At 69.2% G+C, this 57498-nt stretch carries 52 protein-coding genes and 2 tRNA genes (2 of these 54 running past the window's edge); 28 read left to right on the top strand and 26 right to left on the bottom strand.

The genetic code is table 11. The features are described from left to right. A protein-coding gene (locus tag ABZ552_RS27680) for an Ig-like domain-containing protein (RefSeq protein WP_281875064.1) crosses the window boundary here: on the bottom strand, positions 1-33 show its 5' portion. The gene continues 1203 nt to the left of window position 1, outside the view; the window shows 33 of its 1236 coding nt (coding positions 1-33); it begins with the start codon at positions 31-33; its stop codon lies beyond the left edge, outside the window. A 274-nt stretch (positions 34-307) separates the two neighbouring features. On the opposite strand from ABZ552_RS27680, the gene ABZ552_RS27685 reads away from it, so the two are divergent. The 4 genes from ABZ552_RS27685 to ABZ552_RS27700 all read left to right on the top strand — a co-directional run bounded on the left by ABZ552_RS27685 (position 308) and on the right by ABZ552_RS27700 (position 2841). After that, positions 308-380: transfer RNA gene (locus ABZ552_RS27685), tRNA-Lys, on the top strand. A gap of 703 nt (positions 381-1083) precedes the next feature. Beyond that, a complete protein-coding gene (locus ABZ552_RS27690) occupies positions 1084-1722 on the top strand; it encodes a transglycosylase SLT domain-containing protein (protein WP_357440753.1) in 639 nt (212 codons plus the stop codon). Between the two features lie 178 nt (positions 1723-1900). Next, on the top strand, positions 1901-2215 hold the full coding sequence (locus tag ABZ552_RS27695) for a hypothetical protein (protein ID WP_281875066.1): 315 nt from the start codon (positions 1901-1903) through the stop codon (positions 2213-2215). Positions 2216-2307: 92 nt separating this feature from the next. After that, positions 2308-2841 (top strand): DUF1992 domain-containing protein, encoded by a 534-nt coding sequence (locus tag ABZ552_RS27700; protein ID WP_357440756.1) that lies wholly within the window; start codon positions 2308-2310, stop codon positions 2839-2841. A gap of 19 nt (positions 2842-2860) precedes the next feature. Here the strand turns inward: ABZ552_RS27700 and ABZ552_RS27705 are convergent, their stop codons facing one another. After that, positions 2861-3325, bottom strand: coding sequence for a MarR family winged helix-turn-helix transcriptional regulator (locus tag ABZ552_RS27705; protein WP_195084787.1), 465 nt, complete (start codon positions 3323-3325; stop codon positions 2861-2863). Between the two features lie 58 nt (positions 3326-3383). Between ABZ552_RS27705 and ABZ552_RS27710 the strand changes: the two genes are divergently transcribed. Together ABZ552_RS27710 and ABZ552_RS27715 are read left to right on the top strand one after the other, a co-directional pair. After that, on the top strand, positions 3384-4361 hold the full coding sequence (locus ABZ552_RS27710; protein WP_281875068.1) for a pirin family protein: 978 nt from the start codon (positions 3384-3386) through the stop codon (positions 4359-4361). 135 nt (positions 4362-4496) lie between these two features. Beyond that, positions 4497-4793 (top strand): excalibur calcium-binding domain-containing protein, encoded by a 297-nt coding sequence (locus ABZ552_RS27715; protein WP_195077436.1) that lies wholly within the window; start codon positions 4497-4499, stop codon positions 4791-4793. Between the two features lie 63 nt (positions 4794-4856). Here the strand turns inward: ABZ552_RS27715 and ABZ552_RS27720 are convergent, their stop codons facing one another. Beyond that, positions 4857-5078 carry a DUF3618 domain-containing protein gene (locus tag ABZ552_RS27720; RefSeq protein ID WP_040865367.1) on the bottom strand — a complete coding sequence of 74 codons (222 nt, stop codon included), beginning with the start codon at positions 5076-5078 and terminating at the stop codon, positions 4857-4859. Between the two features lie 165 nt (positions 5079-5243). Between ABZ552_RS27720 and bcp the strand changes: the two genes are divergently transcribed. After that, entirely contained in the window at positions 5244-5717 is a 474-nt protein-coding gene (bcp, locus tag ABZ552_RS27725) for a thioredoxin-dependent thiol peroxidase (protein WP_281875070.1), read from the top strand. Positions 5718-5779: 62 nt separating this feature from the next. Here bcp and ABZ552_RS27730 read toward each other — a convergent pair whose 3' ends face one another. Further along, complete coding sequence (locus tag ABZ552_RS27730; protein ID WP_281875071.1) at positions 5780-7000, bottom strand: hypothetical protein; 1221 nt, start codon at positions 6998-7000, stop codon at positions 5780-5782. A 297-nt stretch (positions 7001-7297) separates the two neighbouring features. On the opposite strand from ABZ552_RS27730, the gene ABZ552_RS27735 reads away from it, so the two are divergent. Continuing rightward, positions 7298-7918, top strand: coding sequence for a TetR/AcrR family transcriptional regulator (locus ABZ552_RS27735; protein WP_223522150.1), 621 nt, complete (start codon positions 7298-7300; stop codon positions 7916-7918). Positions 7919-7954: 36 nt separating this feature from the next. On the opposite strand, the gene ABZ552_RS27740 is transcribed toward ABZ552_RS27735, so the two are convergent. Together ABZ552_RS27740 and ABZ552_RS27745 are read right to left on the bottom strand one after the other, a co-directional pair. Next, the gene (locus ABZ552_RS27740) at positions 7955-8392 is read right to left on the bottom strand and encodes a holo-ACP synthase (protein ID WP_043688517.1); all 438 of its coding nucleotides are present in this window, start codon (positions 8390-8392) and stop codon (positions 7955-7957) included. A 76-nt stretch (positions 8393-8468) separates the two neighbouring features. Further along, complete coding sequence (locus ABZ552_RS27745) at positions 8469-17786, bottom strand: fatty acid synthase subunit beta domain-containing protein (protein WP_357440761.1); 9318 nt, start codon at positions 17784-17786, stop codon at positions 8469-8471. Positions 17787-18172: 386 nt separating this feature from the next. Between ABZ552_RS27745 and ABZ552_RS27750 the strand changes: the two genes are divergently transcribed. Together ABZ552_RS27750 and ABZ552_RS27755 are read left to right on the top strand one after the other, a co-directional pair. Continuing rightward, a tRNA-Leu gene (locus ABZ552_RS27750) sits at positions 18173-18254 on the top strand. Between the two features lie 543 nt (positions 18255-18797). Beyond that, positions 18798-19310: a DNA starvation/stationary phase protection protein gene (locus ABZ552_RS27755; protein ID WP_281875073.1), complete on the top strand. Its 513-nt coding sequence runs from the start codon at positions 18798-18800 to the stop codon at positions 19308-19310. Positions 19311-19390: 80 nt separating this feature from the next. Here the strand turns inward: ABZ552_RS27755 and ABZ552_RS27760 are convergent, their stop codons facing one another. Continuing rightward, entirely contained in the window at positions 19391-20587 is a 1197-nt protein-coding gene (locus ABZ552_RS27760; protein WP_357440764.1) for a phosphotransferase, read from the bottom strand. 178 nt (positions 20588-20765) lie between these two features. Here ABZ552_RS27760 and ABZ552_RS27765 point away from each other — a divergent pair, with 178 nt between their 5' ends. Continuing rightward, on the top strand, positions 20766-23582 hold the full coding sequence (locus ABZ552_RS27765; protein WP_357440767.1) for an AAA family ATPase: 2817 nt from the start codon (positions 20766-20768) through the stop codon (positions 23580-23582). Positions 23583-23613: 31 nt separating this feature from the next. On the opposite strand, the gene ABZ552_RS27770 is transcribed toward ABZ552_RS27765, so the two are convergent. The 4 genes from ABZ552_RS27770 to ABZ552_RS27785 all read right to left on the bottom strand — a co-directional run bounded on the left by ABZ552_RS27770 (position 23614) and on the right by ABZ552_RS27785 (position 27935). Further along, a complete protein-coding gene (locus ABZ552_RS27770) occupies positions 23614-24984 on the bottom strand; it encodes an AarF/ABC1/UbiB kinase family protein (protein ID WP_281875076.1) in 1371 nt (456 codons plus the stop codon). 94 nt (positions 24985-25078) lie between these two features. Then, positions 25079-26323, bottom strand: a complete 1245-nt coding sequence (locus ABZ552_RS27775) for a helix-turn-helix domain-containing protein (RefSeq protein ID WP_281875077.1) — start codon at positions 26321-26323, stop codon at positions 25079-25081. Between the two features lie 272 nt (positions 26324-26595). Next, positions 26596-27225 carry a TetR family transcriptional regulator gene (locus ABZ552_RS27780; RefSeq protein ID WP_357440770.1) on the bottom strand — a complete coding sequence of 210 codons (630 nt, stop codon included), beginning with the start codon at positions 27223-27225 and terminating at the stop codon, positions 26596-26598. 206 nt (positions 27226-27431) lie between these two features. Continuing rightward, entirely contained in the window at positions 27432-27935 is a 504-nt protein-coding gene (locus ABZ552_RS27785) for an SPW repeat protein (RefSeq protein ID WP_281875079.1), read from the bottom strand. A gap of 127 nt (positions 27936-28062) precedes the next feature. Between ABZ552_RS27785 and ABZ552_RS27790 the strand changes: the two genes are divergently transcribed. Next, positions 28063-28509: a MarR family transcriptional regulator gene (locus ABZ552_RS27790; protein WP_357440774.1), complete on the top strand. Its 447-nt coding sequence runs from the start codon at positions 28063-28065 to the stop codon at positions 28507-28509. On the opposite strand, the gene ABZ552_RS27795 is transcribed toward ABZ552_RS27790, so the two are convergent. Then, positions 28411-29715: an MFS transporter gene (locus ABZ552_RS27795; RefSeq protein ID WP_357440777.1), complete on the bottom strand. Its 1305-nt coding sequence runs from the start codon at positions 29713-29715 to the stop codon at positions 28411-28413. The genes ABZ552_RS27790 and ABZ552_RS27795 overlap by 99 nt on opposite strands. A gap of 209 nt (positions 29716-29924) precedes the next feature. Here ABZ552_RS27795 and ABZ552_RS27800 point away from each other — a divergent pair, with 209 nt between their 5' ends. From ABZ552_RS27800 to ABZ552_RS27810, 3 genes are read left to right on the top strand one after another with little or no spacing between them, the layout of a single operon-like run. After that, entirely contained in the window at positions 29925-30095 is a 171-nt protein-coding gene (locus tag ABZ552_RS27800) for a CopG family transcriptional regulator (RefSeq protein ID WP_281875082.1), read from the top strand. Continuing rightward, complete coding sequence (locus ABZ552_RS27805) at positions 30092-30433, top strand: VOC family protein (RefSeq protein WP_281875083.1); 342 nt, start codon at positions 30092-30094, stop codon at positions 30431-30433. Before ABZ552_RS27800 ends, ABZ552_RS27805 begins: the two co-directional genes overlap by 4 nt. A gap of 18 nt (positions 30434-30451) precedes the next feature. Next, positions 30452-31288 (top strand): class I SAM-dependent methyltransferase, encoded by an 837-nt coding sequence (locus ABZ552_RS27810; protein WP_357440933.1) that lies wholly within the window; start codon positions 30452-30454, stop codon positions 31286-31288. Between the two features lie 18 nt (positions 31289-31306). Here ABZ552_RS27810 and ABZ552_RS27815 read toward each other — a convergent pair whose 3' ends face one another. Beyond that, positions 31307-31498, bottom strand: a complete 192-nt coding sequence (locus tag ABZ552_RS27815; protein ID WP_281875084.1) for a DUF6011 domain-containing protein — start codon at positions 31496-31498, stop codon at positions 31307-31309. A gap of 152 nt (positions 31499-31650) precedes the next feature. Here ABZ552_RS27815 and ABZ552_RS27820 point away from each other — a divergent pair, with 152 nt between their 5' ends. The 3 genes from ABZ552_RS27820 to ABZ552_RS27830 all read left to right on the top strand — a co-directional run bounded on the left by ABZ552_RS27820 (position 31651) and on the right by ABZ552_RS27830 (position 33677). Beyond that, positions 31651-32067, top strand: coding sequence for a hypothetical protein (locus tag ABZ552_RS27820; RefSeq protein ID WP_281875085.1), 417 nt, complete (start codon positions 31651-31653; stop codon positions 32065-32067). Between the two features lie 172 nt (positions 32068-32239). Then, positions 32240-33196 (top strand): serine/threonine-protein kinase, encoded by a 957-nt coding sequence (locus ABZ552_RS27825; RefSeq protein ID WP_357440782.1) that lies wholly within the window; start codon positions 32240-32242, stop codon positions 33194-33196. 58 nt (positions 33197-33254) lie between these two features. Continuing rightward, positions 33255-33677, top strand: a complete 423-nt coding sequence (locus ABZ552_RS27830; RefSeq protein ID WP_281875087.1) for a hypothetical protein — start codon at positions 33255-33257, stop codon at positions 33675-33677. A 31-nt stretch (positions 33678-33708) separates the two neighbouring features. Here the strand turns inward: ABZ552_RS27830 and ABZ552_RS27835 are convergent, their stop codons facing one another. Further along, complete coding sequence (locus tag ABZ552_RS27835) at positions 33709-34434, bottom strand: NPCBM/NEW2 domain-containing protein (RefSeq protein ID WP_281875088.1); 726 nt, start codon at positions 34432-34434, stop codon at positions 33709-33711. A 398-nt stretch (positions 34435-34832) separates the two neighbouring features. Here ABZ552_RS27835 and ABZ552_RS27840 point away from each other — a divergent pair, with 398 nt between their 5' ends. Beyond that, a complete protein-coding gene (locus ABZ552_RS27840; RefSeq protein ID WP_357440787.1) occupies positions 34833-35894 on the top strand; it encodes an SEFIR domain-containing protein in 1062 nt (353 codons plus the stop codon). A 38-nt stretch (positions 35895-35932) separates the two neighbouring features. Here ABZ552_RS27840 and ABZ552_RS27845 read toward each other — a convergent pair whose 3' ends face one another. Genes ABZ552_RS27845 through ABZ552_RS27855 form a run of 3 tightly spaced genes read right to left on the bottom strand, consistent with a single transcriptional unit; the run spans position 35933 to position 38108 of the window. Continuing rightward, positions 35933-36679, bottom strand: coding sequence for a phenylalanine--tRNA ligase beta subunit-related protein (locus ABZ552_RS27845; RefSeq protein ID WP_357440790.1), 747 nt, complete (start codon positions 36677-36679; stop codon positions 35933-35935). After that, on the bottom strand, positions 36676-37026 hold the full coding sequence (locus ABZ552_RS27850) for a Rieske 2Fe-2S domain-containing protein (protein ID WP_357440793.1): 351 nt from the start codon (positions 37024-37026) through the stop codon (positions 36676-36678). Before ABZ552_RS27850 ends, ABZ552_RS27845 begins: the two co-directional genes overlap by 4 nt. Further along, positions 37023-38108, bottom strand: coding sequence for a hypothetical protein (locus ABZ552_RS27855; RefSeq protein WP_357440796.1), 1086 nt, complete (start codon positions 38106-38108; stop codon positions 37023-37025). Before ABZ552_RS27855 ends, ABZ552_RS27850 begins: the two co-directional genes overlap by 4 nt. Positions 38109-38293: 185 nt before the next feature. Between ABZ552_RS27855 and ABZ552_RS27860 the strand changes: the two genes are divergently transcribed. Continuing rightward, on the top strand, positions 38294-40687 hold the full coding sequence (locus ABZ552_RS27860; protein WP_357440799.1) for a tetratricopeptide repeat protein: 2394 nt from the start codon (positions 38294-38296) through the stop codon (positions 40685-40687). 32 nt (positions 40688-40719) lie between these two features. Here ABZ552_RS27860 and ABZ552_RS27865 read toward each other — a convergent pair whose 3' ends face one another. Next, a complete protein-coding gene (locus ABZ552_RS27865; protein ID WP_357440801.1) occupies positions 40720-41643 on the bottom strand; it encodes an SDR family NAD(P)-dependent oxidoreductase in 924 nt (307 codons plus the stop codon). A gap of 135 nt (positions 41644-41778) precedes the next feature. On the opposite strand from ABZ552_RS27865, the gene ABZ552_RS27870 reads away from it, so the two are divergent. After that, positions 41779-42642 (top strand): helix-turn-helix transcriptional regulator, encoded by an 864-nt coding sequence (locus ABZ552_RS27870; protein ID WP_281916830.1) that lies wholly within the window; start codon positions 41779-41781, stop codon positions 42640-42642. Between the two features lie 63 nt (positions 42643-42705). Here the strand turns inward: ABZ552_RS27870 and ABZ552_RS27875 are convergent, their stop codons facing one another. Beyond that, positions 42706-43317 carry a TetR/AcrR family transcriptional regulator gene (locus ABZ552_RS27875; RefSeq protein ID WP_357440805.1) on the bottom strand — a complete coding sequence of 204 codons (612 nt, stop codon included), beginning with the start codon at positions 43315-43317 and terminating at the stop codon, positions 42706-42708. 77 nt (positions 43318-43394) lie between these two features. On the opposite strand from ABZ552_RS27875, the gene ABZ552_RS27880 reads away from it, so the two are divergent. From ABZ552_RS27880 to ABZ552_RS27895, 4 genes are all read left to right on the top strand, one after another. Then, on the top strand, positions 43395-44402 hold the full coding sequence (locus tag ABZ552_RS27880) for a GlxA family transcriptional regulator (protein WP_281875098.1): 1008 nt from the start codon (positions 43395-43397) through the stop codon (positions 44400-44402). A gap of 103 nt (positions 44403-44505) precedes the next feature. Further along, the gene (locus tag ABZ552_RS27885) at positions 44506-45228 is read left to right on the top strand and encodes an alpha/beta hydrolase (RefSeq protein ID WP_357440808.1); all 723 of its coding nucleotides are present in this window, start codon (positions 44506-44508) and stop codon (positions 45226-45228) included. 40 nt (positions 45229-45268) lie between these two features. After that, the gene (locus ABZ552_RS27890; protein WP_357440811.1) at positions 45269-46234 is read left to right on the top strand and encodes an alpha/beta hydrolase; all 966 of its coding nucleotides are present in this window, start codon (positions 45269-45271) and stop codon (positions 46232-46234) included. A 37-nt stretch (positions 46235-46271) separates the two neighbouring features. After that, positions 46272-46991: an alpha/beta hydrolase gene (locus ABZ552_RS27895; RefSeq protein WP_281875101.1), complete on the top strand. Its 720-nt coding sequence runs from the start codon at positions 46272-46274 to the stop codon at positions 46989-46991. Between the two features lie 46 nt (positions 46992-47037). Here the strand turns inward: ABZ552_RS27895 and ABZ552_RS27900 are convergent, their stop codons facing one another. The 3 genes from ABZ552_RS27900 to ilvD form a co-directional block, all read right to left on the bottom strand. After that, complete coding sequence (locus ABZ552_RS27900; protein WP_281916826.1) at positions 47038-48474, bottom strand: hypothetical protein; 1437 nt, start codon at positions 48472-48474, stop codon at positions 47038-47040. Then, positions 48471-49094: a TetR/AcrR family transcriptional regulator gene (locus tag ABZ552_RS27905; protein WP_281916825.1), complete on the bottom strand. Its 624-nt coding sequence runs from the start codon at positions 49092-49094 to the stop codon at positions 48471-48473. The genes ABZ552_RS27900 and ABZ552_RS27905 overlap by 4 nt, the downstream gene beginning before the upstream one ends. A gap of 101 nt (positions 49095-49195) precedes the next feature. Beyond that, positions 49196-50902, bottom strand: a complete 1707-nt coding sequence (gene ilvD / locus ABZ552_RS27910) for a dihydroxy-acid dehydratase (protein ID WP_357440816.1) — start codon at positions 50900-50902, stop codon at positions 49196-49198. A 129-nt stretch (positions 50903-51031) separates the two neighbouring features. On the opposite strand from ilvD, the gene ABZ552_RS27915 reads away from it, so the two are divergent. Further along, positions 51032-51412, top strand: a complete 381-nt coding sequence (locus ABZ552_RS27915) for a helix-turn-helix transcriptional regulator (protein ID WP_281875105.1) — start codon at positions 51032-51034, stop codon at positions 51410-51412. Here the strand turns inward: ABZ552_RS27915 and ABZ552_RS27920 are convergent. The 4 genes from ABZ552_RS27920 to ABZ552_RS27935 form a co-directional block, all read right to left on the bottom strand. After that, entirely contained in the window at positions 51409-52002 is a 594-nt protein-coding gene (locus ABZ552_RS27920; RefSeq protein WP_159842512.1) for an ATP-dependent Clp protease proteolytic subunit, read from the bottom strand. The genes ABZ552_RS27915 and ABZ552_RS27920 overlap by 4 nt on opposite strands. Before the next feature lie 220 nt (positions 52003-52222). Beyond that, complete coding sequence (locus ABZ552_RS27925) at positions 52223-52828, bottom strand: ATP-dependent Clp protease proteolytic subunit (RefSeq protein WP_159842514.1); 606 nt, start codon at positions 52826-52828, stop codon at positions 52223-52225. Positions 52829-53153: 325 nt separating this feature from the next. After that, positions 53154-54704 (bottom strand): hypothetical protein, encoded by a 1551-nt coding sequence (locus ABZ552_RS27930; protein ID WP_281875106.1) that lies wholly within the window; start codon positions 54702-54704, stop codon positions 53154-53156. 388 nt (positions 54705-55092) lie between these two features. Further along, positions 55093-55695: a TetR/AcrR family transcriptional regulator gene (locus ABZ552_RS27935; RefSeq protein ID WP_281875107.1), complete on the bottom strand. Its 603-nt coding sequence runs from the start codon at positions 55693-55695 to the stop codon at positions 55093-55095. A 91-nt stretch (positions 55696-55786) separates the two neighbouring features. On the opposite strand from ABZ552_RS27935, the gene ABZ552_RS27940 reads away from it, so the two are divergent. Continuing rightward, positions 55787-56995, top strand: a complete 1209-nt coding sequence (locus ABZ552_RS27940) for an acyl-CoA dehydrogenase family protein (RefSeq protein ID WP_281916823.1) — start codon at positions 55787-55789, stop codon at positions 56993-56995. After that, a protein-coding gene (locus tag ABZ552_RS27945) for a phosphotransferase family protein (protein WP_281875110.1) crosses the window boundary here: on the top strand, positions 56992-57498 show its 5' end (the start). The gene runs 549 nt beyond the window's last position; the window shows 507 of its 1056 coding nt (coding positions 1-507); the start codon lies at positions 56992-56994; its stop codon lies beyond the right edge, outside the window. Before ABZ552_RS27940 ends, ABZ552_RS27945 begins: the two co-directional genes overlap by 4 nt.

Genomic DNA, 57498 nt, shown 5'->3' on the forward strand with positions numbered 1-57498 from the left:
CTTGCGCTTGTGCCGACCTGGACCAACACTCATTTCAACCCCGTTTCAAAGTCTCCCGACCGCCACGCCGCTCACCCCGCCGTGTACGCGGGCGGTCGGAACCACAATCGGACATTCTGCCAGTGCGTCACGTTCGCGCCAATGTGAACACCTTGTCCGTCACTGCAGCGTTACCACCTGTAGATCACCCTGGCGATCCCCCGCGTTACCGGCGCGGGAGCGCATCGCATCACCGCCGGTCAGGGCACGATTTCACTTCTGCGGCCCTGGCCTGTTAAGGTTTGTCCCGCACCGGAACACGGAGCACGCGCCATTAGCTCAATTGGCAGAGCAGCTGACTCTTAATCAGCGGGTTCGGGGTTCGAGTCCCTGATGGCGCACAACACGAGAACCGTGCCCTTGCCGTATTCGTCGGCAAGGGCACGGTTTTTTCATCCCCGCGCGCCCAGCCGCCGTGACATGACCGTGACCTGGGCTTTTTCCCAGAAGCCCCAGTGGTCTCAATTCGGACAGCGGTACGCCCCCGAGGCGGCCGAAATCCAGCTATTCGGCCGAAAAGTTCTGTGATGTACAGCACAAGAGGTTTAGCAGCAAACTCCCAGCTTGGATAACGATTCGGCTACCGCGTCCTGGGCTTTCCAAGATCGACAGCATCTGCCATTCAAGATTCGTTCACCCTCTGTTAACCAAGCGTGACCATTCTGCAATCAGGTCACAAAGCGACCTGAAGTTTGGTCAGCCCGAGGAGTTATAGACACCGATTCGGTAACGATCACACGGCAGGCAGTTGCCCGCCAGTGATCAGCGGAGCGGAATCCGGCAACGGACCCGCGAACCTACTTCCGCCCGTCTCTTCGCATCGAGGTGCGAAGTCCCGCGCGACACCGCGGCCGAGCCCCAGCGAGGGCGATCCGGCGCCGCACGAACCGCGTCGCGTTCCGGGGACGTGAACGTCCCCCACAACAAAACCACACAACAGCACATGGCCGTTTTCGGCGCGCGTCCACGAGCGTACGCCGCAGGATCCGTGCTGCCCAACCGCGGCCGGATCGAGTAAGTCCCCGATCAAGGAACCGATTCGCAATGCCTGACAGACGCCTTTCCACCCTTCGCCGCCCCTCGTTCCGCGAAACCGTCACCGTCGCGGTCGCCGCCGCCGGTGTCGTTGCCGTGGCCGCCTGCTCCGCGGCGTCCGTTGCCGATGACAGCGTCCCGTCTCGCATCGCCATGGTGGCCGAGCAGCAGCCGGAGGCCACGCCCGCTCCGGTCGCCGAGCAGGCCGCCGCACCGGTCGCGGAGGCGATCCCGGCGCCGATGCCCGCTCCGGCTCCGGCTCCGGCTCCCGCTCCCGCCCCCGAGCCGGTCCCGGCCCCGATGCCCGCCCCGGCCCCGCCGGTCTACGCGAACAACCTGGACGGCTGGATCCGCCAGGCGCTGGACATCATGCAGGCCAACGGCATCCCCGGCACCTACGAGGGCATCCACCGCAACATCATGCGTGAGTCGACCGGCAACCCCCAGGCCATCAACCTGTGGGACTCCAACGCCGCCATGGGCATCCCGTCCAAGGGCCTGCTGCAGGTGATCGACCCCACCTTCGCCGCCTACCACGTCGCGGGCACGCCCTTCGACATCTGGGATCCGGTGGCCAACATCGTCGCCGCCTGCAACTACGCGGCGCACCGCTACGGCTCGATGGACAACGTCAACAGCGCGTACTGAGCCACAACCGCCACGCAGCCTCCCCATCCACGGATGGGGAGGCTGCCGGCGTTTTCCGGCCCTTCCGGCCCGGCGGCCGGGCGCAGCTCCGTGCTCCTCGGCCAGGCGCAGGCCGTCGACGGACGACGTCCGGCCGCGTCCGTTATGGTCGAGGCACCTGCGACCCCGTGGACATCCCGTGACCGACTACGCACACAACGACGCGGCGGCCAAGAGCCGCGCCGAGAAAGCGCGACGGCTGGCGAGCTATCTCTGGCACCGCGGCATCACCGGTCCCGAGGTGCTCGCGATGCCCGCGCCCGTCCGGCGCAAACTGGCCAGGGCCGCCGCGACGAATCCGCCGAGCACCGACGAGACCTGGACAACGGTGGCGCGGCTGCTGGCGGAGAAGGACGACTGGGCCGCCCGCCATCCGGGGCATCCCGCTGCCCGGCGCGAGCACACCGACGAGAAGCTGCTCTGGGTGAAGCCGCCGATCCGGCCGTGGTCCTGATTGTTTCTAAAATAGTTGCGACACAATACTTTCCACGTCTACTACAAACTTCCGTAGAGTGGTGCCATGCACCCGCCGCCCCGGCCGTCACGATGACCGAGCGCAAGCCGCCGAAGCAGACCTTCGAATCGTGGGTCGACAAGCAGATCCGCGAGGCGGCCGAGCGCGGCGAATTCGACAACCTCCCTGGCACCGGCAAACCGATCCCCGGGGCGGGCACGGCTTACGACGAGGACTGGTGGCTGCGCGGATATCTGCGCCGCGAAGGCGTCGGCAGCGAGGCGCTGCTGCCACCGTCGCTGCTGCTGCGACGGGATATCGAGCACCTGCCCGACGAGGTGCGCGACGCGACCAGCGAACGCCAGGTGCGGGCGGCCGTGAGCGAGCTCAACAAACGTATCGTGGACTGGCTGCGGATGCCGGAAGGACCGTTCGTGCCGATCGCTCCGGTGAACGCGGACGAGATCGTCGAGCAGTGGCGGAACGCGCGCGGGGCCGCGCGGCCGAGGCGCGAGCAGTCGAGCAGCCGGAGCGCAGCGCCTTCCCCAGCGCAGGCCGACGAGGTGACAGTTCGTCCCCGCCGCCGGTGGTGGCGGCGGCGAAGAAACGGCACCGACGCCGGGTAGCTCGGCGCCATCCCGCCGCTCACGCGCCGAGTTCGGTCACTTGCTCCACCTCGGCGATCACCTTGTCCGCCAGCGCGCGCAGCACCTGAGCCTCGTCCGCCGTCATCGGCTCCACGAAGACGCGACGGACCAGATCGACATGATTCGGGGCGGCTCGCTCCAGCGCCACCCGCCCTTCCGGCGTGAGCTGAACGATGATGCCGCGCGCATCCTCCTCGGCGGGCCGCCGCTCGACCAGGCCGCGCGCATCCATCCTGGCCAGATGCTTGGACAACCGGCTCTTCTCCCAGCACACCTCCGCGGCCAGTTCCTTGGCGCGCAGACAGCCGTTCGGGGCGGCGGACAACGCCACCATCAACTCGTAGTCCGCCAGGGACAGGCCGTCCTCGGCCAGCCCGGCGGAAATCGCCCCGTCCAAACGCTGGCGCAGCCGCACATAGGCCTGCCAAGTCGCCTGCTCGTCGTCACTCAACCACCGGACCATGGGAATGAAGTGTAGTCGCGGTTGGTTGACATGGACACCAACTCCTCAGGAGGTTCCGATGCCCGCCGTGACCGTTCCCGACATCATGGTTCTGCCCCGCCTGCCCCGCCCCGACGCGACCCTGCGCGAGCGGCCGGTCCGAAGCGTGGTCACCGCGCACACCCAACGTGAGGGCGCGGGATTCGAGGTGCGCAGGCCGTTCCCCAGCATGGATCTGCGCACGGCCGATCCCTTCATCCTGCTCGACCAGATGGGCCCGGTCGCCTACGAACCGCACGAGGCGAAAGGCGCGCCCTGGCATCCACACCGGGGCTTCGAGACGGTCACCTACATGCTCGACGGCACCATGGTGCACCACGACTCGCACGGCGGCGGCGGCGTCATCGGCGAAGGCGACACCCAGTGGATGACCGCGGGCTCCGGCATCCTGCACGACGAGGTGCCGCCGGAGGCGATGGTCGCCTCGGGCGGGTGGTTCCACGGCATCCAGCTGTGGGTGAACCTGCCGCGCGCGCTCAAGTTCGCCACGCCGCGCTATCAAGATCTGCGCGCACGCGAACTGACCCTGGTGAGTTCGCACGACGGCGGCGCGCTGGTGCGGCTCATCGCCGGGGAGGTCGGCGGATTCACCGGTCCCGGATCGACCTACACCCCGATCGCCTACGCCCACGCGTCGATCACGCCCGGTGGGATCCTCGAAACACCGTGGCCGCAAGAGTTTACGGCGATGGCGTACGTGCTGTCCGGCAGCGGTGGCGTCGGCGCGGAACGCAGGCCGCTGCGCGAAGGACAGCTGGCGGTCTTCGGACGCGGCGACGCGATCAGCGTGACAGCCGATGCGCGCCAAGACAATCGGACCGGAGCGCTGGAAGTGTTGCTGCTCGGCGGACAGCCGATCCGGGAACCGGTGGTGCAGTACGGGCCGTTCGTGATGAACACTCGCGCCGAGATCATCGAAGCGATGGAGGACTACCAGGCCGGACGCATGGGAAACATCCCCGCGGAGCACATCCGCGGCGCCGGGACCACCGCCTGAGCGACGACGATGGGCGCGATCCCCTAATGCCCTAGTTCCATCCCCCCGAGGTTGACAAGAGAGCGGCCCGTCACAACAGTGGATGCGGCGTCCGGTCGGACGCCCATCCACCGCAGCAACCACACAGAGGAATACATGAACGTTCGCCGGCTCTCCGTCAGCGCGGCCGTCGCGGGATTGACCTTTCTCGCGGCTCCCGCCGCCCTAGCCGCCCCTCCGTCCGGATCCGCCGGAACCGGCTCCTCGGCCGTCGACACCGGCTCCGCCGCGACCGGCTCGGCCGGTCTGTCGCAGACCGGTTCGGCCGGTGGCGCCTTCGCCAACTGCGACGACGCCCGTGCCGCCGGCCGTGCGCCGCTGTTCCGCGGCGAACCCGGCTTCGGGCCGCATCTGGATCCCGACGGCGACGGCTTCGCCTGCCCGACGGTCTGAACCGACCGCGAAACGACGACACCCGGTGGGCGATGCCACACCGGGTGTCGTCGTATTTCCAGCTCAGCGGAAGATCTTGAGCAGCACCAGCCCGACCACCAGTGCGGCGGCGCCGATCAGGCTGTACTTCACCTTCGGCTCGTTCAGCTTCCCGACCACGATCTGCTTGGTGTCGTCCGCGATGCGATGCGGGTCCGCGCGTACCGCGAGTTCGTCGAGCGTGCTCGCCAGCCGAGTGCGGGCGGCCTCGATCTCCTGCTCGATCCGCTCGGTATCCCTTGCCACGTTCCACCCTCCTGTTGTCGATTGCCGCACCCGGTGCACGATCACGCCGCATGTCCGGCCGTCCGTGCGGCACCCGGGGCTCGCGGACGAGTCTATCCGCCGCCACGCCGCGCCAACCGGCCGCGCGAGGATCTCCGGTCACCGCCTTCGGATACCGTGCTGGAGGTGACCACCAACCAACGACTCTCCCCGGGCGACACCGCCCCCGGCTTCACGCTCCCCGACGCCGACGGCAAGAACGTCTCGCTGTCGGACTACCGCGGTCGCAAGGTGATCGTGTACTTCTACCCCGCCGCGAGCACGCCCGGCTGCACCAAGCAAGCCTGCGACTTCCGCGACAATCTGGCCGACCTGGACGGCGCGGGCATCGACGTGGTGGGCATCTCGCCGGACAAGCCCGCCAAGCTGGCCAAGTTCCGCGACGCGGAACAGCTCACCTTCCCGCTGCTGTCGGATCCCGACCGCACCGTGCTCACCGCCTGGGGCGCGTACGGCGAGAAGACCATGTACGGCAAGACGGTCGTCGGCGTCATCCGCTCGACCTTCCTGGTGGACGAAGCGGGCAAGATCGCCGTCGCGCAGTACAACGTCCGCGCCACCGGGCACGTCGCCAAGTTGCGTCGCGACCTGTCGGTGTAGCGCGGACGACGAAAAGCCCGGCGCCGCAGGGACACCGGGCCGAGGTCGTCCTGCGGCTCGGTTCAGGCCTGCCAGACCTGCTGGGCGGCCCATTGCGCCATCAGACGGAGATGCTCGTCCCACCAGTCGGCGGCTTCCGGGGTGAACGCGGCGGGCGGCGGCGCCTCACCGGGGAACAGCAGCGCGCCGTCGGGCGCGCCCACCTTGCGATCGGACGGGAGCCCGGTACCCGGTACCAGCGGCTCAGTGCCCTCCGCCTCCGCCGCCGGCCCGTCCGTGGCGTCGGCCGCGACCAACGGCAGCGGAAGACTCCGCGGGGCAGCACCCCAGCCGTGCTGGGGCAGCTGCGCCCCAGCCGTGGAGGCGGAGCCGACCGACCCGTCCGCCTCGGTGTCCGCGAGCGGCACCGGCTCGGTCGCGTGGCCCGCACCGGTGCCCTCGATCCGGGCGTCCGCCGCGACGACGGTCGGCAACGGCTGTGCGGAATCGTTCAGCAGGTAGCTCCCGCCGACGACCATTCCGCTGGCCAGCACACCGGCCGCGGCGAACACCGCCACCCCGCCGCGCCCCCGCTGCGGCTCGCTCACCGGTCCGGCGTAACCGTCCTGCTCCAGCCGCGCGCTCAACGCCGCACCGGCGGCCGACGCGAAAGCCCCCACGGTGCAGGGGATCACCGGCACCCCGAACGTCTCGACCGCCGTCAGCACCGCCGACCCGGCGCCCGCCGAACCGATCAGCGCCACCGCGTCGGGTCGCGCGGCGGCCGCCTCCAGTTGCTCCCCCGTGGCCGCGACGCTCACACCGAGCGACCGCGGCGTCGCCCGGCCCGCCTGCCCCACCGCGGCGAGCACCCGGCGGCGGCCGCGATCGACCAGGGTGAACGCGTGGTACCCAGGCACCACCTCGCAGATCAGCAGGTTGTCGTAGGCGTCGAGCCAGGTCATCATGCTCGCCACGCTCAGGTGGGCCGATTTCACCGACACCATCGAGGCGCTGTGCCACGGACCGGCCGCCAGCCGGGTCACGATGGCGCGCCGCTCCGCGGGGTCCCGGTAGGCGACCGCCACGCCGCCGACCTCCCGCTCCGCGCCGAGCCCGGCGGTCAGCGCGCTGAGCGCCGTCTCCACCGCCGCGGCCACCTCCGCCTTGCCGTCCCCGTCCGTTCGCACCACCCGGCGCAGCAGCACCCGGTCGGCCAGCTTCTTGCCGTCGGCCAGCGCCACCGCGTGCACGGCACCGCGTTCGGTCGAAACGCCGAGAGTCACCACAGATTCAGCCACCACTGATCACGCCTTCCCTCTGTGCATTGACCGAGCTCACGGGCTTGCCGAAAGCCATGAGCCCCATGGATTCCCCTGCTCGGAACACACGTCGCGATGCACGCGCGCTCGGTAAGTGTTCGGCACCACATCGGTTACGGATGGGTAGCGGAAATCGAGTCGCCGGGACGCGAACGGCGGATGCGCGTATCGCACGCTTGTCCCTACCGTTAGCCTGGATGCGTGGAAGTACGCGCGGAGGCCAGGTCGAAGCACCGTCTGGACCCTGCGTTGGAGCTGCAGGACGACCCACAGGAGCTCATGCCGCGACGCCGGCCGACGCAGGAACGCAGCAAACGAAAGTTCGACGCCTTACTCCAGGCGTCCAGGGAACTGCTCGTCGAGGTCGGGTTCGAGTCCTTCACCTGTGAAGAGGTGGCGGCCAGGGCGGAGGTGCCGATCGGCACGCTGTATCAGTTCTTCGCCAACAAGTACGTCATCGTCTGTGAGCTGAACCGCCAAGACCTGGTTGCCGTTTCCCAGGAGCTGGCCGACTTCCACGGCGAGATCCCGTCCTTGGACTGGCTGCGGCACATGAACCAGTTCGTCGACCACCTGGCCAACCTCTGGATGACCGACCCGTCCCGGCGGGAAGTGTGGCTCGCCATGCAGTCCACGCCGTCCACCCGGGCCACGGGCGCTATCCACGAGAAGCAGTTCGCCGAGGTCGTGTCGCAGATGCTGCGACCGCTCACCCCGCGCACCCCGCGGGCGCGGCGCACGATGATGGCCGAAGTGCTGGTGCACGTGGTCTATTCGATGCTCAACTTCTCGGTGCAGGACGAGCAGAGCAGCGCGGAAGCGGTCGCCGAACTGAAGCGGCTGATGGTCGCCTACCTGCTCGTCGCGGAGAAGGAATCGCGCACCGGCAGCGAACGATGACGGTGGTCCCGGCGGGAACCGGGACCACCGCGCGGCTCACCCGGCGTTGTCGCGGCCTTCGATGAGGTCGGCCAACTCGCCCGGGTCCTCGAGCACCACCATCGCGGCGGCCGTGTCGCCGTCGTGGGTCAGCGACAGGTGAACCCGTACCCGGGGCAGGAATTCGGCGGCCAGGCCGTGCAGCTTGATGCTCGGCCTGCCCCACGCGTCGTTGACCACTTCGATCAGCGGATAGGGGTTGTCCCCGATCTGCGGGCGGCGGGCGAACCGAGACGATGCCCAGGCTTTGAGCACCGCCTCTTTCGCCGCCCACCGCGCCGCGTAGCTGCGCGCCGGGTCGGTCCCTTTGCTCTGGCAGTAGCGCCGCTCTCCCGCGGTGAAACTTTCCCGGAGCATGGTTGTTCCAGCGCGTTCGAGCTGTTCGGCGAACTCGGAGATGGTCACCAAGTCCAAGCCGATACCGAGGATCGTCATAGGCGGGCAGCCTACGACGTGCTCGACGAGCCCGCGCGCGGACCCGGCGCGGCGAGTTGCCCCGCCGCCCTTCCGGTTACGCGCATCCGATGCCCTTGGCCCGGTAGGCGCCGTCCTGCGCCAGGCGCGCGTCCGGCGAGAGCAGCACGTCGGCCTCCAGCTCGCGCGCCCGCTTGGCCGGGGTGCCGTCCCCGCCGAGCCTGCGATCCGCGGGACGCTCGTACAGCGGCGCGCCGCCGCACATCGCCTCCACGAACCGCTGGCGCCCGGACAGCTGCCGCTCCTGCGCCTTACGCTGGTACTCCTCCCGCTTCTCCGGCGCGATGGCCTGGATGAACGCCTCCGGGTGCACGACCGCCAGCAGACCGTTCACATGGCCGAACCCGAGCGAGGTGACCAGACCGGCCTTGAGCGGAAGGCGATCGCCCAGCCGCAACGGCTCGCGCAGCCACACCAGGTGCGGGAAGGCCAGCATCTTCTCGTCCACGCAGTCGAGGCTGCGGTTCGGCGGGATCACGCCCTGCTCCAGCACCTGGCACAGGCCGATGAGCTGGAAGGCGGCCGCGCCGCCCTTCGCGTGCCCGGTGAGGGTCTTCTGCGAGACGACGAACAGCGGAGCTCCGTCCGAGCGTCCGATGGCCGTGGCGAGGCGCTCGTGCAGCTCGGACTCGTTCGGGTCGTTGGCGGCCGTCGAGGTGTCGTGCTTGGACACCACGGCGATCTCGTCCGGGGTCACGCCCAGCTTGCGCAGCTCGGTCGCCAGCCTGGACTCACTCCCGCCGCGACCGGCGCCCAGCGCGCCCAGGCCGGGAGCCGGGATGGAGGTGTGCACGCCGTCCGCGAAGGACTGCGCGTAGGCGACCACGCCCAGCACCGGCAGGCCCATCTCCAGCGCGACGCTGCCGCGCGCCAGCAGGACCGTTCCGCCACCCTGCGATTCGATGAAACCACCGCGGCGGCGGTCGTTCGCGCGGGAGAAGTACCGGTCGCTGATGCCCTTGGCGCTCATGGCCGCGGAATCCGCGGTGGCCGACATGTCACCGAAGCCGACGATGCCTTCGATGCCGAGGTCGTCGTACCCGCCGGCCACGACCAGATCGGCCTTGCCGAGCCGGATCTTGTCGACACCCTCCTCGACCGACACCGCGGCGGTGGCGCAGGCCGCCACCGGGTGCACCATCGCGCCGTAGCTGCCGACGTAGGACTGCACCACGTGCGCCAGCGCCACGTTCGGCAGCGCCTCCTGCAGGATGTCGTTCGGGCGCGACTCGCCGAGCAGATTGTCGATGTACAGCGAGCGCATCGAGGACATGCCGCCCATGCCGGTGCCCTGCGTGTTGGCGACCAGCGAAGGATGCACCCAGCTCAGCAGCTCGGCGGGGCTGAACCCGGAGCCGACGAACGCGTCCACCGTGCAGACGATGTTCCACAGCGCGACCCGGTCCACCGAAGCGGCCATGTCGGGCGAGATGCCCCAGATGGTGGGGTCCCAGCCGGTGGGGATCTGGCCGCCGACGGTGCGCGAGAGCTTGGCCCGGCGCGGCACGCGGATCTCGGTGCCTGCCTTGCGCGTCACGGTCCAGTCACCGGAGCCCTCGACCGGCGTGATCACCGTGTGCTCCGGATCGGCGGCATGGAAGGCGCGCGCCTCGGCCTCACCGCCCACCGTGAACGACAGGTCCTGGTCGAGGAAGACCGAGGTCATCAAGGGGGCCGAATTGTCGGTCATGGCGCCGTCGTCTTCGTAGCGGCGCACACCGCAGCGGGCGACCACGGCGTCGTGATAGCGCTCGGCCAGCTCGTGCTCGGGCACGTAGTCACCGGACGCGGCGTCATACCAGCCCGGCTTCGGGTCGTTCTCCCAGGTGACCATGCCGGTGGTCCAGGCCAGCTCCAGCACGCCCGCGGCCGACAGCTCGTCGGAGACCTCCATCTCGAAGCGGGTGCGCGCCGAGCCGTAGGGGCCCAGCTCCCCCGCGCCGACGATGACCACCATGTCGGCCGGATCCGCGGTCACCTCGCCCCACTCGGGCACCGGCAGCGCGGAGGTCACGGTCGGCGGCGCGGGCAGCGCGGCGATGGTGCGGCCCGGGTCGGCGTCGGTCTCCTCCTCCGCCTGCTCCGCGGCCTGCTTGGCCAGCGCGGGCAGATCCAGCTTGGCCCTGGCCAGTCCACCGGTCAGGTCGATCTGCTGCGGGCCGGTCACGGTGACCTGACGGGCCCGCGAGGTGCACCACTTGAGCAGTTCGTCGGCCATCTCGGCGGTGGACCAGGTCTGCACGCCCGCCTTCTCGACCGCCTCGACCATCGGGTCGTTGTGACCCATCAGACCGGTGCCGCGCACCCAGCCGATCAGCGCGTGCACCAGGGTGACCCGGGCCGACCACGACTTCTCGGCCCGCCACTTGGCGACCACCGCGTCCAGCGCCGCCTTCGACTCGCCGTAGGCGCCGTCGCCGCCGAACATGCCGCGGTTGGGCGAACCGGGCAGCACGACATGCAGTTTCCCGTCCACATCGTGCTCGGCGCCCAGCTTCGACAGACCGCCGATCAGCCGTTCGACCGACCAGAGCAGCACGCGCATCTCCATCTCGGCGCGCGCGCCCGCGTCGGCGAGATCACCGGCCACCCGCGGCGCCGCGAAGGGCAGCAGCAGGGTGGGCGTCATCGCGTCCTTGATCTTGATCTTCGCGCCGCCCGCGCTGTCGACCTGCTCGGAGCCGATCCAGTCGATCAGGACGTCGATGTCCTGGTAGGACGCCATGTTCGCGGGCACCACCCACAGCGCCGCGCCGTGGCGGGCGTTGTCGCGGTACAGCTTGCGGTAGAAGGCGAGGCGCTCGTCGTTCAGCGTCGAGGTGGTCACCACCACCGTGGCGCCGCCGCCGAGCAGCCTGCCGGTCACCGCCGCGGCGATGGATCCCTTGCTGGCGCCGGTGATCACCGCGATGTCCGAGGACCACAGGCCCGGCTCTTCGGTGCTCAGCGCCGCCTCGGCGATGCGCTCGTACAGCCCGGCGAGCACCGAACGCGCCTCGTGCTTCGCGCGCTCGCGCCACCAGTTGGCCTGTGCCGCAACGGCTTCGCCCGCTCCCAGGAATCCGGTGACCGGTCCGTTCGCGCTGCCCGAGTCGTCGGCCAGCCACAGCCGGGCCAGATCCTCGCGCGCCGTGGCCCAGCGGTCGTCCAGCAGGACCGCCTTGCGGGCGTCGAACGCGGGCGCGACCAGACGCGGCCAGTCCGAACCGAGTTCGGCCGACACCAGGTCGACCAGCGAGTCGTCGGTCGCCTCGGGCGCCGAGACCCGCTCGGACAGGCCGAGCTGTTCGAGCACGACGCGCGCGGCCGTGGCCAGCACGCCGTCACGCCCGGTGATCTGCTCGGTGAACTCACCCAGCGCGGCGGCGTCGACGGTCGCACCGCCACCGCCGCCCGCCGACGGCAGCGACACCGCGACACCGCGGCGGGCCGCGACGGCCTGCACGGCCGCGTCGATGGCCGCGTCGACCGAGGCGGCGTCGCTCAGCGCACCGGAGACCAGTCCGCCCAGGTCGCCGCCGCGCACGCTGGTGCCTTCCCTGGTGCCCAGCGACACCTCGGCGGTCACGTGGCTGGCCCACCCGTCACCGAGTTCCCAGACCTTCGTGACCCGCTCGGCGATGGCGGCCGGACGCTTGCCGGACGGGCCGAACACCTTGCGCAGATGGTCGCCGATGGCGTCGGTGAGCACCGTGCCGAAGGGACGATAAGTGCGGGCGAGCCGCTCCACCGTCGCGGACAGCGCGCCCATGTCGGCGTCGGCCGCGCCGTCGATCGCACCGAGCGAGAGCTCGGAGCCGAGGTCGACCAGCAGCTGGTTGCGCCGCGACGACACGCCGTCGCACAGGCCCTCGATGGTGTCCACCGGGCCGATCTGGTCCAGCCGCAGCTTGGTCCACAGCGCGATCAGCACGCGGGTGGCGTCGGCGGCGGTGAACGCGATGTCGTCCGGACGCGGGCCGCCCGAGCTCGGGGCGGGCGCGGCCACGGGGGCGGCGGCGACGGCCGCTGCCGGAGCCGCGGCGGCCGCGACCTCTTCGACCGGCTCGTCCACCGGCGCGGGGTCGGTGTCGGTCGCGTAGACGATGGCCGCCTCGCGCTCGATGTTGAGCACCTCGACGGTGGCGCCGCCGAACGCGGGCAGCTTCAGCGTCTGGGAGGCCAGGTTGGCCACCGTGGGCGTGGCGCCGAGACCGATCTCGACGAACCGCTCGATGCCGAGGCCGCCCTGGGCGGGATCGGTGAACAGCAAGTCCTGGGTCTCGATCCAGCGCACCGGGCTGGCGAACTGCCAGGCGAGCAACTCGATCAGCACCACGCGGCACAGCTCGGTCGGACGGGCGGCCCAGCTGTCGAAGTCGGCCAGCACCTGCGCGAGCGGTTCGGACGGCACCAGGTCCGCGATCTCCTGAACGAACGCCCGCTCGAGCGAGAACAGCCTCGGCACCAGGTTCGGGATGTAGCGGCCGACCAGGGTCTCCGGGCGCAGATCCACCGGCAACAGCTGCTCGAGCTTCTGCCGGAACTCCGGAACGCCCTTGCGCAGCACGGTCGAGTGGAACGGCACGTCGATGCCGGGGACCAGGATGAACGCCCGCTTGCCGCCGAATTCGGCACGGCGGCGGTCGATCTCCTCCTCCAGCGCGTCGAGTCCGGCCACCGTGCCCGCGATCGCGTACTGCGACCCGCGCAGGTTCAGGTTGACTACCTCGAGGAACTCCCCGACCCGCTCGCCCACTTCCTTGACGAAGCCGACGACCTCCGCGTCGGGCAGACCGATCTGCGAGGGCCGGATCGCGGCCATCCGGTAGTCGCTGCGTCCCTGCGCGTCCCGCGGCACCAGCTCGTGCATCGCGGACCCGCGCTGGAACACCACCTCGAGCACCGCCTCCAGCGGCAGCACTCCGGCGACGGCGGCGAGCGCGTTGTACTCACCGACCGAGTGGCCCGCGAGCAGCGCGTCCTCGACGAACGCGCCGGCCTCGCGCAGCTCCGCCACCTGGGCGACACCGAGCGTGGCCATGGCGACCTGGGTGAACTGGGTCAGGTGCAGCACGCCGTCCGGGTGCCGGTGCTCGACGCCACGCGCCTTCAGGTAGGTCGGGTTGTCGCGCACCACGGCCAGGATCGAGAAGCCGAGTGCGGCACGCGTGTGCTTGTCGGCGCGGTCCCAGATCTCCTTGGCGGCCTTCGACCGGGAGCGGGCGTCCAGCCCCATCCCCTTGCGCTGGATGCCCTGCCCGGGGAAGGCGTAGACGGTCTTCGGCGCAGCGGTGCGACCGGTCGCGGTCATCACCAGTTCGCCTTCGGCCCGGCAGGAGACCTCGACGATCTCGCTGCCCGCGTCGACGGCGACCCGCTCGACGCGCACATCGATCTGCGCACCGGGGCGGACCATGCCGAGGAAGCGGGTGGTCCACGCGGTCAGCGTCCGCGCGGGCACCGAAGCGGCCGGATCCACCGCCGACACGACGTGCTGCGCGGCGGCCGACAGCCACATGCCGTGCACGATCGGGCTGCCGAGCCCGGCGAGCTTCGCGGCGGCATCGCTGGTGTGAATCGGGTTGTGGTCGCCGGAGACAGCGGCGAAGGCGTGCATCGTGCGCGGCGCCACGATCGTCACGTCGCGACGGCGCCTGCGCGGGGTGTCGGTGGCCGCGTCGGACACCGTGCCCGCCGCGCGCGGCGGATCGGTGAGTTCACCCGCGCCGGTACGCCCCCGGATCGCGAAGCGTTCGGTGAGGGTGGCCAGCACCGGCATCGACATCCCGGTCTCGGGCTTGTCCAGCATGGCGGTGATCCGCACGTGCACCTCGACGACGCGGCCGAGGTCGGTGTCCAGGGTCTCCCCGGCCTCCGCGCGCACCGCCAGCACGCTGGTCTCGGCGGGCAGTTCACCGGCGAGGTGCACCTGGTGATCCAGGTGGACCAGGTCGAGCATGCCCTCGATGACGCTCTCGCCCTGCGCGGTGCGGGTCGCGCCGAGCACCGCGAACACGGCGGGCCAGCAGGCGCCGACCAGCACGTCGGGCACGGTGCGGCCGAGCGTGCTCAGCGTGGCGGGCAGGCCGGAGCCGGTCACCCCGGCGTGGTCGGCGATCAGATCCGGCGTCCAGGCCAGGTTCACATGCGCGACCTTGCCCTTGACCTCGGGCAGATCCTGGCCCGCGGCGACCGCGAGCAGCGCGGACATGGCCTCGTCGGCGTCTGCTTCGGTGACCACCGGAGCGCCGCCGTTGTAGATCGAGGTCGGCACGGTGATCCGGATGCGCACCGCGTTGCCCGCCAGCAGCGGAACGGTCAGCTCCAGGTACGCGTGCTCCGGCTCGGGGCCGGTGGTCTCGGCCAGCGTCGCGCCGCTGGGCGGGTGCACCGCGCCCTTGCCGTCGACGACCCATTCGGACAGGTCGCCGAGCCGGTGCACCGGGCTGATCGTGGTGCGTCCGGCCCACTGCACGTCGGGGGCGGCGAGCACGGCGTCGATCGGGCCGCTGGTGACGCCCGCCGTACGGCGCGCGTCCACCGGGGCGGGCGTCACGCCGGCGCGCACCAGGGAGTAGGCGGTGTCCTGCTCGAAGCGATCGAGCAGCTCACCGACCGGCTCGTCGACCCGGGTGATGCCCGCGACGGAAACGGTGCCGGGAATGACGCACACCTGATCGGCCGAGTAGCGCGGATCGTGCGCCTGCCACAGCGAATCCGAGCGCCACCAGCGGCGCACGTCGGCGTCCACCACCGGCACGAAGTTCACCGGCTTGCCCGGGGTCTTGCACAGCGCGATGAAGAACGGGACGTCGGCCGGGTGCAGCAGGGTCTGCGCCGTGGCGGGGTAGGCGTCCTTCAGGGCGCACAGCGCCGCTACCGGGTCCTCGAAGTCGTCGTCGCTCGCGAACAGCGTCGGGATCTCGCCGCGATCGGCCGGATGCAGCCGGGATTCGGTGCGGCGCACCATCTCCGCGAACCGGTCGCGCCAGGTGATGTCCAGCCACACCGAGCGGGTGGCCTCCGCGATCGCGTCGCCCAGGTCGCTGCCGCAGTCGAAGTCCTTGCGGCGGTCCAGTCCGACCGCGAGCTCGACGTAGCGCTCCAGCCAGTCCTGGTAGGTCATGGTGGCCAGGTCGCCGAAGTACGGCTTGGCGGTGGAGTTCAGCGCCGTGATGATCTCGTCGCGGCGTGCGGCGACCGCGTCGGCGTCGCCCGCGACCTCGTCGAGCAGGCGGCCGGTGCGCGAGGCGGCGTTGTCGATCTCGTGGATGTCGGCGCCCAGCTGACTGCGGCCCGAGGCCATGCCGCCGGACGCGGTGCCCGCACCGACCCAGTCCGGGGTGCCGGGGGTGTCCACCAGCAGTTGCTTGACCTCCGGCGCGGTGGTGGCCTCCAGCGTCGCCATGGCCGCCGTGCCGACCAGCACGCCGTCCAGCGGCATCACCGGATAACCGTGCCGCTCCGCCCACTGGCCGGTGAGGTACTCCGTCGCCCGCTCGGGCGTGCCGATGCCGCCACCGACGCAGACCACCACGTTGGCGCGGTTGCGCAGTTCGGCGTAGGTGTCCAGCAGCAGGTCGTCGAGGTCCTCCCAGGAGTGGTGGCCACCGGCCTTGCCGCCCTCGATGTGCATGATCACCGGGTAGTCCGGAACCTCGTCGGCGATCCGCAGCACGGCCCGGATCTGGGCGACCGTGCCCGGCTTGAAGGCGACGTGCGCGATGCCCGCTTCGGTGAGCTCGTGGATCAGCGCGACCGCTTCCTCCAGCTCCGGAATGCCCGCGGTCACGATGACGCCGTCGAACGGGGCGCCCGCCGCACGCGAGCGCTGCACCAGCCGCTTGCCGCCCAGCTGCAATTTCCACAGGTACGGATCGAGGAACAAGGAGTTGAACTGCACCGAGCGACCCGGGTGCAGCAGCTTCTTCAGCTCGGCCACCCGGTCGGCGAAGATCTGCTCGGTCACCTGGCCGCCGCCGGCCAGCTCCGCCCAGTGGCCCGCGTTCGCCGCGGCCGCGACGATCTTCGCGTCGACCGTCGTGGGGGTCATGCCAGCGAGCAGGATCGGCGAGCGGCCGGTCAGTTTGGTGAAGGCGGTCTCGACCACGATGCGCCCGTTGGGCAGCCGCACCGGGCGCGGCGCGAACGCCGACCACGGGGCCGCAGGCTCCGGCGCGGCGCCGGGAGTGAGCAGGCTGCGCTGCCCGGCGCGGGTGGCGGCCGCGACGATGCCGAGGCCGGTGCCCTTCAACGTGCCCGCGGTGACGCGGGACAGCAGGTCGCCCGGACCCAGGTCCAGAATCCATTGCGCGCCCGCGGCGATCACGCCCTCCACGGCCTCCACCCAGTCGATCGGATCGACCAGGATCTGCCGCGCCAACCGGCCCGCCAGCTCGGTGTCCAGCCCGCACTGGGCGGCCCAGCTGCTCACCAGGTCGACGGTGTCGGCCAGCGCCGGGTGGTGGAACGCCACGTCGACGGCCACGTCCTCGAAGACCGGCGCGAACACCGAGCCACCGCGCACCTTGGCGTCACGCTCGCGCGCCTGCTCGTCGTGGATCTGCGCGCACCGCTGGCGCACCCGCTCGAGTTGCGCGGGCGGCCCGGAGAGCACCGCGCGCCGACGTCCGTTGCGGATCGAGACCACCACGCTCGCGGCGGGATCGGCTCCCTCGCACACCTCGGCCACCACGGTGCGCAGCTGCTTGGGATCGACATTGGACACCGCGACCATCGGCGAGCGCTCGCCCACCGGCATCAGCCCACGTCGCCGCGCCACCAAACCGGCTGCTGCGCCGATCATCTGGGCCACCGCGAGCAGCTCGGCGTCCCGCGCGCCACCGGCTTCGACCGCCGCGGCGGCGAGCAGGCCCTGCGAGTGCCCGACGATCGCGACGGGCGCGTGCTCGGCCGGATCCAGACCTTGCAGCCGCAGCGCCCGCACGGCCGCCACCTGGGTCAGCAGCACGCCGGGCATGGACACCGCGGCCGATCGCAGCACCGGCTCGGCCGGAGCGGCGGAGGTCTCGCCCTCCTCGGTGTCGGCGAGCTCGTTCTCCAGCATCCAGCCGATCGGATCGAAGCCGACCGGACGCACCACCAGCAACTGCGCCGCCACCGGCTCGAGCAGCGTGGCCGCCTCGTTGACCAGTGCGGTCAGCTCCGGCTCCAGCGCGCTGTCGCGCCCGATCTCCTCCAGCTCGCTCAGCCACTGGGCACCCTGTCCCCCGAAGGCGAGCGCGTACGGCACGCCGCCGAGCAGACGATCCAACAGCGGCGACCGCGCCCCGCCCGACGCGGCCTTCCCGGCGGCGGCAACCACCTTCGTGCTCTGTCCGGATTCGGTCTTGGTGCTCTCGTTGATCGTCAAGACGCTTCGACTTCCTTCTCCATGCGACATGCCTCGGCGACACGCCGGTCCCTACCGGTTCACGAGTGATCGCGGGTGATCGGCCTGATACGGGCGAGGATGGCACAGAATCATGAGGAAATCCTCACGTTTGCCCCCGGGCGTGGCCGCTACTTAGGAGTATTTCGGTACGTATGTACCAGAATAGTGGTGAACATGACTCTGCCTCATGTTTGAAGCCGCTGGTCCATCGGGTTACCAACGCGTACGAAACATGAGTGCCCCTCATATTGATGTTTGCCAAATCGTTATAATCCCAGGTGGGGTTACTGGCCAGTACGCCACGCCAACCCAATGCTTCGCTATGACCGATTGGCCCGGTAGAGTTTGGACGGTCGTACCATCAAGCGCGAGTGGCGAAATTGGCAGACGCGCCAGATTTAGGTTCTGGTGTCCACGGACGTAGGGGTTCAAGTCCCCTCTCGCGCACCTATTCCCGTCAGTCGTGACACTTTTTCGTGCCGCGTGTTGGAGCACACTCGCACACACGGAGGCCATCAGTGAAACACACTCTGACCTGGACCGATTGCTGACACGTCTGCCAGATCGCGACACATCGCCGCCTGCGAAAGGTTTGCTGGCGAGGGTGGTCAGCGGTGATCGCGCCGGTCATCCCACCGCAGTCGCCGTTGCAGGAATTCATTTACGGACCGCAGGTCACGAACCGCGCGGTTCGTACCGCTGCCGTCAGCCAGCGTGGGCACGCAGCTGTGCCCACGCTGCGAGGTTGGAGCGCAGGCCGCGTCGGCCAATGCTGCGTCACGTAGTAGATCGCACCGAAAGCAGCCAGGAAGAACAGCGAGATTCGCACCCGGGAACGCGCGATTGCGGCACCGTAGAGCAGCGACCGACCACCGCCCGGCGGAGCGGGTCATACAGGTGCTGGGAGTGACCCAGGCTACAGTGAAATCTGGAATGATTCCAATCTATGTCGAGGTTGTACCCACCGAAGGATTCGAAAGGAGTGCAACCATGACCGCAGCACCTCGGGCTCAGCAGCGGACCAACCGGCGTCTAGCCGACGATGTCCGGAACTTCACCGGCTCGTCCCGGCTGGCGGGCAGTCTGCAGCGCGTGCTCGTCGATCTCATCGAACTGCACTTGCAAGGGAAGCAGGCGCACTGGAACGTCGTCGGAAGCAACTTCCGTGACCTGCATCTGCAGCTCGACGAGCTCGTCGACGCGGCCCGCGAGAGCAGCGACACCATCGCCGAGCGGATGCGCGCGCTCGACCTCGTGCCCGACGGGCGCTCCGACACCATCGCCGCGACGACGAGCCTCCCGCCGTTCCCCGCCCAAGAGGTGAACAGCGCCGACGTCGTCGATTTGATCACCACACGGACCTACGCGGCGATCGACACCATCCGCGACGTGCACGACGACGTGGACGCCGAGGACCCCAGCACCAGCGATCTGCTGCACCAGATCATCGAGTCGCTGGAGAAGCTGGCGTGGATGATCAAGTCGGAGAACCGCAAGGTCTGAGCGCGGGTCACGCACGCCCACGCCCGCCGTCACCGTGTGTATTCGAACGTGCGGCAGCGAGTACTGACGATTTGCGCGGCTTACCCCTCCTCCAGGGCGTTCACGGCGTCGAGGTCCAGTACCGCGTTGGCGGTGCGCTCGATGATGCCGAGGCTGATCTCGTCCGGTTGGTATTTCGGCTGAATGGCGCTGTGGCCGATAGTCGCCAACCAGATGAAATACGGGTACAGGGCCTGCTGCCGATAGGCCAGCCACGCCGCGTCGAAATCGGGCGCCGGTGCGCCGCAGTCCGCGAGGCGGTCGAGATAGACGGCCAGCAGCTCGCGCTCCCAGGCCCGCCGGTCGGGCACGGCGAGACCGGAGCCGATCACATAGGCGACGTCATATGCCCAGCTGCCTCGCAAAACGACCTGCCAATCGGTGAATCCCATCCGGCCGCTGGAAGTCATGTAGGTATTGCCGATGTGGCTGTCGCCGTGCAAGAAAGTCTGCGCACCGGTGCCCGCGATCTCCAGGGATCGTTGCAGCGCGCGATAGAGCCGATCGTGGTCGCCGGCCAGTGTTTCCGGTAGCACCGACGCTGCCCGCCGGGCTCCCACGCGTGCGCGTTTCGACATGCCGATCAGCCGGTCGAGATTGGCGAAATGCGCCTGCGGTGGCTTCAGCCACCGATGCCGCGCCAATTCGGCGTCGTTCCAGTAGCGGGCGTGCCAGGTCGCCATCGTGCACAACAGATCAGCCATCTGGGCATGGTCGATCGGTGTCTGCGGCGTGCAGAACAGCGCGCCTTTGGTGCTGCCGATGTCCTCGAGCAACGAGATCGACCGGCCCGAGCGATAGTCGACGGCACTGTGGTAGCCCCGGGGCGCCTCGATGTCCAGGGCCGACCGTAGATGGGTGAAGAATCCCGGCTCGCCGCCGATGATTCCAGCCAGGTCCAAGGTGAGGCGCTGCTTGAAGTCCGCGGTGGTCTTGGCGAACAAACGCTCCGGCAGGTTCGCCGCGCGGCCCGCGGCGTTGTAGGCCACGCCGAGCTTCCAGCGGGTGGACGTGCCCGCGCTCACGTCCTGGGTCTCGAACGATTCGACTTCCGCGCGGGGGTGATTCGCGCACAGCACGGCGGTCAGCCATTCGACGGTCACCTCACGGGCGGTCACCGGGATATCGCTCGCTGTCCGAGCCCGACGCCGCGACAGCGTCTCCTTGGTGACGTGACCACCGATGCGGGCGATCCCCCGCAGGATCTCCAGTACCGGAGTGGAAGCTGTGGACGCCAACGCGTATCTCCTCTGCTTGCCGGATGATGCTGCGCCCGCCCGAGCGTCGTCGGGCACGCCCTCGGGACGGTATGGCAGCTGGACTCCGAGAACATCCGTCGAACCGGGAAGAAATATCCGTACGGTCGTTCCCGGCAGCGCCGCCGCTCCCGGCCGGGAAATGCTTAAGCTCACCCACATGCAGAAGTCCGCCGCGACAGTGTTCCTCGGTCGGGACGCCGAGCTGGAGCACTTGGTGGCATCGGCCCGTCGAGTCGCGATGGGACAGGGCGCGGTGGTGCTCGTGGAGGGCGAGCCAGGCATCGGGAAGACGGCACTGCTGGACGCGGCCGCGACCCGATTCGCGGAAGCGGGCCTGCGAGTGCGCACCGGCGCCGCCAGGGAACTGCAGCGCGACGTGCCGTTCGCCGCGGTGCGCTCCTGGCTCGCCGTCGAGGGCACCGCGCCGTGCGGCGGTCCGGATCCGAGTCGCCCGCTGCGGCACAGCGCGGATCGCGCGGGCGACGCCGCGGCGACCCACGAGTTCGCCGTCACCGAGGCCATTGTGGAGCGCGTGGACGCTTGGTGCGCCGTCGCTCCGGTGGCGCTGATCGTGGACGACATCCATTGGGCGGACACGTCGAGCCTGTCGGTACTGCGGCGGCTCTGTGCCCTCGTCGACGCGCAACCGCTCCTGCTGGTACTCGCGTCCCGGCCGCTGCCGCCGGATCCGGGGTTCGCCGCGTTGACGGCCGAACTCGAGGAACGCCAGGCCCCGACGATCCGGCTGGGCGCGCTGCCCGGCCCGGCTGCGGCGGGGCTGGTGCGGCACTTGGTCGGCGCTTCCCCCGGCCCGGCGCTGCTACGCATGGTGGCCGGTGCGCGCGGAAATCCGCTTCACATCACCGAAGTGGTGGCCGCACTGCTGCGTGCGGAGGCGATCGGGGTGATCGCCGAAATCGCCGCTCCGGCGGTGCCGGACGCCGGCGAACCCGCGTCCGCCTCGCTGGCGGAGGCGATCATCCAGCGGCTGGAACTGCTGTCGGGTCGCACTCGGGACGTGCTGCCGATGGCGGCTGCCCTGGGACCCGTCGTCAATGTGGGGGAACTGGCGGCGGTACTGGACACCCCACTTCTCGACGTCTGGCGGGCGGTCACCGAGGCGGTGGACGGCGGGCTGCTCACACGGATGGATTCCGAGCTGGTGTTTCGCCACGACCTGGTGCGTACTGCGCTGGCAGACCAGTTACCCGCTTCACTGCGTTCGGATCTGCTGCGCAAGGCCGGGCAGGCCCTGCAAGTTACCGACGCGCCGATCGAACGAGTCGCGTACTACCTGTCGGCGAGCGGCCACGAGCTGGACCGGAGGAGTTCGGAGTGGCTGGTGGCCGTCGCGGGCAAGCTGATTGTGCGGGCACCCGAGCTGGCGGTGCAACTGCTGAGCCGAGCCGCGGCCGCGACCGAACTCGACGGCGCCGGCCGCAACCTCCTGATCCGCTGGCAGACGCGGGCGCTGCTGTGGAACGGCCGCGCCGCCGAGGCCGAAGCCGTGGTCCGCACCGCGCTGCGGGCTCGACCGGAAGACGACCGCGATGCCGAACTGACCTGGCTGCTGGTCCAGGCCTGCCAGTCCCAGGGCCGGTTGGCCGACGCCGTCGCGGTTGCCGAGACGGCGCTGTCCACCACAAATCTCCGCGCCGAGGACGCAGGCCGGCTCCTGGGCATGTGTGGACTGGACAACTTCTTCCTGGAGCGTTTCGAGGCGGCGGAGGCCGCCGGCCTGCGGGCCGTGTCGATGGGGCGGAGCACCGGTAACCCGCTCGCGACCGGATACGGCCTCATGGCGCTGGGCGCGGTGCGCTACACCCAGGGCTTTCTGGACGAGGCGCTGGATCTGAGCACCCGGATCCGCACGATCTTCGAAGACGGCACCGGATCGGACCAGTTCGATCCGTACGTGCTGTACGCGCACTGCTTGATCGAACTCGATCGGCTCGCCGACGCCGAAGAGACGCTGAAGACTGCCATCGGGCACAACCGCCGGATGCACGGCGTCTACCTGTCCGCCAACTTGCTCGCGAAAGCGCGGCTGTACCTGCTCGACGGCCGCTGGGACGACGCGCTGGCCGAGTGCGCGGCGAGCGTGGAAGCGCCCGACGTCCTCGGGTACGCGCCCGTCGCGCACTGCCTGGCGGCATTGATCGGCATCCACCGCGGCACGTGCCTGCCGGACCCCGCGGACATTCCCGTGCCGGACGACCGCTTGGGCAGCACCGGCTACGCCCAGCTGCGTCCCTGGGTCGAGGCGTTGACGCAGGAGGCCCGCGGCCACCCGGAGCGAGCGCTGGACCTACTCGTCGACGCCCATCATCGGCTGGCCGACGGTCTGACCGCGTCCACCCTGCACTACATCTTCCCGGACATCGCTCGGCTGGCCGCGGAGGTCGGGGACGACGCCGCGGCGCGCACGGTGGTCGCCGGCGCGGACGAGTTGCTGGCGCGGCAGAAGACCGCCGGACGCACCGGAACCGCCCTGCTCTGCCGAGGTCTGGCGGCAGCCGATCCGGTAACCCTGGTCGCGGCCGCCGACGCGTTCCAGCAGTCCGGATGGCCGCTGTACGAAGCGCAGGCGCACGAGAACGCCGCCGTGCTGCTCGCCGCTTCGGGACGAGAGGCCGAGGCTCGCCGCGCGCTGGCGACGGCGATCGGGATCTACGGTCGACTGGGCGCGTCGTGGGACAGCGCCCGTGCGGCCGCGCGCGTGCGCCCACACGGTATCCGGCTGGGGGTGCGCGGTCCACGCAACCGCCCGAAAACCGGCTGGGCCGCACTGACCGAGACCGAGCGCAAGGTCGCCGCGCTGGTGACCGAGGGTTGCTCCAATTCGGATATCGCAGCGCAGATGTTCTTGTCGCGCCGCACGATCCAGTCCCATGTGTCCAGCATCCTGACCAAACTCGGCCTACGCTCGCGGCGCGAGGTCGCCGCCGCCATGCCACGTTCGGTGTTGCCGTGACCGTGGTGGGTGTCCTGCGACGACAAGGGGTTCACCGGTGCTCGCGCCACTCGGCTATCGCCTGGCCGATCTCGGTGGCCGGGGGCTCGTGGTAGAGCCACTCACGGGCGAGGCGATGCCAATTGTTGGTCACTCGCAATCGGCCGAGCACGGCGAAGGTGAACAGGTCCGCGCGGCGGGAGAAGACGTGCTCCGGCGGCAGCGATTGATGCCGCATACCGCGGAATTCGGCGGCTCGCGGGTCGATCGCGAGGATCACGGCTCCGGTCGCGACGTCGGGCGTGATGGTGATCTGCTCGTCCAGCAGATGCCAGCCCGCCGCGGCCCACACGTAGTCGAGGCATTCCTGTGTGCTGACGCCCGCCTCCGGATCGATGATGCCGCGGCCCACCCACGCCTCGTACAGGTCCTCGGCGCGGTGTTCCCCGGCCGCCCGCAGGCACGCGCGCTCGAAATCGACATGCACGGGATCCATGCGGTCGTAGAGTCCGAAATCGACGAACGCCAGCCGGCCGTCGTCCGCGAGCAGAATATTTCCGGGGTGCGGATCACCGCAGAACTCGTTGTCGCGGAACAGCGAACTGATGTAGAAGCGGTAGATCAACTCGCCGAACCGATCGCGCTCCGCCTCGGGCAGAGCCTGGATCTGCTGGAACGTCCTGCCCTCGACGAACTCCGTCACCAGAACGTGTCTCGTGCAGTGCTCCTGGATGCTGTCGGGCACCATGATGAACGGATGGTCGCGGTAGCGCGAAGCCACCCGGTGCTGGGTCCTGGCTTCGCGCGGGTAGTCGAGTTCGTTTCCGATGTTGCGGGCGATCTCCTCCAGCACGGCGCTGTCCGCCGCGCTCGGGAGGATGGATTTCCACAGCCTGCTGAGCACTTCCAGATTGCGCATGTCCGCGTGGATGGCCTCCTCCACGCCGGGGTACTGGACCTTGACCGCCACCGCGCGTCCGTTGTGCAGCCGTGCCCGGTATACCTGCCCGATCGACGCCGCGGCGATCGGTGTCTCGTCGAAATCGGCGAAGATCCGCGCCGGTGGCCCGAGATCGTCCTCGATGACCTTCAGCATCGCCGCGAACGGCACGACCGGAGCCCGGTCGCACAATTCGGCGAGCTTGGTCCGGAACAGTTCGCGATGGGCCGGCGGAATGAGGTCGACGTCCAGCACCGACAACATCTGGCCCAGCTTCATCGCCGCGCCTTTCATGCTGCCGAGCACCGTGACGAGCTGCTGCGCCGTTGTCAGCGTGGAACGTTGGGCGAGTACCCGTCGGGCTTCCTCGGTTCTGCCGACCATCGACAACCGGTTTCCGACACCACGAACGGCTTGTCCCGCGGCCAGCCGGCCCAGCCGGCCACCTCGGGCCAAACGTCCTTTGGGCACTCGATCTGTCACCGCATGCACCTCCATGAGCGTCCGCGGCGTATGTCACACGAGCGGAGATTGTTCGCACTGCGACGTCAGTTGTCGAGTGCCGAGCGGCTGGGCACTAGCGCGCGGCCATTCGCCGAGTCTCGGCCTGTGGACGTTCCGCGCCGCCGTTGGTCCAGACGATCAGTGCCGAGTGCAGGTACCACAGTCCTCGTGCGTCGGAGGGGTCCAGGCCGGTGAGTTCCGCGATTCGTCGTAGCCGGTAATCGACGGTGTTCGGATGGACATTCAGCCGCCGAGCCGTGCGCTGCCGATTCAATTCGTTGCCGATGTGAATCCGGAGCGTCTCCACCAAGTCCGGATAATCCATCAGCGGCGCGAGCTGGGTGCCGAGTACGTCGCGGCCGATGCCGGGGCGGGTCAGCTGATACTGGAGCGCCAGCTCGGTGAACCGGTGCAGGCCGGGTCCGCGTCCGAGTTGCTCGACCGTGTCGAGCAACTCGTGGGCTTGCACAGCGGCGGCGGCGACCTGGTGCGGTTCGGCGGGGACGACGGTGGCCGTGATCGGCACGCGCGCCGCGTGCGAGAGTTTGCCGACCACGGCGTCCAGGTCGGGGGCGACGGACCGGGTGGCGGGAATGAGGATCGTTCCTCCGTCCACCGAGAGCAGCGACAGGGCTTGGCCGTCGAACAGATCGGCGAGGCTGGACTGCAGGCGGCGGAGTTTGCGCCGCGCGACGACTTGGCCGTCGAGCTGGGGAAGGCTTTCGTCGGGATGCGCCGGTACCGCCACGGCGAGCACCATGTAGGTATCCGCGATCGGTATGCCGCATTCGCGCGCCATCGCCGAGGTCGCATGGCCGCCCAGCAGCGCGGAGGTCAATGTGAGTACCGCGGTTCGGTCTTCGGCCGCACCGGCTTTGCATTCCCGCACATAGGCTTTGCTGATGGTGGCGGTGATCAGACTCAGCAATTCGAGCGTGGTGGCAGTGCCGGAGACTATGTCGACGCGGTCCGAGGCGCCCTTCTCGGCGAACAGCATCTCCAGCCCGAACTCGAATCCCACATGGACCGCGTGCAGGATCGCGTCGATGGAGATCCCTTGCCGAGCCCACCCCGCTGCCGCGGTCAGCAGCCCCTCGGTGCGGTCGGCCGAAGCCTGCGCGCTCACCCGCTGACCCGCCCACTCCAGGCACATCCGGACCACCACGGGGATCGTCGCGTCGGCCGGGCCGCCCGGTAGCACGGCGGAATCCTTCAGGTGCCCGACAATCTTTTTGGTCCATGCGTCGGTGTCGCGCAAAGGTGACCGCACCGGCCGCGCTGTAGCCGGTTCGAAGTGGGCGATTCTGCCGATCGTCACGGGTGACCTCCTCGTCGCCGTCGAGCCACGGTGGCGTCGGATTCGCCGCTCGATACGGAGAAGCGCCGACCTCCAGCGTCCGCAGCACCACTGCTATCCGCTCCGTCACAAACGGTAAACCGCAGGACAACTCAGCTGCTACTCCCCTTCGGACACCCTCCGTACGCCCGCGAGAAAGGGCTCGGACCAGGAAAGATAGTGAGCTGCTCGCCGATTCGGAAAGCTCCCGCCCCCACATACATGGTCAGGTGCTCACTTTTGCCGCGGGCACTTCACACGGCCGCGGCGCCTACCTCGGCCTCCATCCATGCCCCGATCATGCGCCCGGTCATCTCGATCGCCTCCCTGCGCGCACCACTGTCGACCTCGAGTGCCGACGCGCGCAGCACTGCCGCGAAGCCGGTGTTGATGATGACGAACGTCATCACGTCGTAGCGGTGATCGTCGCCCGGACCGAGCACCTGGATCAGCAACACCTTGACCAGCAGGCGAAGCCGCGGCTCGAACTCGGGGATCCCGCTGCTGTAGAACTGCACGCCCGCGACCAGCGCGCGCACCAACTTCGCATTGGCCACCAACTCCTCGCTGATGACCTCCAGGATGTCGGTGACGATCCGCGGGACGGGTTTGCCCGACAGGTCGAACACGCGCTGGGTGAAGCGCCGCTCCACCGTTTCGAGCAACCGCTCGAGCAGCTCGTCCACCAGAACCGCCCGATCCGCGAAGTACCGGTAGACCGTGCCGATGCTGACACCGGCCTCCGCCGCGATCCGGTTCGTCGAGGTGTTGGCGATACCGCGCTCCCCGAACAACCGCGCGGCCGTATCCAGAATGTGCTCCCTCGTCGCCTTCGCCCGCTCCTGAGTCGGACGACGACGTTGGCCGACAGCCTTCGGCGGCACCACACCTCCCGCCCCGCAACCAAAACTGAGCGTCGCTCATCTTAGCGGGAGCGAACGGCGTCCCGATATAGGAACTTTCGGTTACGGGCGGTTTCGTTCGCCGTGCCGGTCGCCGCGTCCTTGCACATCGCCGCGCCCGGTCAGGGCTTCATCGGCCGGGCGAGCGGCTGCACGCCACGCCCGGCCGATGCCGGTACGACTTCCTCTCACCGCGTGGAAGATTCCGGCCCCAGTCCGGACGGTCGCCGGATCCGAGTGTCGTCCGCGCGAGGCGCCTCGCCGGTGAGCCGCCCGGTGCGGCTCATCCCGAGGACCATCGAGCCCAGGCCCAGCAGCAGCGCGAGCGCGCCGGCGACGACGTTGTTCCAGATCGTCGATGTGGTGTCGACGTTCCCGCTGACCACCCACGGGGACACGATCAACCAGAGGCCGATCAGTGGCGCGGCCCAGACGATGCCGTGCGTCCGCCCGTACACCGAGGCGAATCCCAGGGCCAGCATCGCCAAAGCGATACCGCAGACGAGATTGTTGACGGTCAAGGTCGAGAACCCGTTGAACCCGACAACCCACGGCGAGATCGCGATATATAGCCCGGTCAAGAACAGCAGCCCGGTGACCGCCTGCGCGTCCGGCGCTTCCGAAGCGCGCTCGTACTTCTCCCGCAACTCCACGATGTCGGGATGCCGACTCATCATGGTTTCACTACTCATGTTCTCCACCACCTTCGGACGTAGTGGCGAATCGAGGCTCTCGAGCCGGACGGCCTGCGCTCGGTCGCGGAACACGGCCCGGGTAGTCGCCACTCACTCGTATATCATGCCGTGATACTATCACCACATGATGGAAGGGTCGATGCCCTCGCCTGCCCACCCCACCGACCAGGAGTACGCGCGGCTGCTGGCGCTCCGGAGCGGGCTTCGGCAGCACCTGCGCTGGAGTGAGCGCCGGGCAGCCGAAGTCGGGCTCACCGACACCCAGCATCAGCTGCTGCTGGCGATCCGAGGGCACGCGGGTCCGGACGGGCCCAGCGTCGGAGAGATCGCCGGATACCTGTGCGCCCGCCACCACAGCGTGGTGCAACTGATCGATCGCACCGAGCAGCTCGGCCTCGTCGCCCGCACACGTGGGCAGGGCAACGACCGCCGCGTCGTCCATCTCACGCTCACCGAGGCGGGCAAGGAAACGCTAGCCCTCCTCGGCGCCACGCATCTGGAGGAGTTGCGGCGACTGGCCCCGCTCATCAGTGCGCTGGACGATCCCGCTGCCCTCCCGCAAGCCGGATGAGCGCTCGGCGGGACGCCGCGGCAGCAGGAGCGGCGTGGCGAGGAGCAGGAGCCCGGCCAGGGCGATCGACCCACGCGGGCCGGTGAGTTGGGCCAGGAGGCCCCACGACACGGTGAGTACGGCGATGCCGATGGAGCTGGTGATCGACCAGGCGGCGAGCACCCGGGCGTGGCGGTCGGCATCGGTGTTGCGCAACCGGTAGGCGGCGAAGACGGAATTGAAGAGGCTCACGCAGAGGATCAGCCCGAATTCGGCGACCATCACGATCACGAGCCCGGTCACGCCCGGCTGGACGAACGCGAGGCCGAGGGGCCAGCAGACTCGGAGCGTGCCACAGACGCGCAGCACCGCCTGCTCGCCGTAGCGGGAGACGACCCGTCGGGCGAGTCGCGACCCGATGAGGCCGCCGATACAGGGAACCGCGAACGCCAGCCCGTACTCCCAGACCGGGAACCGCAGCTCCGCGAGCATCAGCACCGACAGCAGCGGCTCCGCGGCCATGATCAGGCCGTTGACCAGGACGGTGTTGAAGAACAGTCGCCGCAGCGTGTGGTGGGTCAGGATGTAGCGCCATCCCTCGACGATGTCGCCCCACCGGCGCGTCCGGGTGGTCGGCGGATTCGGGAGCCGCTCGGGCTCCCGGATGACGGTCAGGGCGAGCGCCGAGAGGAGGTAGCTCGCAGCGTCCACGGCAACGGTCGTCACCGGCCCCAGCAGCCCGATAGCGGCGCCGCCCACGGGCGGTCCGACGACGGTGGCCGACCAGGTGGTGGACTCGAATCGGCTGGTGGCCAGTAGCAGCCGTTCGGCGGGGACGACGGTTTTCAGGTAGGCGCCACTGGCGGCGGTGAACGCGATCTTCGCCGCCGCGGTGACGATGGCGACCAGCAGAAGCTGCGCGAAGGTCAGCACACCCAGCCAGTAGCCGAGCGGTACGGACGCCAGCGCCGCGAACCGGACGACGTCCATGGCGATCATGATCGGCCGCTTGGCCCGGAACTCCATCCACGGCCCGAGCGGAACCGCCAGCAGCGCCCCGATCGCCAGCCCGGCGGACGACAGCACCGCCACCTGCGCCGAGCCTGCGTTCAGCACCGTGATGGCGACGACCGTGAACGCTCCGAACCCGAGCCCGGTCCCGTAGGCGCTGACGGCGTAGGCCGCCCACAACCATCCGAACGACCTTCCGAGGTTCGCACCGCACATATCCGACACCTGCTCCCGCCTGAACCACGTTGTGTGGTCAGGGGATTGAAGCCGATCGGTGGGCGCGGAGGCCAACAACAGATCAACCGCAGGACACAACAATTAGTTGTGGAAGCAGGTCCCTTCCCTTTCCCCCTACGTACCGAGTCCGGCCGGTCGCTCACAGTGAGACCCTGGTGGCTAGCATGCTAACTTGCTAGCATTGCCCGGTGGGCGAGGAAGTCAAGCAGTTCAACGTCTACCTGCCGATCGAACTGATCAAGCAGGTCAAATTTCGGGCGATCGAGTCGGAGATGTCGTTGTCGGCGCTGGTGACCGCCGCGCTGCGCGCCTACCTGGACGACCAACCGAACCCACCGTCAGGAGAGGATCGACAATGACCACCGAGGGCATCGAGGCCGTGTTCCTGGAGACCCATAACTGGGGCCGGATGGCGAAGTTCCTGCAGGGATTGGGATTCACGGTCGAGTTCGAGACCGACCACCACTCCGGCCAGTTCCGCAACGGCGACGGCCCCTATGTCTTCGTCGCCGAGGTCCCGGCGACGCAGCCCGCACGCAGCCGGCTGGTGCTGAAGGTGGCGAGCGCCGAGGAACGTCCGGGCGCGGGCGTCGAGATCGTCACCGGCTTCGAGCCGACCCATTACGGGACCCAGGAGATGACCGTCCGAGACCCGGACGGACGGACGTGGAGCCTGCAGGCACCGGGCAAGGAGTAAGCAGTGGCACACGAGACCATCGCCCCGGACAGCACCGCGGTCCGGGTAGCACTGTGGCGCGCGATGCACGTCCTGGACGACGCGCCCCCGCACGTGTTCGACGACCACGTCGGCCTGCGCCTGGCCGCGCCGGAGGACGGCTGGCGGGAGCGCCCGGACATGGAGCCGCGCAGCACCGCACCGATGCGCGCCGGAATAGTCGCACGCGCACGGTTTCTCGAGGATCTCCTCGCCGACCAGGCCGAGCGCGGCGTGGATCAGTACGTCGTACTCGGCGCTGGGCTGGACACCTTCGCGCAGCGCAGGCCCGAGTTCGCCGCTCGATTCACCATTTTCGAGGTCGATCAGCCCGACCCGCAGGCATGGAAACGGCGGCGGCTCACCGAACTCGGGTTCGGCATACCGCCGTGGCTGCGGTTGGTGCCGGTCGACTTCGAGGTGGACGCATGGTGGCAGCGGCTGATCGAAGCAGGGTTCGACCCCACTCGCCCGGCGTTGGTCGCCTCCGCCGGTGTCTCGATGTACCTGACCCGCGAGGCGAACATCGCGACGCTGCGGCGACTGTCGACACTCGCGCCGGGCTCCACCCTGGCCACCACGTTCCTGCTGCCGCTCGAACTCGTCGACCACGATGAGCAGCGCATGCGCCGGTTCGCCGAAGAGGGCGCCCGCCGATCCGGCACGCCGTTCCTCAGCTTCTTCCGGCCCGGCGAAATGGTGCGGCTGGCCCGAGACGCCGGGTTCGCCGCAGTCCGGCACATCTCCTCCGCCGAGCTGACCGCCCGCTACTTCGCCGAGCGCACCGACGGCCTGCGCCCGGCCGAATCAGAGCAGATCCTCGTGGCGACAACCTGATTCACCGCAGCAGTCGGTTCACGCCGCGACGTCGAACAAGGTCAACTCGCGCGGCTGCCGTGCGGATTCGGCGCGCAGCTCCGCGCGCTCCCGAATCGCGCACGTCGGTCCGATCCCCTCCGCGACCGATTGCGGGGACAGCAGCCAACCGTGACAACGACGGCAATGCGCGACCAGTCTCACCTCGGGGCGGTCATCAATGGCGGCCACTTCGTTCTCCTCTGGCCAGGCGACTACATCGTCAGTTTGGCACGAGGCACCGACAGAATTCGTCGCCGAAGACGACGCGAGCAGCGGACGCGCCCACCGGTTTTTCGCAGCCGCATGCGTTCTCGCGGGCGTGCTGAGGAAAGATGATGCCCATGACCGCATCTCGACTGTTTCGTTCGTTGGTGGGTACCGTGCCCGCGGTGCTCGCCGTCGTCAGCTTCACCGCGGCCGGAGGGGTCTCGACGGCCCAGGCCGCACCCGGCATTCCCGGGGTTCCCGGCGTGGTGCAACGCCTGCAGATCGCTCCGGGCCAGAACAGCACCGAAGCCACCGGCAACGTCGCGCAGGGCAAGTCCGACAGCTACTCCATCGCCACGGCGCCGGGACAGCGCCTGAGCTTCGACGTGAGCGGCAACGCCCGCGTCTCGGTGGCTCCGCTGATCGGGCCGCAGGTCGCGAACGAGGTCCCGCACGCCGACCTCGTCGCCGACGGCAACGACTACCAGATCGTCGTCTCCTCCGCCGACGGCGGGGCGGCCGGTTACACCTTGAAGGTCACCCTCGTCTGACGCTCGACCGATTCCGCCCGCCGGCCTGACGGGTCACGACCGTCAGGCCGACGGGCTGCCCGTCATCGAACGGCGGGCGCCATCCGGTAACTCCCCCGACGACGCAGTGCCGTTGGGCACAACGAAAGCGAACAGCGGCGTACGGCCGAGGTCGGCGCACTATGGTGGGGCGGTGCCGCTCGAACCAGGTGACCAGTTTGCGGGATTCGTCGTGCGAGCCCGGCTGGGACACGGGGGCAGCAGCGAGGTGTACCTGGCCGAGGACCCGGAATGGTCGCGACTGGTGTCGCTGAAGATCCTGGGACCGGAGGACAGCCGGTCGCCCGAGGCCCGCGCTCGATTCGTGCACGAGTTCGACATCTTGTCGGCGCTGCGGCACCCCGACATCGTGCGGATGTACACGCACGGCGAAACCGACGGCAGGTTGTGGTCGGCCCACGAGTACGTGGCAGGCGCGACGGTGTCGACCTTGGTGCCGTCGCCGCGTCGGCGCCCGGACCTGCGGCAGGTGCTCCACGTGCTGACCCACGTCGCGGCGGGGTTGGACTTCGCGCACGCCAACGGAGTGGTCCATCTCGACGTGAAACCGGCGAACGTTCTGGTCGGCACGGACGAACCGGCGACGGTGAAGATCTCCGATTTCGATTCGGCCCGATGGTTGCACCGGCCCGAGCCGCCGTTGGCCAGCCACGGGTTCGTCGTCGTGTCCGTGCCCTACGCCGCGCCGGAACTGCTGCGAGCGGACACGGTGTCCTCCGCGACCGACCAGTACGCGCTGGCTTGTTCGGCCGTCGAGTTGCTCACCGGCCACACGCCGTTCTCCCGGGCGAGCCTCATGGCCACCGCCGAGGCGCAGCTGCACGAACCGCCTCCTCGGCTGGCCGCCCGCCACCGCTGGATCCCGCCCGAAGTCGACGTGATCCTGCATCGGTCGCTTGCGAAGGACCCCGGTGAGCGCTACGACTCGTGCGCCGAGCCCATCCGCCTGCTCACCGAGGTTCTCGACGGCGTCGACCCGCGCCCCCTCGCTCCCGTGCTGAGCCGATGGAAGGCGGCCCGATCGCACCTGCGGAACTCCGCCCTCGGACGGATCGGCGGCAAAGCGACCTTCGGCTCCGCCCCGAGGTAGCACGCATGATTTGCCGGTTTTCTTGCGAGGAGCCGGTGCCGCGGTCACGCTGAAAGGTATGCGGACCCGCGATATCGAGGTCGGGTGCACCTATATGGTGCTGGTCCCGCAGCGCCTGCCACGCAGTCGGTACCCCGACTGCGACCAGCCGGGCTCCCTCACTTGGGCATGGTCCTGGCTGCGCGGCGGCCGGTTCCGGCTCACCGTCACCGGCATCGATCACACCAGCGATCCGATCACCGTCGAAGGCTTGCGGATCACCGCGAACTCGCGCATCGCGGTGGTGCTGACCCCCGAACAAGCCCAGGATCTCGGTTTGCCGGTCGGTATGTTCCGAGTGCGCGGGACCTTGTTCGACGGCGAGGACCGGCCGGTGCGCCTGCCCGAGGTGGAACCACTCCGAGTCCCTGCCCGCTGGCTGCGACCGGTCGAGCAGCCGTGCTTCACGCACCGCGATATCGACTGCTTCCCCTACCTCTGAGACGGGTGGCGAACGTCCAGACCGGGACGAACTAGCGTTTCCGCCCGGGCGGTGCGGAGCAATGGACCCGCGGACGGCCCCACGCGTTCTTCGCGTCCTGCGAGCGCCGAGCGTCGAACAGGGTCAGGCGGATCTTCCCCGAGATGTCGAGATTCACTTCTTCGGCCGGATCGGTCATCGACTTCTCGGTGGTGAACGCGTCCTGGTCGTCGACCCGCACGACGAATCGCCCGACCCCGGTGGACGACGGTGAATCAGAATCCTTGCCGATCCAGACCGAGAACCGATCGCACTGCCCGCCGATCGTCCACGTGGCCCGATTCATCGGATCGGAAGCGCTGGAAGGGTAGTACCCCACGATGCTGCTCGGAAAGGACATTGCGCCGATCCGGATGGGATCGACCGGGTCGAATCCGTTCGCCCAGCTGACCGATTGATACTCCACCAGGTCGTACCACCCGTCGCTGGAGGGAGCAAAGGCGGCCGACGTCGCCGACGGGGACGGCCGGACGGTGGAGGTCGAGGTCGCCGCGGCCGACGACGTGGTCGACGTGGGCTGCGGGGTATTCGTCGCCGATGGTGCGATCGCGGGCACCCGAGGCGTTGTCGTGGTGGCCGGTGGCAGCGCGGACGGTTCATCACCGCGGATCCGGTCGACGAACGACAACGCGCCGTCGAGATTAGCGAGCCCGACTACCACGAGGGCGACGACACCGAATACGGCAACCCACACAGGCTTTTCTTTGACGAAGTTCACGAAGACTCCAGCTTTGTCGACTGAACGGGGAGCAGCCGAAAAGCGCTCGCCGGGGCAAATCATAGAGCGACGCGGACCGATCCTCATCATTTCGCTTTTTTAGATTTCTGAACAAACGATGGATACCGCTTCGAAGTCGATTGTGTTCCACGTGGTCACCCGGGTATCGACCCGCCTTTGCCGCCCCTTTCCGGCAAAAAATTCGCTAGACGAAGCACATCCGGAGCGGTCTGTTTATTTCCGGGGTATGGTCTGCCTGGAAATACCGCCCCCGGCGCCGCCGGGCACGGACGTCCCGAGTTATTCTCGTCGAGCGCGGACACGCCCTATCGCCGGGCCGCGATTCCGCGGGCACGAGTTCGGGTCGCGCGCAGGAACTTCGATGAGGAGGTGCTCGGATGAGCACGGACGGCCAGGCGGTCGATACCGCGCCCGACGGCGACCCGGCCGCACCCCGGGTGTTCGTTTCCTATTCACACGATTCGGACGAGCACAAAGAGTCGGTGCGACAGTTCTGCACATTCCTCCGCGAAACGGCCGGCGTGGACGCACACCTGGACGTCTGGTATGACGACGGGCGGCGCGATTGGTCACTGTGGGCCATCGACCAGCTCACCGGAGCCGACTTCATTCTGATCATCGCCTCACCCGAATACAAACGTCGCGCGGACGGCGCGGCACCGGCCGACGAAGGGCGCGGAGCCCAGTTCGAGGCCGCTATCATCCGGGACAATCTCACCAGGAACTTACGGAAAGAAACCAGGCGCGTGCTCCCGGTGGTGTTGCCGGGACGATCCGTGGAGGAAATTCCCACCTTTCTGGCCGCGCATTCGACCACTCGATACGAAGTGGACGAGTTCACGCTCGAGGGCATCGCCGATCTGCTGATCGCGTTCACCGGCATACCGAAGCACCCGATGCCGCCGCGCGCCCGGTTCGTCGGCTCGCCTTTCGCGAACCGGACGCGGGCACCGAGCGCGTCCACCACCACCTCGTCTCCCCCGAGAAAGCGACTGCTCACCGCCGCCCTGCAGCCGGTCACCCGCGGGCCCGACCTCTATTTCGGCAGCGCGGACTTGAACGGCGAACACTACGGCGCCAGCATCGTGCACCGCTGCTCGATGTTCTGCGGTGATCCACGCAGCGCGATCGAGTACAACCTGGGCCGGGAATTCCGCTTCTTCGAGGCGACGGTCGGCGTCCTCGATGATGCCGAGGACGCAGGCCAGATCGGCTACTTCCAGGTCTTCCTCGACGACGACCCGCAGAAGCAGGTCCGGGCGACGCACGGCGACCCGAGCCACATCCGGTACGAAGTGACCGGCGTCCTCCGGTTGCGGCTCCTCGCGTATCGGCCCGATACCGTGGCCGGCCCGATGCTGGCGGGCGCGATGCTCGTCGGCGGCCGCCGCTCCAAGTTGCCCGCTCTCGCGTGGGGCGATCCGGCCCTGTTCCGCTGACGCCGGAACCGCGATACCGGCGCCTCCCACGGCGACGGTCAGAAGGTCAGCGTGGTCGATCTGTGGGTCGCGTCGAGCAGATCGATCGCCACTTGGCCGCCGGCGTATTCGGCGACCAGTTTCGCCAGTTCGACCGCGATCGCCATCGCGTCCACGTCCGGCAGATCCGGCAGGACATCCACGTTGTAGAGCAGATTCCGCGAATCCGGCTTGATCGCCGTGTGCTCCGACTGCCGCCACACCCAGCGGCGCGTGAGGACCGTGTTGCCCTCGGCGAGGATCACCTCCCCGGCGATCGGCCGCTCCGAGGTCGTCGAACCGAAGGCGGAGAAGGTCTCGCCGCCGGTCGCGAGACGCAGCATGATGTCGCCGTCGACGTCGTCGAGCGCATGGCCGCCGATGGGAACGAGATGACGCAGGCTGATGACGGTCCCGATGTCGATGAGGCGGCCGAGGGACGACAGCGAGCCGCGGATCGCCCGGCGGGCCAGCGCCTCCACCGACGGCCGGAAGTCGCTCGGCCGAGCTCCGAAGGCACGGAATGCCTCTCGCCAGGGATGGATGCGGTGATCGGCCGCGACGGCGGTGATATCGATGGATTCCCGCAGGTCCGCGCAGGCTCGCTGCAACGCCGCGACCAGCGGTGGCTGGGACTCGCCGTTGCGGACGTTGCGGGCGACGAGGACGCCGACCCGGTAGGACGGATGCCGCTCGAACACGGCGTCGTCGACGGCATAGCGGATGGTCTTGCCGAGGAAGTGCGGCGTCGGATTCTCGGTGTTCACGTGGTTTCCTCCAGATCTGTTGCGGTGGGCAGGGTCGGGTCCACCGGGAATACCGGGAGGACCTTGCAGGTATCGGCTCTCGTGCACCCGCCGTCGGAGAGCCGGTAGGCATGCGCATGGGCCAGGCAGGTGACGACGCCGAGGCCGAAATCCGGCAGGCCGCGGCGGGCGAGGTCGGCACCCTTGTGCGGGCAGAACCGCGCGACGGCGAAGGACTTCCCGCCGCTACGGAAGATGGCGTACTGGCGTCCGTTCACGGTCGCCTGGAACGTGTCGTGCCAGACCGATCGAGGTGCGCGGCGAACGGAATCAGGATCGAACTCGAGGGGCTCACCGGAGGCGTTCACGCTTCGTACTCCCGGTTCGCCCTGCGCTGTTCGGCGAGGTCACGGAGCACCTCCACGGCGGGCACCAAGTCCACGTGACTCGGCAGCTCGGCGCGATTCGCGTGCGAGAGCAACGAGGGTTCGGTTCCCCCGACCTTGGCGGCCGCGATGAGGATGTGGTGTTCGACGTCCTGGATCTCGATTTCGGTGAATACGGCGTGCGCGGCCCGCACCACCGTCGATTCGCGAACCGGCGTAGCGGCCAGCGCGATGCGCAAGCCATCGATCGCCCGGCGCAGCCGGTGGTAGTCCAGGTTCTGCGTGCCGGAGAAGCCGGTCTCGCGTCCACTGAGCACGGCCATCGAGGGGCGGACGTGCCGCAGATAGAGCTCCGCGGGAAAGGCGCCGGCGAACCACATCGCGGCAGTGGTCGCCCGCAAGTAGCGCGCGGCGGCCAGAAGGGCATCGGCGGTCGCGCCGTCGTCCCCGGCCACCGCACGCGCTTGCGCACGCTGAATCTCCGCGAGACAGAAGACAGTCGACAGGTTGAACAGGTGATGCCCGATGATCCAGCGGTATTCCGCTCGCACCTCGACGGAGGCATCGGCGAACGGCTTGCCCGCGACGCGGGACGCCGTCTCGCGCACGGCCACCGACGTGGTCGCGCACCACCCCAGCATCTCGCCGATCGCGTCGAGCGCGCTGATGCTCTCGTCCAGGGCGATCGGGGCGGTGGACATCTCGGCCAGCACCGCCGCGCCGGTGACCACGATCTGCGCGGCCAGCACGTCGCGAGGCAATTCGGCCACCCGCACGAATCCGAAGTAGTGGTCGTAGTCGATGCTTCCCTCGACTTCGGATGTGGTCTCCACCTGGGCGACCACCGGAACGCCGGCCGGCATCAGCGCGCCCAGCTCGGCTCCGGCGGCGGCCAATTCCGCCGAGACGGCGGACGGAGTGGGCATCTGCTCGCGCAGCCGTCGCGTGAGCGCGCGCAGTCGCGCGGCGACCGGCGACAGCTCGGGATTGCGCGGCCGGACGATGCCCGTCGCGGGCTCCGGCAGCACCGACGTGAGCGGCAGGACGAGGGAAGGGCACGACAAGCTCTGATAGTTGCCGTCGGTATCATCCCGTGTCGTCGTATCGTGCCGACGGCGAATGGTCATTATCTGGGGCACCGGTTCTCTCGCCTTCGTCTCTTGGCTGCGGCAGCGCGGTTCGCGACAATTGATGCGCCTGGCGTTTGCCAGTTTCCAGTCGGCTGATCCGATAAGGGAGGGGTTGCGTGATGGCGGTCGGATCGCAACCCGCAACCCCGCCGAACCACCCGCCACACCGCGGTCCGCGAGAGGCAGCCGACGCAGCGGGCCCGGCCGCGAGCAGACGAGCCTTCGGCCGGGAACTCCGGCGGTGGCGCGAGTTTCGCGGCATGTCGCAGGCCGAGCTCGGCAATCTCGTTCATTGCGACAAGTCGGTGATCAGCCGCATCGAGGCCGGACAGCGACCGGTCTCCCCGAATTTCATCGCCTCCTGTGAGCGCGAACTGGCCACCGGCGGTGCCCTGCTCGCGCAAGCGCCCGCGCCGAAGGCGCATAGCGCGGCACAGCCCGTGTCACTGGCCGAGCTGGGCTTGCCGCCCGCGCCCAGGCTCGTCGGCCGCGCGTCTCAGCTCGCCGAGATGCTCGCGGTGCTCGCGGGGGACGAGGCGCACCGGAATTCCGCGCGGATCTGCCTGATTCGGGGTATGGCCGGGGTCGGCAAGACCGCACTCGCATTGCACGCCGCCCACCAGCTGATGCCCGTCTTCACGGACGGATGCGTCTACCGCGATCTGGGCGGAGACACGACCGGTGTCAGCCCGACGCGCCCGGAGGACCTGCTGGAATGGCTGCTGCGGCATCTGCGGGTCGACGCCAAGGCGATGCCGGTGGGGCTCGCGGATCGGGCCGCGCTGTATCGCGGGCGCACCCGGGGCAAACGCATCCTGCTGGTGCTGGACAACGTGCGGCACAGTGATCAGGTCATGTCCGTGCTTCCGTCCGAGGCCGGCTGCGCGGTGATCGTCAGCACGCGCCATCGGCTCGCCTCCGTCGATGCCGCGGTCCATATCGACCTGGATCCGCTGCCCCGTGCCGACGCCCGAGACCTGTTGCGGCAGACCGCCACGCCGAACGCCGTACCCGACGACGACCCTGTCCCCGTCGAGGAGGTCGAGCAGATCGTCGAACGATGCGGCGATCTGCCCCTGGCCATTCACATCGCGGCGAGTATGTACCGCCGCAAACCGCACCTCGGGTTCCGCGGCGTGCTCGAGCATCTCACCGCCCATGCCGAAGGCATCGACACCTTCTCCGACGGGGACCGCAGTGTCGCCACGGTTCTGCGTACGGCACTGGCGGAACTCGGTGAATCCGAGCGCCACTTGTTCCGGCTGCTGTCGGTGCACCCGGGCCGGCGGTACACCCCCGAAGTAGCCGCCGCGCTGGCGGGCACATCCGTACGCCAGGGCAGGCAACAGCTCGACGCCCTCTGGGACCGGCATCTTCTCGTCGCCGGAGACGGCGAGGGCTACGGCATCCACGATCTGCTGCGCGAGTTGTCCGCCGACGAAGCCACCGCACTCTCCGACGCCGAACGCGGCGCGGCGTTACGGCGGGTCCTCGCGCTCTACCTCCGAACCGCCGACGCCGCCGACGCGCTGATCGCACCGCATCGCAACCGGGTGCCACTGCCCGGAGAGATCGGCGACGAGGTCGCCGCGCGGTTCACCGACCCCGCCGCTGCGCTGGAATGGCTCGACGCCGAAGAGACCACCCTGGTCGCCCTCGCCCGTGCCGCCCGGGCGCATCGACATGACGAATACGCATGCCACCTGGCGCACATCCTGCGCGGCTACTTCTTCCACACCCGCCGCTGCGACCCCTGGATAGCGACCCATGAGGACGCGCTCGAGTGCGCTCGCCGCTCGCACGACCGCTGGTGGGAGGCGACCACCTCCAACAATCTCGGTCTGGCCTTCGCCATGCGCCACGACCTCGACGACGCCTCCCGGCACTATCGGCACGCGCTGGCCCTGCTCACCGAATTGGGCGACGACATCGGCGCCAGTCATACGCGGGGACACCAAGCCTGGATCCATTACTTGCGCGGGCAGTACAGCGAGGCGGTCGAGCAGGCACGCGCCGCGCTGGCGGTCTATCGGCGGCACGGCATGCGCCGCAACGCCGCCATCATGATGCGTGAGATCGGCTGCTCGCTGGCCGCGCTGAACCAGGCCGAGGAAGCCGCCGAGCACCTCGAACCCGCGATCGCCGAATTCGACGCGCTCGGTCTGGACCTCGACATGAGCATGGCGCTCAACTGCCTCGGCGAGCTACATCTGCACAGCGATCCGGCCGACGCGTCGGCGCGGTTCGGCGCGGCGCGGCGAACGGCACGGGCTTGCGGCAGCCGCATCGAGGAAGCACGGGCCTTACGCGGTCTGGGTAGCGCGGCGGCACTGCTCGGACGTTCGAAACCCGCACGCGCGTATTGGTCGTCCGCGTTGACGCTGATGGAGCAGTTCCGGCTTCCGGGCTCGGACGACGTGCGCCGGCTCATCGCGGACCACGCGGCCGGTTCCGCCCACGCGGGATCGAGCAAAGGGGGTCCCATGGACGCCCACGTGAATCCGCCGCGCTGAAAGCCTGTCTGCGCAGCGCGGCGCTCCCCCGATCAGAGGGCGTAGGGCGCGATGAAACGCTCGAGGGCGTCCCAGAGTTCGGCTTCGCGCCGCGGGTCGTACGACTCCTCCGACGAGCGGTCCACCCGGCCGCGGTCGACGTAGGCGCCGGTCGGCGCGGCGGTGGCGCCGACGACGACGTCGGCGAGGTAGCGCCCGGCGGCCGCGCGGCTGGTCGCGAACGGCGTGAGGGTGAGCACCGGCAGGATGCGGCGCATCGCGAACCGGGACGCCGGACCCGCGTTGCGGGCGAGGCCGGTGCCGGGGACGAACCCCGGGTTGAAGCCGATGACCTCGATCCCGGACCGCAGGCGGCGTGCGTACTCGTGCACGAGGTAGATGGCGGCGAGTTTGCTCGTCGAGTACGCGGTGCGTCCGGCGGCGGTGGTACGCGGCTCGGGAAACGCGCCTGGGCGAGCGAGGACGTCCGGGGGCTGCCAGACCGGGCCGGGCACCATACCCAAGTTGTGCCGCAAGTCGCCGAAGTGGGTGTCGCTCACGGTGATCACGATCCGGGCCGGGGCGTCGAAGCGATCCTCGAGCAGGCGGATGAACAGATGGTTGGCGAGCACGTTGACGGCGAAGGTGGACTCGAATCCGCCGGGCCCCTCGGTGAGCGCGTTCGTGTACTGCATTCCCGCGTTGCCCACGAAACCGCGCAGCGGCGGCAGCTCGTCCCGGTCGAGCCTGCCGCGGATCTCGGCCACGGCCGAACGCACGCTGTCCGGTGCGCCGAGGTCGACCTCGACGTGCGACACCCGCTGCCCGCCGGCGCCCAGTTCGGCGGCCAGTCGTGCGCCGGTGGAGCCGCGGGCGGCGACGACGAGATGCGCCTGCGGTGACGCGCGGAGGATGCGCTCCGCGGCGACGCGGCCGATCCCGCGACTCGCCCCCGTCATCACGATGGTCGACGGCATGGAACCTCCTGCACTGTGGGCCCGATCGGTCGTCTTCGATGGTCGTCGCCCTGGCTGTCGGCTACCAGTGCCGTGCCCGTCACCAGGACTGCCGGTACCCAGGCGGCCGCGGCGCGCGGCAGACAGAATGGAGGCGTGGCTCGTTCTCGTTCCGATTTCGGCGCGCTGCTGCACGCCTGGCGCGACCGCCTGTCGCCCGTCGACGCCGGCTTCCCGGTGACGGCCGGCCGGCGTGCCCCGGGACTGCGCCGTGAGGAGCTCGCGCAGCTCGCCGGGCTGTCGGTCGACTACATCCTGCGCTTGGAGCAAGGTCGCGCCCGCAATCCGTCGGCGCAGGTGGTCGGCGCGCTCGCGCGGGCTCTGCAGCTGTCCCGGAGCGAGCGCGACGAGCTGTACCGCAAGGCCGGTCTGCTGCCGCCGCAGGACGGAACGATCGGCACGCACGTGCCCCCTGGCGTCCAACGGCTCACCGCGCGTCTCGGCGACGTCCCGATCGGGGTGTTCGCCGCCGACTGGACACTCGTGTGGTGGAACGGCATGTGGAGCGCCCTGCACGGCGACCCCTCGACGGTCCCCGCCACCGAGCGCAACCTCGCGCGTGCCGTTTTCGGCACCGGCGCGGCGCGGGCTTCGGTCCGTCCCTTCCGGTCCGACCGCGCGGAAGGCGCGTTCGCGGCGTCGATCGTCGCCGATCTGAAGGACGCGGTGTCCCGGTATCCCGCCGACGCCGGGCTCGATCGCCTCGTGCGGGATCTTCGCACCGCGTCCGGCGCTTTCGCGCAGCTCTGGACGACGGCGACCGCGTCCAAGCACACGTCCGACCGGAAGACGATCCGGCACCCCGAGGTCGGCGACATCACCCTCGACTGCGACGTCCTCGTCGTTCCAGGCGCCGACCTTCGCATGGTCACCTACACGGCGGCGGACGGAAGCGACGACGCGGGGAAGCTCGACCTGCTCCGCGTCACGAACGGCCGCGCGGCCGGTACGCCGCCCTGACCCGCGACGTTGGCACGGTGCGCGTACCGGCGTGCGCGTCGGTGGTCGGCGCCCTGGACCCGGTCAGCGCACAGGCTGATCGGCCCAAGCCTGCGGCAGCGCCGCACAAGACACGTCGGCGATCTCGTGCAAGCGCTGCGGGGGAAACCCCAAACGGCTCAATTGGATCAGGCCCTGGGCGACCATCACGACATTGGCGCTGACGGCCGAGAGCGTGGCTTCGTCGCCGGCTCCGGCGTCGTGCATGGCGGGGCGCAGCCGGTCGGCGACGCCCTGCTCCATGGCCGTGGTGGTCCGGGTCCCGATGCCGGCGACTTCGGGGATCCGGGTGGCGAGCTGGGCGATGCTGTTGATCATCAGACACCCGCGCCGATCCGGCTGCGCGGCACAGTCTTCGATGATCGCCTGGTACAGCGCGCGCACCGCGGAGCGCGCCGAACCGCCCGCCGAACCGATGGCCTCGCGGACCAGACGCGCGCGGCGCTCGCAATAGCGTTCGAACGCCGCCAAGAACAGGCCGCGCTTGCTGCCGTAGGCGGCGTAGATGCTCCCGTTCCCGACGCCGGTCGCCAGCGAGACGTCTTCCACCGACGTGCTGTCGAAACCCTTCGACCAGAACAGCTCGGTCGCGGCGTCGAGCAGGCTCGATTCGTCGAACTGTCGCGGCCGTCCCATGCGCTCACCGTACCAATCGGTGTGCGAGGTCCGGCACATCACTTGTTCTGGAGGCTCGCCTCCACAATACTGTTGACATGTCCCACAACTTCGCCGCCTCGCCCAGCAAACGGGTGGGCATTCTGGTCTTCGACGGCGTGAAGATGCTCGACTTCGTGGGGCCCGCGGAGGTGTTCGTAGAGGCGAATCAATCGGTGGCGGGGTACGAGGTGGTCCTGGTCTCGGCCGATGGCAAGGACGCCCAGACCTCGATCGGCGCGCGGGTCGAGGTGAGCTGCGCGGCCGCCGAGGCGGGCCGTTTCGACACGGTGGTGATCCCGGGAAGCGAGCTGCCGCCGGGCAAATTCGTGACGCCGGCGGTGCTGGCGGCCGCACGGCACCTGTCCTGCAACACGCGGCGGTTGGCATCCATCTGCAGTGGCGCGTTCGTGCTGGCCGAACTGGGCCTGTTCGACGGCAGACGCGCGAGCACGCACTGGAAATTCGCGGCCGACCTCGCGCGGCGCTACCCGTCCATCGAGGTGGACCCCGACGCCATCTTCGTGCGGGACGGCAACCTCTACAGCTCGGCCGGGGTCGCGGCGGGCGTCGATCTCGCACTGGCCCTCGTCGAAGAGGACCACGGCGCCGACGTCGCGCGGAACGTGGCGCAGGCGCTGGTGGTCTACATGCAGCGCGCGGGAGGGCAATCCCAGTTCTCCGCGTCGCTGAGCGGACCCGTGCCGCGCAGCCCGCTGGTGCGCGGAGTCGTGGACTTGATCTGCGCGGATCCGGCCTACCCGCACACCGTGCAGACCCTCGCCGCGCACGCGCGGGTCAGCGTCCGGCATCTGACCCGGCTGTTCCGGGCGGAACTCGAACGCTCCCCCGCGGAGTACGTCGCGTTCATCCGCTTCGGCACGGCCCGGGACATGCTGCACGCCGGGTACAGCGTGACGGAGACCGCGATGGCCGCGGGATACGGCACCAGCGAGGCGTTGCGCCGCGCGTTCGTGGCGCGCCTGGGCGTCTCCCCGAGCAAATACCAGCAACGCTTCCGGTCGACCGCCAGGGCGGAGCCGGTGATGGAGCAGGCCGTGTCCTGATCAGAGGCATTTGTGGCCCGTGCGGAGGGGCGCGCGCATGGGTGTCCGGCCGAGACTGGGTCGGCCACAGCGCCACTCGTCGTGCGCTGGAGAAAGGAACGCTATGTCCGCCCCGGCAAGTCCGACCATCGTTCTGGTGCACGGCGCTTTCGCCGATGCCTCGAGCTGGTCCCCGGTCACCGAACGGCTGCTCGGCCAGGGCCATCGCGTGCTGGTTCCCCCGGTGTTCAATCGCAGCCTCGCGGCGGACGCGGCCTACATCAGGTCGTTCGTGGAGCGGATCGACGGCCCCGTGCTGCTGGCCGGGCACTCCTACGGCGGGGCCGTCATCACCGTCGCTGGCGTCGCCGACAACGTCGTGGGCTTGGTCTACGTGTCCGGCTACGCCCTCGAGGAGGGCGAGAGCCTCGGTCAGTTGCAGGGCGGGTTCCCGGACTCCGACCTGGCGGCCAACCTCGTCTACGCGCCGTACCCGATCGAGGGCACCGAGCCCGGCACGGACGTCTCGGTCGAGATCAGCGCCTTCCCGGAGGTTTTCGCCGCGGGCCTCGACGCGGCGAAGGCCGCGGTGCTCGCGGTCTCGCAACGGCCGTTGTCCGCCATCGCGTTCAACGAGCCCGCCTCGGCGGCCGCGTGGAAGACCAAACCGGCCTGGGGCATCGTGTCCAGCGCCGACCGAACCATCAATCCCGAGGTCGAGCGATTCGGCTATCGGCGAGCCGGATTCCGCGCGGTCGTGGAGATCGATGGACCACACCTGGTCATGCAGACCCACCCCGGCGAAGTCGCGGCCGTCATCACCGACGCGATCGCCGCGTCGGCCTGAGCCACCGCAGTTCCCACACCCCTATCAGAGAGGCACGATCATGTCAGGAAACCCGCTGGGCATCTCGCTCGAACCCGCGGCGCAGGAGTTCGTCGACGCGACCGCACAGCCGCCGTTCCTCTACCAGCTCCCGCCCGAAGAGGGCCGCAAAGCGGTGGACGGCGTGCAGGACTCGCCGATCTTCAAGCCCGAGATCGACGAGGAGTGGATCACCGTCGAGGGCGGGCCGACCGGCTCGGTGCGGGTTCGGATCGTCAAGCCGCAGGGCGCTACCGGGACATTGCCGGTGATCGTCTACACCCACGGCGCGGGATGGGTGTTCGGCGACGCGCACACGCACGACCGCCTGGTGCGCGATCTCGCCGTCGGCACGAACGCGGCCGTCGTGTTCCCCGAGTACGACCGGTCTCCGGACGTGCGCTACCCGGTGGCCAACGAGCAGTCCTACCGCGTCGCCCAATGGGTCACCACCCACGGCGCCGAGAAGGGCCTCGATTCGTCCCGCATCGCGATCGCGGGCGACTCGGTCGGCGGCAACATGGCCATCGCGCTGACCCTGATGGCCAAGGAGCGCGGCGATGTCTCCTTCGTTCAGCAGGTGCTGTTCTACCCGGTGACCGACGCCAATTTCGACACGGGCTCCTACGAGCAGTTCGCCGAGGGGTACTTCCTCACCCGCGAGGGCATGAAGTGGTTCTGGGATCAGTACACCACCAGTGCGGACGAGCGCGCGCAGATCACGGTGTCCCCGCTGCGCGCGACCACCGAACAGCTGGCCGGGCTGCCGCCCGCGCTGGTCATCACCGCCGAGGCCGATGTGCTGCGCGACGAGGGCGAAGCCTTCGCGGGCAAGTTGCGCGCCGCGGGCGTGCCCGTCACCCAGGTGCGCTACGGCGGGATCGTGCACGACTTCGTGATGGTCAACTCGCTGCACGACACCCATGCCGCCAAGGCGGCGGTGGCGCAGGCCGTCGCGACTTTGCGGTCCGCCCTGTACCCCGCCTGAGCCGTACCCGACGATCCGATTCGGAGGAATCACACTCGTGAGCACCGAGCCCACCAGCCCGACCATCGTGCTTGTCCACGGCGCGTTCGCCGACTCCTCCAGCTGGAACGGGGTCATCGAACGGTTGCGCGCACAAGGACATTCCGTCATCGCGGCCGCCAATCCGTTGCGCGGCCTCGACAGTGACGCCGCCTATGTTGCCTCGGTCCTCGACACCGTGGAAGGGCCGTGCGTTCTGGTCGGCCATTCCTACGGCGGGAGCGTCATCACGGTTGCCGCCGCCGGGAAGAGCAATGTCGAAGCGCTCGTCTACATCGCCGCTTTCATTCCCGACGAAGGCGAGAGCGCGCTGCAATTGACCGACAAGTTCCCCGGATCGACGCTCGGGCCGACCACCCGGGCCGCGGCCTACCCGCTTCCGGGCGGGGGCACCGGCACCGAGCTCTACATCCGGCAGGAGGAATTCCACCGGCAGTTCGCCGCCGACGTGCCCGCCGCCACCGGCGAGCTGATGGCCGCGACCCAGCGGCCGGTCGCCCTCGACGCCCTGCAACAGCCCGCCACCGCAACCGCGTGGCGGGATATCCGGTCGTTCGCGCTGCTCACCAGCGAGGACAAGAACATTCCGGTGGAAGCGCAGCGGTTCATGGCGCAGCGGGCGGGCGCCGATGTCGTCGAGGTCTCGGCCTCGCACGCGGTCTCGGTGTCGGCTCCCGACGTGGTCTGCGAGTTGATCGCCCGAGCCGCCGCGAAGTAGCTCCGAGCGGTCCGCGCGGCGCGATCGCGCCGCGCGGATCGCTGCCTCAGAAATCGATGACAGCGGTGGCGAAGCCGTCGATCGCCACAACGGGCTCGCCGAGCGGTGCGGCTCGCAAACCATCGAACCCCACCTGCTCGACAGAAATCGGTACGGACGTCGCGATGGTGACCGTCAGGGGTGCGTCGAACTTATTGACCAGCAGAAGCTTTCGTCTGCCGGAAGCGGTGACGAAAGCTCGTGCGTGAAAGCGTGGATCGGGGTAGGCGGTGCTGGTCGCGGCCAGCTGATCGCCCGGGCCGAAATGCCGCAGCAATAAGGCCAGGGCTTCGTAACGCAGGTTCGGGGCGCCGGTCTCCCAGTCGATCAGCGATGTGCCGGGGATCATGCCGGGGTAGTCCATGAATTCGGCGATGCCGACCAAGTCGACCCCGAGCGCGACCAGCTCGGCCCAGAGGTAGGACTGCACCGCGGCGCTGAGTGCCCAGTAATCATCGGGAATCTCCGGGCTCGGATTCATGAGGTCGGCCGGGAACGTGCCGATCTCGTTGATGAACGTCGCCGCGTCCGGCGCGAGCCTGCGCCGGATACCTTCGATGAACCGTGCCTGGTCCAGGAAACCATCCGCTCGCGCGAAGAAGATGTCGCGCAAGTGCGCGGCCGGCGCGTTGCCCTCCGGCCCGAACGGATTGACGATGTCCGGCTGGGCGTAGAAGTGGTAGGAGAAAGCGTCGACCGGAACGCCGGGACGATGATTGGCCGGATCCAGGAAATTCCAGTAGTACTCGGGATTGCGGTGGATGTGGCTCAGCGACAATCCGACGAATTTCATCTCGGGATCCAGCGGGCGAAGACGTTCCACGACCGCGTCATAGAGTCTCGTGTAGGCCTCCGGTCCGATCCGGTGCCCGAGGTCCGGCTCGCACAGGACTTCCCAATAGGCGAAGCGGTAATGATGCCCCGACTCGTGGGGACGCCCCAGTTCGTCGGTGAACCCACCCGCGATATACCAACTGGCGACACGGTAGAAGTAATCCGCCACCTCGGTGAAGGTGGGATCGCGGAATTCGGTGCCCCGCTCGTAGTCCCAATGGATCTCGTCGCAGTTCTCCGCTACGGCCACGGGCTCGTCGGTGCGGAACATCCAGGCCGGAATGGTCGCGAAATTCGCGACGACCGGCCGGCCTTCCGCGGCGTCCATGAAGTCCTCGACCAGGGGATCGAGCAGCTGGAAATCCCAGAATGTCTCGGTCGCCGTGGGCGGGGTCAGCTCGGCGACCGAGATGCGCGGGTGGGAATACCACGGCAGGAACCGAACGAGGTCGGCGTCGAGCGCGCGCAGCGCGGCGAAGGCTTTGTCGTGGATCGGCGAATTCCGGCGCAGCGGCGGAGCGGTCCACACGTGCGTTGTCAGTGTGGTGCGCGAGGTGCCGGTGGTGGCGGTCCAGTCGATGCGAACCGGATTCGCGGGTGCGCTTGTCATTTCGTTGTGCTCTTCTGTTGTGGAGGCGGGAATCCGAGTGCAGGCAAGAGAGCTTGATCGACGATGGCCGCCCGGACGCGCTCGTCGGGCCACCGTCCGGTGTCGATCTGATGTTTGATCACCAGCGCCTCGCCGATATCGCTCACGATCGGTGTGATCAGCGCGGAGTCGATCTGCCCCAGTGACGCGTAATGGTCGAGCACCGTCCGGGTGAATCGGCCGCCACGCAGGTCGAAGACATTGTGGTAGAGCGCCTCGACCAGGTCGGGCCGCCGCTGCCGTTCCGCGAGGACGGCAGCGGCGGCTGCTCCGGTCGGCGCGGACAGCCACTCCGTCAACTGCTCCAGTGCGCGCAGCAGGTCGCCGCGCAGGTTGCCGCCCGTGGGGGACGGAACTTCGACCGGATACGCCTGCGCCAGGGCCTCGATCAGCAAGTCCTCGACTGTCGGCCAATGCCGGTAGAGCGAAGTCTTGGCCACACCCGCGCGACGCGCGACTCCCTCCATCGCCAACCGCGCCACCCCCGCCTCGGCGGCCTCGGCGATGACGGCCGCATGACAGTCGGCGCGTAACTCGCGCTGGGTCCGGCGCCCCTTCTCAACGGGCTTTCTTGCGTTCACAACGCAAATATAGATACGGCAAAGTAGCTAGTCAATTGTAGCTACAAAAATATAGCTTAGCGACCTCGTTGTGCGGTTGTGACCGCAGAGTCGCGCGGGCGTCAGCCGCAGACGGCACCGATCGAGGCCGAGCCGACCAGTTTCGTGTACTTGGCCAAGACGCCGCGCGTGTAGCGAGGCGGCAGTGGTGCCCAGCCGTCCCGGCGGCGCGCGAGTTCGTCGGCGTCGACCAGCAGGTCGAGAGTGCCCGCGGCGACGTCGAGCCGGATGGGGTCACCGTCGCGCACGAAGGCGATCGGTCCGCCGTCCACGGCCTCCGGGGCGACATGCCCGACACACAGGCCGGTGGTGCCGCCGGAGAACCGTCCGTCGGTGAGCAGCAGGACGTCCTTGCCCAGGCCCGCGCCTTTGATGGCCGCGGTGATGGCGAGCATCTCGCGCATTCCGGGACCGCCTTTCGGTCCCTCGTACCGGATGACGACCACGTCGCCCGCCGCGATCGTGCCGTCTTCCAGCGCGTCCATCGCCGCGCGTTCCCGGTCGAAAATCCGTGCCGTGCCGGCGAATACGTCGGAATCGAAGCCCGCCGACTTGACGACGGCGCCGTCCGGAGCGAGCGAACCGGACAGGATGGTGATGCCACCGGTCGGATGGATCGGTGCCGCCATCGCGCGGATCACCTTGCCGTCGGGGTCCGGCGGGGTGATGTCGGCCAGGTTCTCCGCCACCGTCCGTCCCGTCACCGTCAGGCAGTCGCCGTGCAACAACCCGGCGTCGAGCAGAGCCTTCATCATCACCGGCACGCCGCCGATCCGGTCCACATCGGTCATCACGTGCTTGCCGAAGGGTTTGACGTCGGCGAGGTGCGGAACGCGGCGGCCGATGCGCGCGAAGTCGTCCAGCGAGAGATCGACGTTCGCCTCGTGCGCGATGGCCAGTAGATGCAGCACGGCGTTGGTGGACCCGCCGAACGCCATGACGACCGCGATCGCGTTCTCGAAAGCCGGTTTGGTGAGGATGTCGGCGGGCGTGATCCCCTGCCGGATCAACTCGATCACGGCCTCGCCGCTGCGGCGGGCGTAACCGTCGCGGCGGCGGTCGGTCGCTGGCGGGGCCGCGCTGCCGGGCAGCGACATGCCCAGCGCCTCCGCCGCGCTGGCCATGGTGTTGGCGGTGTACATGCCACCGCACGCCCCTTCGCCCGGGCAGATCGCCCGCTCGATGGCGGCGACGTCCTCGCGGCTCATCAGCCCCCGGGCGCAGGCGCCGACCGCTTCGAAGGCGTCGATGATCGTCACCTCGCGCTCGCTGCCGTCGGAGAGCTTGGCGATCCCGGGCAGGATCGACCCCGCGTACAGGAACACGCTCGCCAGGTTCAGCCGGGCCGCGGCCATCAGCATCCCCGGCAGCGACTTGTCGCACCCGGCCAGCAGCACCGAACCGTCGAGCCGCTCGGCTTGCATCACCGTCTCGACGCTGTCGGCGATCACCTCCCGCGAAACCAAGGAGAAGTGCATCCCCTCGTGGCCCATGGAGATGCCGTCGGACACCGAGATGGTGCCGAACTGCATGGGAAAGCCGCCGCCGGAGAAGACGCCGTCCTTACAGCCCTGGGCGAGCCGGTCCAGGGACAGATTGCAGGGAGTGATCTCGTTCCACGAGGAGGCGACGCCGATCTGCGGCTTCTCCCAGTCCGCGTCGCCCATGCCGACCGCGCGCAGCATCCCGCGTGCGGCGGTCTTCTCCAGACCGTCGGTGACGTCGCGGCTACGCGGCTTGAGATCGGGAACCTTCGAATTGTCGGGCATGGTTTCCCATCATGCTCGGTCCGCTCCGATCGCAGTGGCGACCACGCCGAATCCACGCACACCGCCATGTTCGTACGCCCAGAGCGTAATGCCGGGCAGACCAGCGATCCGGGACCGTACGCTCTGCTCATGAGCGAGCACCCGAGACTGCACTCGATTCCCGGTGGACGCGACGACCGGCAGCAGGACATGCGGACACCGCCGGAACCCTTGTGGCGCGAGGTGCTCGGCGAACAGCTGCGCACGCTGCGGCAGGACCGCAGCGAGACGCTGGTCGAAACCGCTCGCCGGGCGGGCATTTCCCCGCAGTATCTGTCGGAGGTGGAAAGGGGGCGCAAAGAGCCCTCGAGCGAGATGATCGCCGCCTTGGCCGGCTCCCTCGGCACCACACTGGGCGAACTCACCGGCCAGGTGGCCGACCAGCTGCGGGCCCGGCGCCGGATAGCACTCTTGCGACGGCCTGCGCCACGTTCCGGCACCGGGCCCACGCTGATGGCCCTGGCGGCCTAGTCCCGCCGCCCCAGGACCTGGTCGACGAGGCCGTACTCGACCGCGGCCGACGCGGTGAAGACCCGGTCGCGATCGGTGTCGCGCCGTAGCCGCTCCACCGTTTGCCCGGTGTGCTTGGACAGGATCGACTCGATCTCCGCCCGCATGCGCACCAGTTCGTCGGCCTGCAGGATCAAATCGGGAATCGTGCCCTGCCCGCGCGCGGCGGGTTGGTGCAGCACCACCCTGGCGTGCGGGAGCATGGCGCGGCGGCCGGGTTCGCCGCCCGCCAGCAGCACCGCGCCCACCGCGATCGCCTGCCCGACGCAGGTGGTCTGCACGGGCGACTGAATGTGCTGCATCGTGTCGTACACGGCGAGCATGGACGACAGATCCCCGCCCTCACAGTTGATGTAGAGGTTGATCTCCTGCTCCGGGCTTTCCGACTCCAGGTGCAGCAGCTGCGCGATGAGCGCGTTGGCGACGCCCGAGTCGATCGGCGTGCCGAGGTAGACGATGCGCTCGGCGAGCAGGTGGGAGTAGATGTCGGTGATCCGCTCGCCGCCGCGCGGATGCTGCGCGATCACATTGGGAATGGTGTAGGTACTCATGCTGTGTCCTTTCCGGCATGAGCGGGGCCCTCCGTGGTCACGCTGCGCTGCCGCCTCCGGGCCTGACCGCTCATGCTGCGTCCGATTCCGGCATGAGCGGGGCCCTCCGTGGTCACGCTGCGCTGCCTCCTCCGGGCCTGACCGCTCATGCTGCGTCTGTTGTCGGCATGAGCGGGGCCCTGCGTGGTCACGCTGCGCTGCCTCCTCCGGGCCTGACCGCTCATGCCGAGATCCCGATTCGCTGGCGTTGGGGGACGATCTGCCCGAACGAGTCGACGATGTGGTCGACGAAGCCGTACTCCTTGGCCTGCGCCGCGGTGAACCAGCGGTCGTGCAGCGAATCCTCGTAGATTCGGTCGAACGGCTGGCCGGTGTCCTCGGCGATGATTCCGAGCACCGTGTCGACGGTGTAGCGCAGATCGTCGGCTTGGACCTCGACGTCCACGGCGGTGCCGCCGATGCCCGCTGATCCCTGGTGCATCAGCACCCGCGCGTGCGGCAATGCGAAACGCTTGCCTTTGCTCCCTGACGACAAGAGGAATTGCCCCGCACTGCAAGCCAATCCGAGCGCGAGCGTGGAGACCTCGCACGGCACCAGCCGCATCACGTCGCGGATGGCGAGCATCGAGGGAACCGATCCGCCCGGCGAATGGATCCACAGCGAGATACCCGCCTCGGGGTCCTCGGCGGCGAGCGTGAGCAGCTGGGTCATCAGCAGCGTGCCGTTGTCGTCATCGAGCGCGCCGTCGAGCACGACGATGCGGCGGCTGAGCAGTTGCTCGCGCGCCCGCCAGCTGAACATCGGGGTCTTGTCATCGTGAGCCATGGCTCCACGGTGCCGCACCAGCGGCACGAAACCGGCTGTCTGCTGCCGTGGGCAGATCCGCTCTCAGCAGCCGGGCGACCGACGAGCCGGTGCGGCGAGAAGACCGCGCAGCCGCGCCGAATCGCGCCGGGACTGGTGCACTATGCGCATCACGGTAGAAGCCGCGGTGCGGCTCTACGACGCGCTCGCCGACTGGGCGGAATGGGCCGGAACGGCGCCGCTGTCCGAGCCGAAATCCTGAAGCGCCCGGACGATCCGGCCCGAAGAACGACGATGCCCGTCGGCGCGGGGTGCGCTGACGGGCATCGTCGCCGGGAACTGGGCGCTAGGACTCGCGGCCGGCTGTCGAGGCGGAACGCTGCCTGCTGGTGCGGGCGCGGCGGCGTTCGGCCTGCAACTCGGCGAGTTCCTGCTCGAGGATGTCGGCGACGCGGAACGAACCGGTGTCGTAGATGTCCGGCGTGCGGGCCGTCGGCGGCTGCGCGATATCGGGCTTGGGGGCGTCCTTGTCGTTCTTGGGCTCCGGCGTCGGGCTGTCGCTCTTGGCTTCCGCCTGCGGGCGGCGCGTGGCCACCGGGATCTCCGCCGTCGCGACCTCGGTCTCGGCGACCGTGGTGCGGGGCTTGGCCGGGGGCGTCTGCCGGACGACCACCTTCGCTGCGGCGGGCTCGTCGGCGGGCACCCGCGCGGCCGGACGGTCCTCGGACCTGGCGGCCGCGACCGATGCGGGCTCGCTCGCGACGAGCTTCTTCCCGTTGGCCGACGGCGCACTGCCGTTGACGACGCTGTCTTCGACCCGCGTCGACGCGCTGAAGACTTCCATCGCGTCGAGGTCCTCGATCGACTCGGGCAGCAACGGCTTCCGCGGTGCCTCGACCGGCGCCCATTGGGTCTCGGCCTTCGCCACGGCCACGGGCTGCTCCTCGGAAACCTCCGGAGCGCTGTCGGTTTCGACGACCTCGACGGCCTCCTGCTCGACGACCTCCACCGGGGGCGCGGCCACCACGGGCCGCGGTTCGGGGTTCACCTGCTCGTGCGGGATGCCCGGCGCCTCGGGCGCGGCGGGCATCCGGTACCTGGGCAGCGTGAGCCGGATCTGCTCGGCCGGGTCGGGCAGGTCGCGGACCTGCTCGGTGGCCCTGGCGATGGCGAGGCCGTAGCGGGCGCTCGCGGCGTCGTGGATGAGCAGCGCGACGCCGATCATCACCGGCGCGATGGCGTGCACGGCCGCGTCGTACCACGCGCCCGCGCGCAGATAGGGGTAGGTGTTGAGGCTGACGGTCAAGGTCAGCAGGGCCATTTCGGCGGCCGCGACCTGACGGCGGTTGTCCACCACACCCCACTCGGCGACCTTGTTGGTGCCGATCATGATGATGATCAGGCAGACGCTGATCATGCCTTCGAGCAGGTAGCTGAACCAGTACAGCGGATCGGTCGCGCCACCGGGAGCGATGTTGTGCTGGACGTTGACCGCCGACCACAACATGCCAGCCGCGACGACGCCCGCCAGCGCGCGCAGCGACCAGGACCGATGCCGGTAGAGCGAGGCCAGCTTCGCGTGCGGGCTGGATTCGCGCCGTTGCGCGGCAATCGCCTTGCGGGCGAGCAAAAGGTCTCGCATGTCGGCCTTCTCGATCGCTTCGGTGGTCTGCCTGGCGCGGTCGGACGCCGCGGCGGCCGCCTGCGCCTCTTTCCAGCGCTGTCCACGCTCCTGGGTGCGAATCCGTTCGGCGAGCTCACGTTCGGCATACAGTTCGTCCTCCGACAGCGCCTCGGTGAGCGCGGGATCGAACTGGTAGGCGAGCCGTCCACGGGCCTTCTCGACCCGCCTCGCCAGCTGTGTAACCTCGTCCTCGATGGGATGTTCGATGACCATCAGCGCTCCCCGCACGGGAGAGTCGATGGCAGACAAGTGATCACGAATGGCAACGGCACGTCTCATTCATAGTCGATCCACCGCTACTGGCGAAACTGTTCATTTGCCATCTCGCAAAACTATTCGGCGCGCCGCGGACGACACACGCGCCGCGAGGTGATTCCCCGCGCGTCGCAGGCATTTCCCCTCCTACCGCGCAGCAGACCATTGATCGCTCTATGCTGGAGTGGCGCGCTCTCCCTTCGCGGCGGCGCGTGCGCTCCCGCAGCGCGTTCGGATACGCCGGTGCTGTCGAGATTCGCCCCTCGGCGGCACCGGGCCCGCCCACACCCCCGGGCCGCGATCATCGCGGCGTGCCGCGCCGGATCCGCGAACAGCTCTCCGTCACTCACCGGTGCCCGGCCGCGCGTTCGGCGTCCACCGAGTCGAGCACCCGGGACAACATGTCGAACAGCAGCCGGTCCAGCCCGTCCTGGTCGACGTCGTCGCGGGACAGCCACTGCACGGTGAGATCCTCGGCCATCGCCCACCACGAACGCACCACCAGGCGCTCGGCGGTCGAGCGCGCGGGCCGGCCCAGAGCGGCGAACACCCGATCGGTCAGTTCGTCGTGCATCCGCTCCATGATCGACTCGAGCACCGGGTCCTGCCCCGCGGCGCGGAGCAGCCCCACCAGTGGTCCGCTGCGCCTGCGCATGTAGCCCACGAAGTTGGCGATCATCGACGCGAGCGGGTCCGCCGCGTCCGGATCGGGGCCGGTGGCGCGCAGGAATCGCTGCGACGCGGCGTGCACGAGTTGCGCGTAGTAGTCCTGCTTGGTCGGGAAGTAGTGGAACAGCAACCCGCGCGAGATGCCCGCCTCCTGCGCGACCGCGTCGACGGTGATCTGGTGCCAGGGGCGATCGATCAGCATGCCCAGACCGATGCCGATCAGTTGTCTGCGCCGGTCGTCCGCCGAGCGGCGGCCGCCCGCCACGGCAACCTCGGTCATCCACCCTCCTCTATTGAGCAATGCTCAACAATATGCTACCAATGACCCGACCGGAAGTTGAGCAATGCTCAGCGCAGCCTCGAGGATGGGTATGGACTTCACACATTCCGACCGAGCCGTCCGTCTCACCGATCAGGTGCGGCAGTTCGTGCGCGACGAGATCGAGCCGCGCGACGAGGAGCACGCGGCTGCCTTGCGGGAATCGCCCTGGGCGGTCCCCCCGGTGGTCGAAGAGCTCAAGCAGAAGGCGCGGGCGGCGGGTCTGTGGAACCTCTTCCTCCCCGATCCCGAGCTCGGCGCGGGGCTGAGCAACGTCGACTACGCCCCGATGGCCGAGGCGATGGGCGGCTCCGGATGGGCGCCGGAAGTGTTCAACTGCAACGCGCCCGACACCGGCAACGCCGAGGTGCTGCTGCACTACGGCAGCACCGAGCAGCGGCAGCAGTGGCTGCGGCCGCTGCTGGACGGCACGATCCGCTCGGCCTTCTGCATGACCGAACCCGAGGTCGCCTCCTCGGACGCGACCAACATGGCCGCGACCGCCGTGGTGGACGGCGAGGAGATCGTGCTCAACGGCCGCAAGTGGTGGAGCACCGGCATCGGCCATCCGAACTGCAAGTTCGTCATCTTCATGGGCTTGACCGACCCGGAGGCGCACCCCTATCAGCGGCACTCCATGGTGCTGGTCCCGCTGGACACGCCCGGCGTGCGGATCGAACGGATGCTCACCACCTTCGGCTACCTGGACGAACCCTTCGGCCACGGCGAGGTCACCTTCACCGACGTGCGCCTTCCGCTGGACGCCGTGATCGCCGGGCCGGGACGCGGCTTCGAGATCGCCCAGGGCCGTCTCGGCCCCGGCCGCATCCATCACTGCATGCGTGCCATCGGCCTGGCCGAGCGGGCACTGGAACTGGCCTGCCGTCGCGCCCTGTCCCGCACGGCGTTCGGCAAGCCGCTGGCCAATCTCGGCGGGAACCGCGAGCGCATCGCCAACGCGCGCGTCGCGATCGATCAGGCGCGGTTGCTCGTCCTGCACACCGCCTGGTTGCTGGACACCAAGGGCCTCGCCGGCGCGCGCAGCGAGGTCTCCCAGATCAAGGCGGTCGTGCCGAGGATGACCCAAGAAGTGCTCGACATGGCGATCCAATTGCACGGCGGCGCCGGGCTTTCCGACGATTTCCCGCTGGCGCGCGCGTTCGCCGGCATTCGCTCGCTGCGCTTCGCCGACGGCCCCGACGAGGTGCATCTGGGCGTGATCGCCCGCCAGGAGCTGCGCAAATACGGAACCGACCGGTGAACGCTCCGGACGCCGCCGCGGTCCGCGCGGAGGACGCCTTCGACGTCGCCGCGATGCACGCCTGGCTCGCCGAGCGGGTACCGGGTCTGAGCGAGCCGCCCGAGGTGCGCCAGTTCTCCGGAGGTGCGTCGAATCTGACGTATCTGCTGCGCTACCCGGATCGCGACCTGATCCTGCGCCGCCCGCCGGGTGGCACCAAAGCGGCATCCGCGCACGACATGGGCCGGGAGTTCCTGGTGCAGCAGCGGCTGCGTCCGCACTATCGCTACGTGCCGCGGATGGTGGCCCGGTGCGCCGATCCGGAGGTGATCGGCAGCGAGTTCTACGTGATGGAGCGGGTGGCGGGCACGATCCTGCGGGGCGATCTGCCCGAGGGCACCAGCCTGTCCCCGGACCAGGCGCGACGCCTGTCCACCGCGGCGTTCGACTGCCTGATCGAATTGCACCAGGTGGACCCCGTCGCCGCCGGGCTCACCGAGATCGGGCGGGGCGCGGGCTATGTG

It is taken from the genome of Nocardia sp. NPDC019219 (assembly GCF_040632645.1).
GTDB classification, from domain to species: Bacteria; Actinomycetota; Actinomycetes; order Mycobacteriales; family Mycobacteriaceae; genus Nocardia; species Nocardia sputorum.

Bases quoted from the DNA above. Each gene is read 5' to 3' on its own strand.
- ABZ552_RS27690 (WP_357440753.1), top strand. From the start codon at position 1,084: ATGCCTGACAGACGCCTTTCCACCCTTCGCCGCCCCTCGTTCCGCGAA.
- ABZ552_RS27700 (WP_357440756.1), top strand. From the start codon at position 2,308: ATGACCGAGCGCAAGCCGCCGAAGCAGACCTTCGAATCGTGGGTCGAC.
- ABZ552_RS27705 (WP_195084787.1), bottom strand. From the start codon at position 3,325: ATGGTCCGGTGGTTGAGTGACGACGAGCAGGCGACTTGGCAGGCCTAT.
- ABZ552_RS27710 (WP_281875068.1), top strand. From the start codon at position 3,384: ATGCCCGCCGTGACCGTTCCCGACATCATGGTTCTGCCCCGCCTGCCC.
- ABZ552_RS27715 (WP_195077436.1), top strand. From the start codon at position 4,497: ATGAACGTTCGCCGGCTCTCCGTCAGCGCGGCCGTCGCGGGATTGACC.
- ABZ552_RS27735 (WP_223522150.1), top strand. From the start codon at position 7,298: ATGCCGCGACGCCGGCCGACGCAGGAACGCAGCAAACGAAAGTTCGAC.
- ABZ552_RS27740 (WP_043688517.1), bottom strand. From the start codon at position 8,392: ATGACGATCCTCGGTATCGGCTTGGACTTGGTGACCATCTCCGAGTTC.
- ABZ552_RS27755 (WP_281875073.1), top strand. From the start codon at position 18,798: ATGACCGCAGCACCTCGGGCTCAGCAGCGGACCAACCGGCGTCTAGCC.
- ABZ552_RS27765 (WP_357440767.1), top strand. From the start codon at position 20,766: ATGCAGAAGTCCGCCGCGACAGTGTTCCTCGGTCGGGACGCCGAGCTG.
- ABZ552_RS27785 (WP_281875079.1), bottom strand. From the start codon at position 27,935: ATGAGTAGTGAAACCATGATGAGTCGGCATCCCGACATCGTGGAGTTG.
- ABZ552_RS27790 (WP_357440774.1), top strand. From the start codon at position 28,063: ATGATGGAAGGGTCGATGCCCTCGCCTGCCCACCCCACCGACCAGGAG.
- ABZ552_RS27795 (WP_357440777.1), bottom strand. From the start codon at position 29,715: ATGTGCGGTGCGAACCTCGGAAGGTCGTTCGGATGGTTGTGGGCGGCC.
- ABZ552_RS27805 (WP_281875083.1), top strand. From the start codon at position 30,092: ATGACCACCGAGGGCATCGAGGCCGTGTTCCTGGAGACCCATAACTGG.
- ABZ552_RS27820 (WP_281875085.1), top strand. From the start codon at position 31,651: ATGACCGCATCTCGACTGTTTCGTTCGTTGGTGGGTACCGTGCCCGCG.
- ABZ552_RS27830 (WP_281875087.1), top strand. From the start codon at position 33,255: ATGCGGACCCGCGATATCGAGGTCGGGTGCACCTATATGGTGCTGGTC.
- ABZ552_RS27840 (WP_357440787.1), top strand. From the start codon at position 34,833: ATGAGCACGGACGGCCAGGCGGTCGATACCGCGCCCGACGGCGACCCG.
- ABZ552_RS27860 (WP_357440799.1), top strand. From the start codon at position 38,294: ATGGCGGTCGGATCGCAACCCGCAACCCCGCCGAACCACCCGCCACAC.
- ABZ552_RS27865 (WP_357440801.1), bottom strand. From the start codon at position 41,643: ATGCCGTCGACCATCGTGATGACGGGGGCGAGTCGCGGGATCGGCCGC.
- ABZ552_RS27875 (WP_357440805.1), bottom strand. From the start codon at position 43,317: ATGGGACGGCCGCGACAGTTCGACGAATCGAGCCTGCTCGACGCCGCG.
- ABZ552_RS27880 (WP_281875098.1), top strand. From the start codon at position 43,395: ATGTCCCACAACTTCGCCGCCTCGCCCAGCAAACGGGTGGGCATTCTG.
- ABZ552_RS27885 (WP_357440808.1), top strand. From the start codon at position 44,506: ATGTCCGCCCCGGCAAGTCCGACCATCGTTCTGGTGCACGGCGCTTTC.
- ABZ552_RS27890 (WP_357440811.1), top strand. From the start codon at position 45,269: ATGTCAGGAAACCCGCTGGGCATCTCGCTCGAACCCGCGGCGCAGGAG.
- ABZ552_RS27900 (WP_281916826.1), bottom strand. From the start codon at position 48,474: ATGACAAGCGCACCCGCGAATCCGGTTCGCATCGACTGGACCGCCACC.
- ilvD (WP_357440816.1), bottom strand. From the start codon at position 50,902: ATGCCCGACAATTCGAAGGTTCCCGATCTCAAGCCGCGTAGCCGCGAC.
- ABZ552_RS27915 (WP_281875105.1), top strand. From the start codon at position 51,032: ATGAGCGAGCACCCGAGACTGCACTCGATTCCCGGTGGACGCGACGAC.
- ABZ552_RS27920 (WP_159842512.1), bottom strand. From the start codon at position 52,002: ATGAGTACCTACACCATTCCCAATGTGATCGCGCAGCATCCGCGCGGC.
- ABZ552_RS27925 (WP_159842514.1), bottom strand. From the start codon at position 52,828: ATGGCTCACGATGACAAGACCCCGATGTTCAGCTGGCGGGCGCGCGAG.
- ABZ552_RS27930 (WP_281875106.1), bottom strand. From the start codon at position 54,704: ATGGTCATCGAACATCCCATCGAGGACGAGGTTACACAGCTGGCGAGG.
- ABZ552_RS27935 (WP_281875107.1), bottom strand. From the start codon at position 55,695: ATGACCGAGGTTGCCGTGGCGGGCGGCCGCCGCTCGGCGGACGACCGG.
- ABZ552_RS27940 (WP_281916823.1), top strand. From the start codon at position 55,787: ATGGACTTCACACATTCCGACCGAGCCGTCCGTCTCACCGATCAGGTG.